General features: G+C 70.6%; 35 protein-coding genes. 16 read left to right on the top strand and 19 right to left on the bottom strand.

Going from position 1 to position 40,878, the window contains the following annotated elements; genetic code table 11:
- Positions 1 to 179: 179 nt before the first annotated feature.
- Together ABZS64_RS24565 and ABZS64_RS24560 are read right to left on the bottom strand one after the other, a co-directional pair.
- Positions 180 to 995: a trypsin-like serine protease gene (locus ABZS64_RS24565; protein WP_355833476.1), complete on the bottom strand. Its 816-nt coding sequence runs from the start codon at positions 993 to 995 to the stop codon at positions 180 to 182.
- A gap of 26 nt (positions 996 to 1,021) precedes the next feature.
- The gene (locus ABZS64_RS24560; RefSeq protein ID WP_355833471.1) at positions 1,022 to 2,038 is read right to left on the bottom strand and encodes a helix-turn-helix domain-containing protein; all 1,017 of its coding nucleotides are present in this window, start codon (positions 2,036 to 2,038) and stop codon (positions 1,022 to 1,024) included.
- A gap of 150 nt (positions 2,039 to 2,188) precedes the next feature.
- Between ABZS64_RS24560 and ABZS64_RS24555 the strand changes: the two genes are divergently transcribed.
- Both ABZS64_RS24555 and ABZS64_RS24550 read left to right on the top strand, forming a co-directional pair.
- Positions 2,189 to 5,029: a M4 family metallopeptidase gene (locus ABZS64_RS24555; protein WP_355833468.1), complete on the top strand. Its 2,841-nt coding sequence runs from the start codon at positions 2,189 to 2,191 to the stop codon at positions 5,027 to 5,029.
- Positions 5,030 to 5,098: 69 nt separating this feature from the next.
- Positions 5,099 to 5,899 (top strand): pentapeptide repeat-containing protein, encoded by an 801-nt coding sequence (locus ABZS64_RS24550; RefSeq protein WP_355833464.1) that lies wholly within the window; start codon positions 5,099 to 5,101, stop codon positions 5,897 to 5,899.
- Positions 5,900 to 6,127: 228 nt separating this feature from the next.
- Here ABZS64_RS24550 and ABZS64_RS24545 read toward each other — a convergent pair whose 3' ends face one another.
- The gene (locus ABZS64_RS24545) at positions 6,128 to 6,952 is read right to left on the bottom strand and encodes a lysozyme (protein WP_355833462.1); all 825 of its coding nucleotides are present in this window, start codon (positions 6,950 to 6,952) and stop codon (positions 6,128 to 6,130) included.
- A gap of 231 nt (positions 6,953 to 7,183) precedes the next feature.
- On the opposite strand from ABZS64_RS24545, the gene ABZS64_RS24540 reads away from it, so the two are divergent.
- Positions 7,184 to 7,666, top strand: a complete 483-nt coding sequence (locus tag ABZS64_RS24540) for a MarR family transcriptional regulator (RefSeq protein ID WP_355833460.1) — start codon at positions 7,184 to 7,186, stop codon at positions 7,664 to 7,666.
- A gap of 44 nt (positions 7,667 to 7,710) precedes the next feature.
- Here ABZS64_RS24540 and ABZS64_RS24535 read toward each other — a convergent pair whose 3' ends face one another.
- The gene (locus ABZS64_RS24535) at positions 7,711 to 8,499 is read right to left on the bottom strand and encodes a hypothetical protein (protein ID WP_355833457.1); all 789 of its coding nucleotides are present in this window, start codon (positions 8,497 to 8,499) and stop codon (positions 7,711 to 7,713) included.
- A gap of 436 nt (positions 8,500 to 8,935) precedes the next feature.
- Between ABZS64_RS24535 and ABZS64_RS24530 the strand changes: the two genes are divergently transcribed.
- The 5 genes from ABZS64_RS24530 to ABZS64_RS24510 are packed head-to-tail and all read left to right on the top strand — an operon-like array spanning position 8,936 to position 14,473.
- Complete coding sequence (locus ABZS64_RS24530) at positions 8,936 to 11,686, top strand: nitrate- and nitrite sensing domain-containing protein (protein WP_355833491.1); 2,751 nt, start codon at positions 8,936 to 8,938, stop codon at positions 11,684 to 11,686.
- Positions 11,683 to 12,165: a roadblock/LC7 domain-containing protein gene (locus ABZS64_RS24525; RefSeq protein ID WP_355833454.1), complete on the top strand. Its 483-nt coding sequence runs from the start codon at positions 11,683 to 11,685 to the stop codon at positions 12,163 to 12,165. Before ABZS64_RS24530 ends, ABZS64_RS24525 begins: the two co-directional genes overlap by 4 nt.
- Positions 12,166 to 12,197: 32 nt before the next feature.
- The gene (locus ABZS64_RS24520; protein ID WP_355833488.1) at positions 12,198 to 12,575 is read left to right on the top strand and encodes a DUF742 domain-containing protein; all 378 of its coding nucleotides are present in this window, start codon (positions 12,198 to 12,200) and stop codon (positions 12,573 to 12,575) included.
- Positions 12,556 to 13,191, top strand: a complete 636-nt coding sequence (locus ABZS64_RS24515) for an ATP/GTP-binding protein (RefSeq protein WP_355833451.1) — start codon at positions 12,556 to 12,558, stop codon at positions 13,189 to 13,191. Before ABZS64_RS24520 ends, ABZS64_RS24515 begins: the two co-directional genes overlap by 20 nt.
- A 22-nt stretch (positions 13,192 to 13,213) precedes the next feature.
- Positions 13,214 to 14,473 carry a styrene monooxygenase/indole monooxygenase family protein gene (locus tag ABZS64_RS24510; RefSeq protein ID WP_355833448.1) on the top strand — a complete coding sequence of 420 codons (1,260 nt, stop codon included), beginning with the start codon at positions 13,214 to 13,216 and terminating at the stop codon, positions 14,471 to 14,473.
- On the opposite strand, the gene ABZS64_RS24505 is transcribed toward ABZS64_RS24510, so the two are convergent.
- From ABZS64_RS24505 to ABZS64_RS24495, 3 genes are all read right to left on the bottom strand, one after another.
- Positions 14,422 to 15,612: a C40 family peptidase gene (locus ABZS64_RS24505; protein ID WP_355833445.1), complete on the bottom strand. Its 1,191-nt coding sequence runs from the start codon at positions 15,610 to 15,612 to the stop codon at positions 14,422 to 14,424. The genes ABZS64_RS24510 and ABZS64_RS24505 overlap by 52 nt on opposite strands.
- A 139-nt stretch (positions 15,613 to 15,751) precedes the next feature.
- Complete coding sequence (locus ABZS64_RS24500) at positions 15,752 to 18,346, bottom strand: PQQ-binding-like beta-propeller repeat protein (protein WP_355833442.1); 2,595 nt, start codon at positions 18,344 to 18,346, stop codon at positions 15,752 to 15,754.
- A 96-nt stretch (positions 18,347 to 18,442) separates the two neighbouring features.
- A complete protein-coding gene (locus tag ABZS64_RS24495; protein ID WP_355833439.1) occupies positions 18,443 to 18,718 on the bottom strand; it encodes a hypothetical protein in 276 nt (91 codons plus the stop codon).
- 210 nt (positions 18,719 to 18,928) lie between these two features.
- Between ABZS64_RS24495 and ABZS64_RS24490 the strand changes: the two genes are divergently transcribed.
- The 4 genes from ABZS64_RS24490 to ABZS64_RS24475 all read left to right on the top strand — a co-directional run bounded on the left by ABZS64_RS24490 (position 18,929) and on the right by ABZS64_RS24475 (position 23,990).
- Positions 18,929 to 20,863, top strand: coding sequence for a hypothetical protein (locus tag ABZS64_RS24490; protein ID WP_355833436.1), 1,935 nt, complete (start codon positions 18,929 to 18,931; stop codon positions 20,861 to 20,863).
- 96 nt (positions 20,864 to 20,959) lie between these two features.
- Entirely contained in the window at positions 20,960 to 22,222 is a 1,263-nt protein-coding gene (locus tag ABZS64_RS24485) for a sugar ABC transporter substrate-binding protein (RefSeq protein ID WP_355833433.1), read from the top strand.
- A gap of 116 nt (positions 22,223 to 22,338) precedes the next feature.
- A complete protein-coding gene (locus tag ABZS64_RS24480; protein WP_355833485.1) occupies positions 22,339 to 23,184 on the top strand; it encodes a sugar ABC transporter permease in 846 nt (281 codons plus the stop codon).
- Positions 23,184 to 23,990, top strand: coding sequence for a carbohydrate ABC transporter permease (locus ABZS64_RS24475; protein ID WP_355833430.1), 807 nt, complete (start codon positions 23,184 to 23,186; stop codon positions 23,988 to 23,990). Before ABZS64_RS24480 ends, ABZS64_RS24475 begins: the two co-directional genes overlap by 1 nt.
- On the opposite strand, the gene ABZS64_RS24470 is transcribed toward ABZS64_RS24475, so the two are convergent.
- The gene (locus ABZS64_RS24470) at positions 23,980 to 24,963 is read right to left on the bottom strand and encodes an LLM class flavin-dependent oxidoreductase (protein ID WP_355833427.1); all 984 of its coding nucleotides are present in this window, start codon (positions 24,961 to 24,963) and stop codon (positions 23,980 to 23,982) included. The genes ABZS64_RS24475 and ABZS64_RS24470 overlap by 11 nt on opposite strands.
- 75 nt (positions 24,964 to 25,038) lie before the next feature.
- Here ABZS64_RS24470 and ABZS64_RS24465 point away from each other — a divergent pair, with 75 nt between their 5' ends.
- A complete protein-coding gene (locus ABZS64_RS24465; RefSeq protein ID WP_355833424.1) occupies positions 25,039 to 26,022 on the top strand; it encodes a dihydrodipicolinate synthase family protein in 984 nt (327 codons plus the stop codon).
- A 174-nt stretch (positions 26,023 to 26,196) separates the two neighbouring features.
- Here the strand turns inward: ABZS64_RS24465 and ABZS64_RS24460 are convergent, their stop codons facing one another.
- Genes ABZS64_RS24460 through ABZS64_RS24450 form a run of 3 tightly spaced genes read right to left on the bottom strand, consistent with a single transcriptional unit; the run spans position 26,197 to position 28,822 of the window.
- Positions 26,197 to 26,958, bottom strand: a complete 762-nt coding sequence (locus tag ABZS64_RS24460; RefSeq protein WP_355833421.1) for an amidohydrolase family protein — start codon at positions 26,956 to 26,958, stop codon at positions 26,197 to 26,199.
- Positions 26,958 to 27,701 (bottom strand): hypothetical protein, encoded by a 744-nt coding sequence (locus tag ABZS64_RS24455; RefSeq protein ID WP_355833418.1) that lies wholly within the window; start codon positions 27,699 to 27,701, stop codon positions 26,958 to 26,960. Before ABZS64_RS24455 ends, ABZS64_RS24460 begins: the two co-directional genes overlap by 1 nt.
- Entirely contained in the window at positions 27,698 to 28,822 is a 1,125-nt protein-coding gene (locus ABZS64_RS24450; RefSeq protein WP_355833415.1) for a DegT/DnrJ/EryC1/StrS family aminotransferase, read from the bottom strand. The genes ABZS64_RS24455 and ABZS64_RS24450 overlap by 4 nt, the downstream gene beginning before the upstream one ends.
- Before the next feature lie 145 nt (positions 28,823 to 28,967).
- Here ABZS64_RS24450 and ABZS64_RS24445 point away from each other — a divergent pair, with 145 nt between their 5' ends.
- A complete protein-coding gene (locus ABZS64_RS24445) occupies positions 28,968 to 30,194 on the top strand; it encodes a helix-turn-helix domain-containing protein (RefSeq protein ID WP_355833412.1) in 1,227 nt (408 codons plus the stop codon).
- Between the two features lie 102 nt (positions 30,195 to 30,296).
- Entirely contained in the window at positions 30,297 to 31,373 is a 1,077-nt protein-coding gene (locus ABZS64_RS24440) for a dipeptide epimerase (RefSeq protein WP_355833409.1), read from the top strand.
- Positions 31,374 to 31,432: 59 nt separating this feature from the next.
- Here ABZS64_RS24440 and ABZS64_RS24435 read toward each other — a convergent pair whose 3' ends face one another.
- Together ABZS64_RS24435 and ABZS64_RS24430 are read right to left on the bottom strand one after the other, a co-directional pair.
- Positions 31,433 to 32,161, bottom strand: coding sequence for a TetR/AcrR family transcriptional regulator (locus tag ABZS64_RS24435; protein WP_355833406.1), 729 nt, complete (start codon positions 32,159 to 32,161; stop codon positions 31,433 to 31,435).
- A 26-nt stretch (positions 32,162 to 32,187) separates the two neighbouring features.
- Positions 32,188 to 33,123 (bottom strand): diiron oxygenase, encoded by a 936-nt coding sequence (locus ABZS64_RS24430; protein ID WP_355833403.1) that lies wholly within the window; start codon positions 33,121 to 33,123, stop codon positions 32,188 to 32,190.
- Between the two features lie 167 nt (positions 33,124 to 33,290).
- Here ABZS64_RS24430 and ABZS64_RS24425 point away from each other — a divergent pair, with 167 nt between their 5' ends.
- Entirely contained in the window at positions 33,291 to 34,430 is a 1,140-nt protein-coding gene (locus tag ABZS64_RS24425; RefSeq protein WP_355833400.1) for a ferritin-like domain-containing protein, read from the top strand.
- On the opposite strand, the gene ABZS64_RS24420 is transcribed toward ABZS64_RS24425, so the two are convergent.
- From ABZS64_RS24420 to ABZS64_RS24395, 6 genes are all read right to left on the bottom strand, one after another.
- Positions 34,427 to 34,888, bottom strand: a complete 462-nt coding sequence (locus ABZS64_RS24420; RefSeq protein ID WP_355833397.1) for a DUF3291 domain-containing protein — start codon at positions 34,886 to 34,888, stop codon at positions 34,427 to 34,429. The two genes, ABZS64_RS24425 and ABZS64_RS24420, sit on opposite strands and share 4 nt — an antisense overlap.
- A complete protein-coding gene (locus ABZS64_RS24415; protein WP_355833394.1) occupies positions 34,885 to 35,934 on the bottom strand; it encodes an amidase in 1,050 nt (349 codons plus the stop codon). Before ABZS64_RS24415 ends, ABZS64_RS24420 begins: the two co-directional genes overlap by 4 nt.
- 4 nt (positions 35,935 to 35,938) lie before the next feature.
- Positions 35,939 to 37,396, bottom strand: coding sequence for a penicillin-binding transpeptidase domain-containing protein (locus tag ABZS64_RS24410; RefSeq protein ID WP_355833391.1), 1,458 nt, complete (start codon positions 37,394 to 37,396; stop codon positions 35,939 to 35,941).
- Positions 37,393 to 38,805 (bottom strand): FtsW/RodA/SpoVE family cell cycle protein, encoded by a 1,413-nt coding sequence (locus tag ABZS64_RS24405; RefSeq protein ID WP_355833388.1) that lies wholly within the window; start codon positions 38,803 to 38,805, stop codon positions 37,393 to 37,395. Before ABZS64_RS24405 ends, ABZS64_RS24410 begins: the two co-directional genes overlap by 4 nt.
- 63 nt (positions 38,806 to 38,868) lie before the next feature.
- Complete coding sequence (locus ABZS64_RS24400; protein WP_355833385.1) at positions 38,869 to 40,173, bottom strand: HAMP domain-containing sensor histidine kinase; 1,305 nt, start codon at positions 40,171 to 40,173, stop codon at positions 38,869 to 38,871.
- On the bottom strand, positions 40,170 to 40,877 hold the full coding sequence (locus ABZS64_RS24395) for a hypothetical protein (protein ID WP_355833382.1): 708 nt from the start codon (positions 40,875 to 40,877) through the stop codon (positions 40,170 to 40,172). The genes ABZS64_RS24400 and ABZS64_RS24395 overlap by 4 nt, the downstream gene beginning before the upstream one ends.
- Position 40,878: the final 1 nt, after the last annotated feature.

Here is a 40,878-nt window from a genome sequence, read left to right as displayed (position 1 = left end):
TTGTCGTCAGTCGCCGACGCTCCGCGTCGGCTCCATCCTCCGCCTTGCGATCGCACGCACCGCAGTGACATCAGCCGCTCCGCGGCGGGCCGCTCCATAATCCGGCCTGATCGACCGGACAGGACCTGGCCCCGGGCGGAAGGTGAACAGCCTTCCGCCCGGGGCTCCGTGCTGCCCGGCTACTCCTTGGCGGCCTTGTCGTACAGCTTGCGCGCATTCGCGTTGAAGCGGACCGCTGTCGACACGCTGTCCGTATCGCCGCCGCTGGTCACTCCGATGAGGCGGCCCGGATGCTTCGGGTCCCGGTAGCCCGCCAGCCAGGGACCACCGCTCGTGCCGTCCCAGAAACCGGAGCAGTCCATCCGTACGGACCCGGCAAGCTCAGGGTCCGGCTGGGTGTCGGTGGTGCAGGAGATGGGGCGGTTGTCCGGATTGTGGTCCGGGTTGGGGTAGCCGACGACCGTCACCCGGCGGGCCGGCACCGCGGTCCAGTCGACGGGCGTACCGCCCACGACGTCTTGGACATCGCGGCCCTTGGCGTCCGGCGCCAGCGTCAGAAAGGCGTAGTCCACGGTGTCGGAATCCTCGGTGTCCGCGCGCCAGCGGGCGTCCACCTGGATGGCGCGGACCTTCCACTGTCCGTACGGCGCCTTGCCCGCACCCGCTCCGCTGAAGCTCGGGGCGAAGGTGAAGTTCTCCATATAGCTGCCGTACTCGAACACGCAGTGCGCGGCGGTGGCGATGACATTGCCCTTGGGGCTGTCCACGACGCTTGCGGAGCAGAAGTGCTCTCCGTCCTTGTCGAGCAGCACCCCGGCGGACGACAGACCCGCGAACGGAGTCGCCGACGACTGTGGCTCCGGTGGTGGAGGCAGGGGGGACCCGTCCCCGGCATCGGGCGCGGCCGAGACCGGACCGCCGCACGCCGTGGTGGCGGCGAGCAGGGCTATAGCGGGCCACCTCAGCAGCCTCTTCGGACGAGCGATCCACTTCATCCGGCCATCTTGCCTGTTTACCGCCGTCAGTCCAGCCAGCCCCGCAAGGTCGCTTGTGCACCGGCCTGGAAGCGGGTCTCTGCGCCCAGTGTCTCCAGCAGACGGCTGATCCTTCTGCGCGCCGTATGCACATGGACGCCCAGGCGGCGCGCGATCGCCTCGTCCTTGAGGCCCGCGGCGAGCAGTCCCAGCAACTCCTTCTGGGCCCTGGGCAGCGCGGTGTCGTCGCAGGCCCCGCCCGAACCGCCCAGCGGTGTGGCCCGTTCCCAGACGGTCTCGAACAGCGGCATCAGCGCGTTGCGCAGCAACGTGTCGCCGATCACCAGCGCGGAGGCCCTCGGATCGCCCGCGTCGGCCGGCGGAAGCAGGGTGATCCGCCGGTCCACGGCGATCAGATTGGTGGGCACCGCGGTCGCGACCCGTGCCCGCAGGCCCTGTTCGACCAGGCCGGTCACGGAACTTATGCGGCCGGGACAGGAGAGCCCGTCCCGGTCCAGGACGGTCCGCACCTCCACACCGCGGTCCAGGAGGGCCTCGATGTCCAGGGGCGGCGGTGTGTGGGAACTGCCGTCCCCGTGCGGCCCCTTCACATACGGCGGGCGGTCCAGGATCGCCACCTCCCGCTCCGCCGTCGCCAGCAGATACTCCGCCCGTTCGCCGATCGCCCGCGGCCCCGTCACCACCTCGATGCCGCACTCAGGTGTGCCGGGCGACCCCGACATCAGGCGGCCCGCCAGCTGGTCCGCGGTCATCCGTAATCGCTCCAGCTCGGCCGACCGTAAGTGCAGTTCGGCCTGACGGCGGTGAATGAGCGTGCGGATCGCGGCGGCGGGCGCGGCCGGATGCGGCAGCGCGTCGCCGTCCGCCGGCAGCGCGAGGCCGTGCTCGACCAGGTGGCCGAGCGCCAGGTCGAGGCGGTCGCGTGGCAGGCCCAGCAGGCGCGCCAACTCCTCGGCCCCGGTGGCCCGTTCCTTGACGAGTGCCTCGTAGGTGCGTTCCTCGGCCTCCCCCAGGCCGAGGGTGTGCAGTTCCCCCTCGCTCATGCGTCGGATTCTCACTCCCTCTTCACGGGCCACACAAGTGTGCGTGTCCACTTGTCAACCTGCCGACCACATTGATCGGTTGGCGCCTCGCAGGTTGCATGGCCATGACCACCTTTACGGCTTGACCAGCACGTGGGAGGGGTACGTACTGTGCGCAAGGCCAGGACAAGCACACAGAGATCGGGTATTTCCAGGGGGACCGGTCTCGCGGCACTGCTCGGCGCGGCCGGGCTGCTGCTGACGGCGGTACCGGCCCAGGCGGTCGCCCCGCCGGCCACCGCACCGCCCGCCGATGTCCTACCTGGGGCCGAGACGGCCACCCCGTCGCTCGTCGACGGCATCAGGGATGCGGCGGACGCCAAGGCAAGCCCGGCGGACGCGGCCCGCGGCCATCTCGCCGCCAAGGAGAGCCGCTACAAGATCGCCGACGCACGGCGCGACCTCGCGCCGATGGGGACCGTCAAAAATGGCGCGGAAGAGACCGTCCGGCTTCAGCAGAAGCACCACGGCATCCCGGTGTTCGGCGGCCAGTACGTCGTACGGATGGAGACCAAGGACGGCAAACGCGTCGTCACCGGCACCTCCGGCAAGTACTTCACCGGCCTGAAGACGGGCACCGAGGCGAGCGTCACGAAGGACACCGCGGTACGCCGGGCGATCGCCGCGACCGCCGCACGCCTCGGCGGCAAGACGCTCAGCAAGGCCGACGCCCCGCGCGGCAAGGGCGCCAAGTCCGCGAAGGCGGCCGCCCTCACCGGCACCGCGGGCGGCCTTGTGGTGATCCCGCGCGGCGAGGGCATCCTCGCCCACCAGGTGACCGTACGCGGCACGAACCCCACCACCGGCGAACCGGTGCTCCAGCAGGTCTACATCGACGCCCGCGCCGGCTACCCCGTGCTGCAGTTCAGCGGCATCAAGACGCTGACCGCGAAGCGGACCGCCGCGTCCGGCGCCACCGCGAAGGCGGCCCCGGCAGGCGCGCGTTCGGCCGAGGCCGACCCGGCCGCGGGAATCAAGGGCAGCGGCGTCAAGCTCGACAAGGCCAAGGTCGACCTGGACCTCCAGCTCGACACGGCCGCGGCCAAGTACCTGATGATCGACTCCACGCGGATGGCGGGCTCCACCAAGAACACCCTCACCACCTGGGACGCACGCGACCGCGACGTGAGCGAGGTGGCCGGAACCTGGCCGAGCGGGCTGAAGGAGTTCAGCCACCCGGAGAAGGACTTCGGCAAGGACGCCACCGAGTCCGGCGCGGTCGACGCGCACTGGGCCGGCGGGAAGGTCTACGACTACTACAAGAAGAACCACGGCCGCGACAGCCTCGACGGCCGCGGCATGACCATCAACTCCCTCGTCGGCGTCACCGAGTTCGGCTCGCCGTACGTCAACGCCTTCTGGGACGGCCAGAAGATGGTCTACGGAAGCGGCGACGAGGAGTACAAGCCGCTCTCCGCCGACCTCGACGTGGTGGGCCACGAGATGACGCACGGCGTCGTCGAGAACACCGCCAACCTCGTCTACGCGGGCCAGTCCGGCGCGATGAACGAGGCGCTCGCCGACTACTTCGGCAACGCGATCGACACCGGCGCATCCGGTATCTCCATGGACGACCCGGACTCCGGTCTCATCGGCGAGGACCTCTGCCGTACGACGAAGCCGCGCGCCTGCGCCTTCCGCGACCTCAACGACGGCGCGACCACCTCGAAGAACTTCCTCGGCGTCGCCTTCGGCACCGACAACGGCGGGGTGCACCTCAACTCCACCATCTTCTCCGGCGCGCTGTGGGACCTGCGCCAGGACGTGGGCGGCAAGCTCGCCGACCGCATCGTGTACAAGGCGCTGTCCGAGTACATGACACCGCTCGACGGCTTCACCGACGGCCGCAACGCGGTGCTCGCCGCCGCCAAGGACCTCGGTGTCAGCGCGAAGCAGCTCACCGCGGCCAAGCGCTCCTTCAGCGCCCACGGCATCGTCCCGGGCTGGGAGGACGCGCTCGGCGTCGACTCCGACCAGCTGCTCGGCAAGGTCAACACCGCGGGCACCGGCGCCCAGGCGGGTGGCGGCTGGTGGACCGTCTCGCAGTCCAACGACGACGGCTCGGAGCCGTACTCCGTGTACGCGGGCCGTACGGACGGCAAGGGCGCCCCGAAGCTGATCAGCCCCAACGACGGCCGCTACCACGTCTATCCGGCGACCGACGGCAAGACGGTCGTCTGGGCGGCGTACGGCACGACAAGCCTCGACATCCTCTCCCGTCCCCTCGCGGGCGGCCCGATCAAGAAGCTGTACACCTCGTTCACCGACATCGGCGGACTGCGGGTGGAGAACGGCGTCGTCGTCTTCGAGAGCTTCGGCATCTTCGGCGACCGGCACGTCGGCTATCTGCGCCCCGCCGACCGTGAGCCCACCTTCGTCGACGGCGGCGGCTTCGACATCCTGACCGCCCTCCCGGCGATCAAGAACGGCAAGCTCGCCTACGCCAAGCTGTATCCGACCCCGGAGGAGTACAAGCTGGGCGTCGAGGTCCTCGACCTCAAGACCGGCAAGGCCGCCCTCGCCCAGCAGCTCGGCGAGCCGCAGATCCTCGGCCAGACCGGAATCAACGCCAAGCACGCCTTCTGGCTGGTGGACGAGAACCTGAACGACGAGGGCCAGATGGCGGTCCGCCGCTCGGGCCTGGACGGCAAGGGCACGGTGGACATCAGCGCCGAGGCCGGCCCGAAGGCGCTGTCGCCGTTCGACCTCACCGCATCGGACACGGCGGTCACCGTGAACAGCGCACTGCCCGACACGGTGTTCCGCAACGAGTCACTGCCGAAGCTGTGGCAGCTGACCACGGACGGCTCGCGCCAGGAGCGGGTCTCCTGCAACCGCGGCGAACAGATCTCCCCGGCCGCGGGCACCGGCCGCCAGGTGATCTGGATCGACGGCACGACGGGCTGGACCGACCTGGTCACCCGCGAACGTCCCGCGGGCCTGTGCGGCTAGGCCCTGGTGAAAGACGGACCCCCGGCGCCCGGGCGCCGGGGGTCCTTCGCGTTCGTTCACAATGGACCCATGGAAAACCCCCTGCAGGCCGACTGCGGGAGCTGCTTCGGGCTGTGCTGTGTCGCCCTGCCGTTCGCCCGGTCGGCGGACTTCGCGATCAACAAGGACGCCGGAAAGCCGTGCCCCAATCTGCGTACGGACTTCCGCTGCGGCATCCACACCGAGCTGCGGCAGAGCGGCTTTCCCGGCTGCACGGTCTACGACTGCTTCGGCGCCGGGCAGCAGGTCTCCCAGATCACCTTCGGCGGCAGGGACTGGCGCCATGCCCCGGACACCGCGCAGCAGATGTTCGCGGTGTTCCCCGTCGTACGGCAGCTGCACGAGCTGCTCTGGTATCTCACCGAGGCGCTGAAGCTGCGGCCGGCCCGCTCGGTGCACGGTGAGATCCGGCTGCTGCTGACAGAGACCGAGCGCCTCACCGGTCTTGCCCCCGAGGCCCTGGAGAAGCTGGATGTGGCGGCGCACCGGCAGGAGGTGAACGTGCTGCTGCTCCGTACGAGCGAACTGGTGCGGGCCGAGGCCGGACGCAAGAAGAAGGACCGCAGAGGGGCCGACCTGATCGGGGCGAGGCTGGCGGGCGCCGATCTCAGGGGCGCCAATCTGCGGGGCGCGTATCTCATCGCCGCCGATCTCACGGGCGCAGATCTGCGTCTCGCCGACCTCATCGGGGCGGATCTGCGGGACGCGGAACTCGCGGGCGCGGATCTGACGGGGAGCTTCTTCCTCACCCAGCCGCAGCTCAACGCGGCGAAGGGCGACGCGGCGACGAAGCTGCCGCCGGCGCTGACCCGCCCTGCGCACTGGTCGTGACCCACTGGTCGTGACGCGGGCGCAGGACGGGCCTCGAAGCTCTGCTCAGCGGTTGGAGAGGTCGGGCTAGGGCCTGTCGTTTGTATCAGGCCGGATCAGTGAGCGGGGTCTGGTGCGTGCGATCGCAAGGCGGAGGAGGGAGCTCACGCGGAGTGTCGGCGACTGACGACAACGCGGCGAGCGTGCGTGCCAGGGCACGCGAGCCCGGCAAGATCCGAACGACAGGCCCTAGCCGTTGGCGAGAGCCACCACGCGGTCGAGCGCGCCGTTGAACTTGTCGTGGTCGCCGACGAGCGGTCCTGACGAGGTGTACTGCCACATCGTCTGGTACGCCCAGCCTGCCGGGAGGGTGCCCGGCGTGGTGTTGTAGCGGGCGATCCACAGCGGGTTGCTCGCGCCGAAGCCGCCGTAGTTTCCGGTGCACTGGGTCCACCACGTGAGTGCGGTGTAGATCACCGCGTTACGCCCGGTGCGGGCCTTGTACCGGTTGAGGAAGTCGCGGATCCAGGTGACCATCGCGGACTGCGTCTTGTCGAAGCAGGCGTCGCCGTACGGATTCCACTCGATGTCCAGCGCGCCCGGCAGCGTCTTGCCGTCGTGGGACCAGCCGCCGCCGTTGTTCACGAAGTAGTCGGCCTGAGCGGTGCCGGTGGCGGTGTCGGGGGTGGCGAAGTGGTACGAGCCGCGGATCATTCCGATGTTGTACGAGCCGGTGTACTGCTGCCCGAAGTACGGGTTCTTGTAGTAGGTGCCCTCGGTGGCCTTGACGTAGGCCCACTTCACACCGCTGCTCCACAGTGCGGGCCAGTCGACATTGCCCTGGTGGCTGGAGACGTCGACGCCTTCCGCCTGGACGGTCCGGGTGTCACGCGGGAGTTCTCCCTGGCCGTCGTGGGCGACGACGCCAATGCCCAGGTAGGCCGCGCCGCGCGATGGTCCGTCTTCGGCGCTGGCCGCGCCGGGAAGCGTGAGGAGAAGGGACAGGACTGCGAGGAGAGTGCCGGCTGCCGCGAGATGCGACCGGCCGGTCGTTCGGGATCTGTGCACGGGCATAGCGTGCCTCCGAAGACCTCGGTGGGGGGGATCTGGCGATGTGTCGACATGTCGTGGCGGACCAATATGGTGTGGACATGCCAGCTATGAAGCTACGCACGTAGAACCGGGCGGGGGAAGGGGGCAGGGGGCTGCCGTTGGTCTACGCCTGCGAAATACTGGCCGAGCTGCGGCGACGGGAACCGCCGAAAGAAACTTTCAGGATCGGGAAAGCGCGCGAGGGGTGCTGACGTGCACGAAAGCGGTACGGGGAGCGGTGCGGACCCCGAGGGCGGGAGTGGTGTGAACCAGGAATTCCTCGCCCTGGAAAGGGAGTTGGCGGTCTTTCTGCGCCGGGCGCGGGCGTCCTCCGGAGAGATGGCCCGCGAGGTCCATCCCGAGTTGGAGCCCGCCGCGTACGGTCTGCTGGTCAGGCTCGAGGAGGCCGGACAGCAGAGGGCGACCGAACTCGCGGCGTACTTCGGTGTCGGCAAAGCGACGATGAGCCGTCAGTTGCGAGCGCTCGACGAGCTCGGCCTGGTGGCCCGCGAACCGGATCCGGCGGACGGCCGGGCTTCACTCGTCCGGCTCACCGAAGAAGGTCAGGTCCGCTTCCGCCGAGTGAGGGACGCGAGGCGCGATCGGTACGTGAGCAAGCTGGCGGGCTGGGACCGGGGAGAGATCGCGGAACTCGCGCGGCTGCTGCACCAGCTGAACGCACGCGCCGGAAGCTGAGCCCGGGGTCTGCCGGCGGCCGTGCCGCCCGGCGCCGGGCAGGCTCAGAGCTCCGCGAGGATCGCCGTCGCGTCGTCGCGGACCTTCCAGCGGATCGCGTCCCCCCGCTCCTGCGCCGACGTCTCCACCGCCCTGACCCGGTCGATCAGCCCCTGCGGCCCCTCCTTGCGGAGCAGGGCCAGACAGTCGGCCCAGTCGCCCTCCCCGAACATGTCGACCCAGCGCGACGCCCCGTCGGTGAGCGCGGCCACGGCGCGTACCTCGGACCGGGGCGTCGCGCCCGTGACCGCGCGGGCCGCGACCCCCGGGTCCGCCGCCGCCGTGAAGAAGCCGCCCTCCGCGTTGCGCAGCGCGTCCGCCGTGGCGTGCGTGAGCAGCAGTTCGCGCGGCAGGCGGTCGATCCGGTCGTCGAGGACCGGATCGACCGCCCCGTTCGGTGATTCCAGCAGCAGTGTCGAGTCGGAGAGCACCAGATACTCCACCGCCTCCGCCGGGCCGCCCCAGCGCACCAGGACCACCGTCGCCTGCGGCGTACGCACGTGAGAAAGGTCACAGGTGTCGCGGTGGGAGTCCGCGGTGCGCCGGATTGCCTCGGAAAGGATCTCGGTCAAGGGCATATCCCGCCGTGAACCGGACAGTTCGATCAGGGCACCACCGAGCCTGGCGGTGAACCACGGCACACCGTGCACACATCCGTCGTCGCCCGCCGGAGGCGTCACGCCGTCCAGCACCACGAGGGTTCCGCCCTGGCCCGAGGCAGGCAGGGCCACGGATGCCCAGTCCTCGTTGGGTCGCTCGGGGGTGCCGGGGGCGGTGGCCAGTTCGATACGCATGCCACCCAGTCTGCATGACTCCTTCACGATGCCCGCACGACACTGCAACTGGCCCGTACCGGCAGGTCAGAAGGGGTTCCGGGGGAGCGGACGCGCGGGCCGGGGAAGCTGCGGGCGCGCATCCTGCCAAAGCCCGGCCGGAAGATCCAGCCGGTGCCCCGCGCGTCGCCGTATCCGCGGCCGGGGCGAGTTGTTTGCCAACTCCTCAGTGATGTTCACTCCTTCGGGTGGCGGAGCGGCCGATGCGCGCCTCCCTCCCAAAAGCGCTGGAATGGTCGTAAGCCGTACCAGGGGTGGGGCTCTCGCGTGTGACCGGTCGTCATCTCTGCTTCATGGGTGGACGAGTCAAGCAAGATTGCGAGCACCGGTGCAGAAGAAGCGGCCTCGGGGCAACGGCGGCAGACCCTTTGAGACTCCGGGCGGCTCCACGTCCCGGATCCAGGACCCCTCGCCCGAGCCCACCGAACGCGGTCGCGCCAAGCGCGTACGCAACCGTCTCGTCGCCGGCGTCGCCGCTGTCAGCATCGTGGTGGTCGCCGCAGGCGCTCCCGGCATCCTCGCCACCTCCGCCGAACTGAGCGAGTCCCAGCGCCTCGTCACCCTCGCCGGGCTCAACCGCCAGGCCGTCACCCTCGCCCACTCCCTCGCCGACGAGCGCGACGAGGTCGGCGCTTACATCGCGGCGGGCCGCGAGGACCAGAAGGGCGACAAGGCCGCCCGGCGGGTGGTCTCCGCCGGCCGCAGCGCCCGCGTCGACCGGCAGATAGACGAGATCCGCGGCAGTATCTCCGGCGACCACGCCGAACTCCGCCGCGATCTGTCCGCCGTCCCCTCCGTCCGCCGCACCGCGCTGACCGGTAAGGGCACGGCGATGGAGGCCCACCGGGCGTACACCGCCGTCATCGCGAGCCTGCACGCCCTGGCCGACGAGCTCGCCGAGAAGACCCCGCCGCGCGCCGCATCCGGCACCCGAGCGCCCGCAGAACTCGGCCTCGCCGTCGAGCAGGCCTCCGCGACCCGCGGGCTGCTGCTGGCCGCGCTGGCCGTGCCCAGCAAGAAGAGCAGCCCGAGCTACGACCCGATCACCGGACTCCCCGTGCAGGACGAGGGCGAGGGCGACGACACCGCGGACCGTACGCGCAACGCGCTGAGCGCCGCCGCCCAGCAGGCACGGGTGCGTGAACTCGCCGCGCTCGCCGATTTCGACCAGGCCGCGGGCAAGGACGCCCGCGACTCGCTGGCCGCCACCGTCACCGGGGCCGAGGTCAAGACCGCCGACATCTATCTCGCCCGGCTGACCGACCAGCCCGAACTCTCCAAGGCCGACCGCAAGTCCAACCGCGAGAAGCTCGAATCCTCGCTCACCGCCCGCATCGAGCAGATGCGCGGCGTCGAGTCGACCCTCGCCGCCGAGCAGATCGAGCGCTTCGAGCAGCTGCGCGACGACGACGTCACCTCCCTGGAGATCCGGGTCGCGCTTCTCGGCGGCCTGGTGATCGTCGCCATCGGCGTCTCCGCCGCCGTCGCGCGCACGCTCACCCGCCCGCTCGCCGTCCTGCGGATCGGCGCGGCCCGCCTCGCCGCGGCCCCCGAGGTGGAGGAGCCGGTCCGCTTCACCGGGCGCAACGACGAGTTCGCACAGGTCGTACGGTCCCTCAACACCCTGCACGGCAAGCTGCGGGACCTCGGGGTGCGGGCCGAACGCCTCGACAGCGACCGCGGCGACCTGGCCGGTGCACGCGACACGCTGGCCGCGGAACTCGCCGAGGGCCGTGCCGAGCTCAAGGCGCAGACCAACGAGCTGACGGCCGAGCTCGAACGGCTGCGGCACACCGTCCAGCACACCTTCGTCAACCTCTCGCTGCGCACCCTCGGCCTCGTGGAGCGCCAGCTCGGCGTCATCGAGAAGCTGGAGGAGCGCGAGCAGGACCCCGAGCGGCTCTCCACCCTGTTCAAGCTCGACCACATGGCGACCGTCATGCGCCGCCACAGCGAGAACCTGCTGGTCCTCGCGGGCGCCGAGCACGGCCACGGGCATCCGGGCCCCGTGCCGCTCGTCGACGTACTGCGCGCGGCCGTCAGTGAGATCGAGCGGTACGAACGTGTCGTCATCCAGTCGCTGCCGCCGCACGCCCAGGTCGCCGGATTCGCGGCCGACGACCTCAGCCATCTGGTCGCCGAACTCCTGGAGAACGCCACCTCCTTCTCGCCGCCGGACGCCCAGGTCGAACTCTCGGGCTGGCTGCTGGAGAGCGGTGAGGTGATGCTCTCCGTACAGGACAGCGGCATAGGGATGACCGCCGGGCGGATCGCCGAGCTCAACGCGCGCCTGGAGGACCCGGAGGCGTACGAGACGAGGACGGGCCGCGACGGCGAGGGCCTCGGGCTACGGGTGGCCGCGCTGCTGGCGGCGCGTCATGGCGTACGGGTCCAGCTGCGTGAGCAGAAGCAGGGCGGGATCGCCGCGGTCGTCGTCCTGTCGCAGGCACTGCTGCCGACGGATCCGCCGGCCGGTGCGTCGCGCACGGTGAAGATGGCCGGAGCCGCGCCGGCGCTGCATCTGCCCGGATCGGTGGCCGAGGCCAACTCCAATGCGCTGCCGGGCAGTTCGCGGCGTATCGACCCCCTCGTGGTGGCGGCCGAGCAGGCGATTCGCGAGGCGGAGCCGGACGCTCACGAGCGGACGGCGGACGGCGACCCGGAGGGCGGCAGGGTCGACGAAGCGACATTCACCATGCGCCTGCCGGACGTGCGGCCGGAGGCGGATCCGGGACAGGAAGCGGAACCGGAAGCGCCGGCAGTCGCACCCGAGCCGGAAGCCGTGGAGCCCGAGCCCGCAACTGAGCCGGAAGCCGCAGAGCCGGAAGTCGTCGAGCCGGAAGCGGCACTGGAGCCGGAAGCCGTCGAGCCCGATGCCCCGCAGCCCGCCTGGGACCGCGTCACCGACAAGGGCCTCCCCAAGCGCACCCCCAAGGTCGTCAAGCCCACCGCCGCGCCCACCGGCCGCACCGGCAGCGTCGACGCCGACGCCCTGCGCCGCCGTCTCGGCGGCTTCCAGCAGGGCGCGAACGAAGGCCGCCGCGATGCCGAGGCGGAAATCACACAGCAGACAGAAGGCACACCTGCAACTGGCGTACGTACAACAACAGAAGAAGCGGGGGACACAGTCGAGGAGGCACGCAGTTGACTGCGACCGGGGCATTCGGCCTGAGCAGTGAAGCCCGCAATCTGCACTGGTTGCTGAGCAATCTCGTGGAGGAGGTGCCAGGGGCCCGCTCGGTCGCCGTCGTCTCGTCCGACGGACTGCTGCTGCTCTCGTCCGACCCCGCCCGGAACGCCGCAGCGGCCACCACCGAGCGCCCGGAGGGCCCCAGGGGCTCCAGCGCCGACCTCGCCACCATCGTCTCCGGCATCGGCAGCCTCACCCTCGGCGCCGCCAGGCTGATGGACGGCGGCGGCGTCAAACAGACGATGGTCGCGATGCAGGAGGGCAGCGTCTTCGTGATGTCGATCAGCGACGGCTCGCTGCTCGGGGTGCACGCCACCCCCGACTGCGACATGAGCGTCGTGGCGTACCACATGGCGCTCTTCGTCGGCCGGGCCGGACACGTCCTCACCCCCGAACTCCGCAGCGAGCTGCGCAAATCGATGGAGAGCGCTCAGTGACGTCCGCCGCCGAACCCGCCCGCAGGCTCCCGATGCGCGGCGAGGGCCGCCGCCCCGCCCGGGTCCGCCCCTACTCACTCACCGGCGGTCGCACCCGCTTCGGTCATGTGCTGCTGGTCGAGACCTTCGTGGCCGCGCTCGAAGCACCGGCCGAGCGCAGGGAACTGCCGAACGGCGATCTCTCCTCGCGCGTGATGCCCGAGCTGCGGGCGATCGTCGAGCTGTGCCGCCGTATGCGTACCGTCGCCGAGATATCGGCGCTGCTGAAGATGCCGCTGGGTGTCGTCCGGGTGCTGCTCAGCGACCTGGCCGACCAGGGAAAGATCCGCGTGTACGGGACCGGGCACGGCTCCGGCCAGCCCGACCGCGCGCTGCTCGAAAGGGTGCTGAGTGGACTCCGCCGCCTCTGACACGCTCCTCGCCCCGACTCACCCGCAGCCCGAAGAGGAACTGCAGGCCTGGCAGTTGGACCACACCCGGGCCCCCACCGCGACCAAGATCGTCGTCGCGGGCGGCTTCGGCGTGGGCAAGACGACTTTCGTCGGATCGGTCTCCGAGATAACCCCGCTCAAGACCGAGGCGCTGATGACGCAGGCGAGCGAGGAGAGCGACGATCTCACCGCGACGCCCGACAAGCTCACCACCACCGTTGCCATGGACTTCGGCCGGATCACGCTCGACGACGATCTGGTGCTGTACGTGTTCGGTACGCCGGGACAGCAGCGCTTCTGGTTCATGTGGGACGACCTGGTGCGCGGCGCGATCGGCGCGGTCGTGCTGGCCGACACCCGCAGGCTGCCGGACTGCTTCCCGGCGCTCGACTACTTCGAGAGCAGCGGGCTGCCGTACATCGTCGCCGTCAACCACTTCGAGGGTACGGAGCTGTTCGAGGCCGAAGACGTGCGGGAGGCCCTCACGGTGCCGCCCCACGTGCCCGTAGTGATCATGGACGCGCGCAGCCGGATCACCGTGGTCGAGTCCCTGCTCGCGCTCGTCGCCCACGCCCTCGAAGCAACTCCCGACTAGCTACACAACGGAGAACCCCGCCATGCGGAAGATACTCATCGTCGGAGCCGGCCAGTCCGGTCTCCAGATCGCGCTCGGCCTCCAGTCCCAGGGCTATGACGTCACCCTGATGTCCAACCGGACGGCGGACGAGATCCGGTCCGGCCGGGTCATGTCCACGCAGTGCATGTTCGACACCGCGCTCCAGCACGAGCGGGATCTCGGCATCAACTTCTGGGAGTCCCAGGCCCCGCGCATCGAGGGACTCGGCGTCTCCGTCGCCGCCCCCGACGCCTCGCGCGCCGTCGACTGGGTCGGCAGGCTCGACGGCTACGCCCAGTCCGTCGACCAGCGCGTGAAGATGGCCGGCTGGCTGGAGACCTTCGCCCAGCGCGGCGGCCAGCTCGTCATCCATGGCGCTGCCGTGTCCGACCTGGACTACTTCTCCCGTACCTACGACCTGGTGCTGGTCTCGGCGGGCAAGGGCGAACTGGTCTCGATGTTCGGCCGGGACGCCTCCCGCTCCCCGTACGACGCCCCGCAGCGCGCGCTCGCCGTCTCCTACGTGCACGGCCTCGGCCCCCGCCCCGAGCACCCCGAGTACGACGCGGTCCGCTGCAACCTCGTCCCCGGTGTCGGCGAGCTCTTCGTGATGCCGACCTTCACCACCACCGGACGCGCCGACATCCTCTTCTGGGAAGGCATCCCGGGCGGCCCGCTCGATGCCTTCCAGGACGTCAAGGACCCCGCCGAGCATCTCTCCCTGACGCTTGAACTCATGGAGAAGTTCACGCCCTGGGAGTACGCGCGCGCCACCAAGGTCGAGCTGACCGACGAGGGTGGCACCCTCGCGGGCCGCTACGCCCCCACCGTCCGCAAGCCGGTCGGCCGGCTCCCCGGCGGCGGCCTGGTCCTCGGTGTCGCCGACGTCGTCGTGGCCAACGACCCGATCACCGGGCAGGGCTCCAACTCGGCGTCCAAGTGCGCCGCTTCGTATCTCGCCTCGATCACCGGGCACGGCGACAAGCCCTTCGACGAGGAGTGGATGCAGTCCACGTTCGACCGCTACTGGGACACCGCGCAGCACGTCACCAAGTGGACGAACGCCATGCTCGGCGTCCCGCCGGAGCACGTACTCAACCTGATCGGCGCGGCGGGCCAGCTGCAGCCGGTCGCCAACCGGTTCGCGAACGGCTTCAACGATCCGGCCGACTTCGAGAACTTCTTCTTCGAGCCGGAGAAGACTGCCGCCTATCTGGCCTCGGTCGCCGGGGCGTCGGCAGGCGGTTCCGCCTCCGAGTAGCCGGTGTCCGGTCCCGCCGTGGCTCCGTCCGGGAGCTGCGGCGGGGTGTACGAACTCAGCGGGCTGCCGTCCGGGTCCGGGCGTACCGCGCCGAGCAGCGGATTCGCCGCGATGGGGGAGACCTTGACGGTGGCGCCGGGGCGCGGGGCCTGGACCACCATGCCGCCGCCCAGATAGATCGCCACATGGGTGGCCTCGGGGAAGTAGACGACCAGATCTCCCGGGCGCAGCGAGCGCAGCGGGACCTTGGGGAGTTCCTGCCACTGCTCCTGGCTGGTCCGCGGGATCTCGAGACCCGCCTTCGCCCAGGCCTGGGACGTCAGCCCCGAGCAGTCGTACGACTCCGGTCCCTCGGCGCCCCAGAGATACGGTTTGCCGATCTGCCCGACCGCGTACTGAAGCGCCTGTTCGCCTTCCTCGGTGGGCGTGCGGTCGGCCGCGAGCGCGCCCGACGCGATGAGCTTCTCCTGGGCCTTGTCGGTGCCTGACTGCTCAAGTGCGGTCAGCCCGGCGAGCTGCTCGGGGGAGAGCGAGGCGAGCATCGCCTCGACGGCCTTCAGCTTCGACGCCGCGGCGTCGCTCGCCTTCTTCTGCCGCGCCGCGAGGGTCTGCTCCTTGTCGAGGGCCTTGCGGGACGCGGTCTCCAGCCCGGCCGCCCGCCGCGCGCCCGCCTCGAGCCTGGTCGTCGTCGCCAGCCGCTCACTGGCCGCGCGCTCGATCAGATGGTCCTGGTCCAGGGCCTGGCGCGGGTTGCGGGCGAGGAGGAGCTCAAGATACGACGAGAGCTCGGACCGGCCCTGGTACTGGAGCCGCGCCAGCCGGCCGGCTTCGCCGTGGCTCGCGGCGACGGCGTCGCGTGCCGTAGCGAGTTCACCGCTGAGCCGCGCCGTCTCGGCCCGCTGCTTCGTGAGTTCCTCCTCCGTCGCGTTGTACGTCTCCCCGGCCTCCTCCGCCTGCCGGTACAGGGTCTGAAGCTGCGTCAGCATGCGGGTGAGCTTCGCCGTCGTCTGATCGGCGGGCTGGACAACGGGCTCGGTGACCGGGTCGGCGACGGGTTCGGCCGCCGCGGGCACCGCCGCGAGCGCGGTCGCGGCCACCAGCGCCGCCGTACAGACGGATCGGAGCACGCTGCCTGACATCTCGTCACCTCCGGCTGCGGGGTGGGCCGTCCGCCCCACAGCCGAGCCTGCGAGGGCACAACCGAAAGCGCCCGGCGGGTGGTCGATTCAGCGCAACGCGGTCACCCCACAGGGGGGAGTGCGAGCCGACTCCGGCGTGTCAGTCCACCGGCAGCGCGTAGAAGGTCCGCTCCCGCTGGACCACGAGCGTGCGGCCGCCGCCCTGCAGCGGCACATAGCGCGAGCCGCCCGGGGCGTCGTCCACGCCTGCCTCCTGGAACTTCCACAGCCGCCTTCCGTCGCGCGCGGCGAACGCGGTGAGCTGCGCGCCGTCACCCGCGAGCACCGTGCCGCCGCTCGCGCTGACCGCGGTCGCCGGGACGCTGCTCCACACCGGCGCCTCCGTGGAGCGCCGCCACAGCGCGCGGCCCGTCGCGGTGTCGACCGCGCACACCTCCTGATGACGGTTGGCGGTATAGAGCGTCGAGCCCCGCAGGACTCCCTTCCCGAACGGGAAGACTCCCGTCTCACCGGCCGCGGGCGCCGCCGCGGCCAGCCGCCACAGCCGCGCGCCGCCGCGGCTGCTGTACGCGTACAGCTCGCCCGCCGACGCGGCGAAGACCTTCTCCTGCGCATCGCCGGTCACGGCCGCGGTCGGCACGATGCCGGGGAGCGCGAGCGTCTGCTGCTGCCTGCCCGTCTTCCGGTCGAAGACCAGCAGTACGGACGCGCCCTTGGACGCCTTGCGCTGCGCGGGGGTGAGCGATGCCGCGTCCTGTCGTACGACGATGTCGGCGGCCCGGACGGCGACCAGCTCGTACCGCGGGATGCCGGGCGGCAGGCCCTTGGTGATCTGGGTGCGCCACTGCCACGTGCGCGCGGCGAGGTCGTACGCGAGGAAGTGCGCCGTGGTCGCGGCGCCCTTCTTGATGTGGCCGGTCATCCAGAGCGTGCTGCCGTCCCAGCCGGTGAGGCTGCCGACGGTCAGACTCCCGCCGGGGCCCACGAGGGTGGTCTTGGCGACCCGGTGCTTGATCTGCCCGTCCCGTACGGAGATCCAGAGGAACTCGGCCTTGCCGTCGACGAAGCAGAGCTCGCCGTCCACGGGTACGGCACGGGAGGTCGAGGCTGCCGCCTCGATCTGCCAGAGGCTGCGGCCCGTGCGCACATCCACGCCGACGGCCTGGTCGCCGCCGGTCAGCACCAGCACACGGTCGCCCACGACGGTGGCGTTCGGCGGCGTGTCGTCGTCCTTGCCGGGGTGCTCGTAGCGCCACGCGGGCTCGGGCGGCACCCCGGCGACACGGGCGCGCGGGGGTGTGGGGGAGGGCTTGGGCTTCGGTTCTGATGCGTCGTCACCGAGCGCCCACACGGCGCCGCCGCCGACCGCGATCCCGGCGACGCCGGCGGCGATCCCGACGAGCAGGGCACGCCGATCGGGCGCGGCGGGTGCGGGTGCCGGGGCGGGTGTCGGTGCGGGCAGGGGCACGGGCAGGGGTACGGGATGGTGCACGGCAGGCAGCGCGGCGGGCAGCACCGAAGCGGGCGGCACCGAGGCGGGCGGCGGTGCGGTCGGCGCGCTCCGGGCGGCGGGCACCCCAAGGGCAGCCGTCACCCGATCGAGCCCGCGCCCGCCGCGCCCGCCGACGACGAGGGTGTCGCCGTCAGGGATGCCGCCGGGATGCTGCGCGGGGATCGCGTCGCGGGGCCCGTCGCCCGTGGGTGCCGGGTGCTGCCCGGCTGCCGGGCCACCGCCCGGCGCGGACGGGCGCCCGTCGCCCAGCGCCTGCTGCCCGGCCGCCGCGCCGGCGGCCTCGGCGCCCGCAGGCACCGCGGACTGCCCGGCCACCGCATCCGGGCCCGCCCACTCGCCCCCCGCCCGCAGCGAACCCACCGCCGCCGCCTGCGACTCCACCGCGGTCACCAGGCCCGGCGGGAGCCAGCCGTCGCGGGCCAGGGCCGCCGCGCCCTCCAGGGCCAGTTCCGCCGCCACCGTGCCCGCCGAAGGGCGGTCCTCCGGGAGCTTCGCCAGACAGCTCGCCACCAGGGGCCGCAGTTCACCGGGTACGCCGTCCAGTTCCGGCTCGGCGTGGGCGATGCGGTCCGCGTCGCCGAGCGGGGTCATGCCCGTCGCCGCGTACGCAAGCAGCAGACCGAGTACGAAGATGTCGGAGGCCGGTCCGGGCTTCGCGCCCGCCGCCTGTTCCGGGGTCAGATAGCTCAGCTTCACGGTCAGTTGCCCGTCCGGATGCGCCTGGGCGACGGCCGCAGCGCCCAGGGCCCCGAAGGCCGTGAGCCGCGGCCCGTCCGCCGCGAGCAGCACGGTGTCGGGTGCGAGACCGTGCAGCACCGCCCCGCCTGCATGCACCCGCGACAGGGTCTCCGCCAGCCCCGCGCCCAGTATCCGCAGCGCCCGCTCCGGCAGCGGACCGGCGAGCGCGATCGCCTCACGCAGGCTCAGCGCCGGGACGTGGGGGCTCGCCGTCCACATCGGCTGCCCGTCGGTGCTGGACTCGATCGGCGCCACCCAGCCCCCGGCCAGGCGCTCCGTCCTGCGTGTCTCCGACCGGAAGCGGCGCCGGAACGCGGTCAGTTCGGCCAGCTCCGGCCTGGCCACGGAGACGACCGAGGTCGAGCCGTCCGGCCCGTACGCGAGATAGCGGACGCAGATCGCCGACTCCCCGAAGCGCGCCAGCGCGGTGTAGGGACCGATCTGGCGCGGATCGTCCTGGTGCAGCTGCTCCATGGCGAGCATCCCCCCTGGCTACAAGTCCTGGGGCGTGTCGCGAAAGTCCCTCCTGGCCCGCCCTTCGGGCGGACGGAGTAAATTTCGCCACACGCCCCAGCGATCTTATGGCGCGCTGTTCGGCTTCGACCAGGGCCACTTCGGCGTGCGCCGCTCGACGCCCCCGGGGGCGTACTCGTACTTCCAGCCGCGCTGCAGACCGAGCCGCTTGGTGTAGCCGGAGGGGACGCGCCGGTAGGTGTGCACCGTCGGCGGCGTGCCGTCGTCGTTCGGGACGGGGATCTTGTACCACTTCGGGGGATGGCCGGTCGGCCCGACCAGCACCGGCAGGACGCGCCCGTCCATCGGCCCGCCCTCGAAGGGGGTGTTCTCGCTTCTCACACGGGTCAGTCTCACGCAGGGCCCGTCCGCCGCCGTCACCGGGCGCGCCGCGTCGTGGCATGCACCCGTTGGAGTGCAGCCCGGGGCCCACTCGGCAGGCACCGTTGACGCCTCAGGGGCAGTGGCGTATCACTTTCGGCTACTGCCATAACCCCCTCGTTGGGCCGGAGGTGTTCGTCCTGTGAGACCGCGTCGGCCCGGGAGACGCTGATGCGTGAACCCGAACCGCTGGGTGTACCGCTCGCCGACGTCCTGCTCCTGGGCGGCACGGTCGCACCGGGACCCGGCGGCAGACCGGCCCTGTGGAATGTGTCCACGGGCAGGCCCGCATGTCTCACCGCAGTCGACCCGGCCACCGGCGAACAGCTGGTCAGCGCCCCGCTCGCGGACGCCGACGGCGCCTGGGCCGTGACCGCCGCGCCCGACGGCGTGTATGCGGGGACGTACAGCAACGCGCATCTGTATCGCTGGCGGCCCGGCGCGGGCGACGACGAAGCCGAGGACCTCGGCCGGCCGCTGGAGGGGGAGAACTTCATCTGGTCGCTGGCCTGCGACGCGGACGGCGCGATCTGGGGCGGCACCTTCCCCGGCGGAAGGGTGTTCCGCTTCGATCCGGCAGCCAAGGAGTACTCCGACTTCGGGCAGGTCGTCGCGGACCAGACGTACGTGCGGAGCATCGCCTGCGCAGGCGGCAAGGTCTACTCCGGTTCGTACGCGGCGGCCCATATCGCCGAACTGGACCCGGCGACCGGCTCGGTCACCGAACTCCCCATGCCCCCCGGCCTCGACTCCGTCGAGGGCAGGGCCGTCTACGACCTGGACGCCTACGACGGACGGCTGTACGCCCGCATCGGCTCCGACCTGCCGAGCCCGCTCTTCGTCTACGACCTCCAGGCACGAGCCTGGACGGACGAGATCCCGGGCGCGCACGGCCTGACGATCGCCCCGCCCGACTCCGGCGGCGGCATCCATCTCGTCCAGCACAGCGAACTGCACCGTTACGACCCGGCCACCCGGCAGCTCAGCAGCACCGGTCTCACCTTCACCGGCAAGATGCAGAGCGTCCGCTCCTTCGGCTGGGCCGAGCTGGTGCTCGAGGACTGGCCCGGCAGCAGCGTCGTGGGGACGCTCTCGCGCGGCGAGATGTTCCGCTACAACCCCGCCACCGGTGCGTATGCGATCACGGACACGGGGATCACCAAGAGCCCGATCGAGATCCTCGCGCTCGGCGCGGGCGACGGAGAGACCGTCTACGCGGGCGGCTTCCTCAACGGCGGTCTGGCCTCGGTGAACAGGGCCACCGGCGTGACGGAGTTCCACCGTTTCGGGCAGACGGAGTGCATCCTGCAGGCGTCCGACGGTTCCGTATGGCTCGGTCTCTACCCCGAGGCCAGGCTCTACCGATACCGGCCCGACCGGCCCTGGAACAGCCCCGAATACTCACCGGGCGGCCCGCCCGGCACCCCCGTCAACCCGGAGCCCGTCCTCAACCTCGCGCCCCACCTCCAGATGCGCGCCAAATGCCTCGCGGAGGCCGACGGGAAGATCGTGGTGGGCACGGTCCCCGAGGGCGACCGGCTCGGCGGCGGGCTCGCGGTCCTCGATCCGGAGAGCGGGACCTACCGGTTCGTCCGGCATGTGGTCCAGGACCAGTCCGTGTTCTGCCTGACCGCCCACGAGGGTGTGGTCTACGGAGGGGCGTCGATCACCGGAGGGCTCAGCACCACCGAGTACACCCGGGAGTCGGGCGCGGTGTTCGCCTGGGACGTCCAAGCGGGCGAAAAACTCTGGGAGTTGGAGCCCGCCCCCACGGAGCGAACGGTCAGCGCCGTGGCGATCGGCCCCGACGGAAGGCTGTGGGGCCTTGCGGGCCACACGCTCTTCGCCGTCGACCTCGACACCCAACAGGTCGTGCGCCACTACAGGTTGGGCAGCAGAAGCGCGGCCGGGTCCATCGTGATCTCCAGGGAAAGGCTCTATGTGAGCGTGGACAATGCGTTGATCTTCCGAGTCGATCCCCACGTGGAGGACGATGAACCGGCGCTCGTAGTGGGCTTCGTGCACAGGAGGCTGTGCGTTCACAGTGACGGCAGTCTCTCTCTGAACCGTGGCCCCGAGCTGTTCCGGGTGGATCCCCGTTACTGACTCATTGACAGGCCAAATCCCCCGCGACTAGTTTCGGCCCAGGCCGAAACAGCCGCGCTCCGTGCTCCCTTCTCATCAGGCCTTCCGGAGGCCCCCATGAAGACAGGCTTCAAGCGCGCCACCGCACCTCTCGCACTGTTCATGCTCGCCGCCTCACTCTCCGCCTGCGGGAGCGGCGACGGCGGCTCGGACTCGAAGAAGGTCACCGTCTGGATGTATCCGGTGATCGCCGACCCGAAGGCCAGTGCGGCCTACTGGGACGGCATCGAGAAGGCCTTCGAGAAGGCGGCACCGGGCACCAAGCTCACCGTCGAGCAGCAGCCGTGGGACAACCGCGACCAGAAGATCGCCACCGCGTTCAGCGGCGGAAAGGGCCCGGACGTCGTCCTGCTGACGCCGGACCAGATTCCCCAGTTCTCCGCCAGCGGCGCCATCAGCCCGGTGGACGGGGCGCTCAAGGCCAGCGCCGGAAAGTTCCTGCCCGCGACCATGGACGCGATGAAGCAGGACGGCAAGATCTACGGTGCGCCGATCTACCAGACCATCACGACCACCATCTACAACAAGAAGCTGCTGACCCAGGCGGGTGTCGCCACACCGCCCGCCACCTGGGACGAGATCAAGGCCGCCGCCCCCAAGCTCAAGCAGAAGGGCATCGCGCTCCTCGACTACTCCGCCAGTAACGAGGCCTCGCTGAACCTCAACTTCTATCCGCTGCTGTGGCAGGCAGGCGGCACCGTCTTCGCGAAGGACGGCAAGAAGGTCGCCTTCAACGGCCCCGAGGGCGTCGAGGCACTCACCTTCCTCACCGAGCTCTACAAGGCCGGCTCGGTCCCCAAGTCGTCGATGACGAACACCAACATCCTCGCCGACCAGGCACTCGGCAAGCAGCAGGCGGCCATGGGCTTCTCCGTCGTACTCGCCGACGCCGAACTGGCCGCCAAGACCTGGGGCGCCGGGAACGTGGTGGTGGGCGCGCCGCTCAAGGGCCCTGCCAAGGAGGTCGCGTTCGGCATCCCCGGTGCTCTCAGCGTCAACGCCAAGTCCAAGAACACGGCGGGCGCGGAGAAGTTCCTCGCCTTCATGACCGAGCCGGAGCAGATCAAGTCCCTGGGCAAGGCCAGCGGTTACTTCTCACCCCGTACGGACGTCAGCGTGCCGAACGCGTCCCCGTACGCGAAGCAGTACCAGGCCGCGCTGGCGGACGTCACTCCCGGTGAGCCCAATCCTGCCGCGCGCCAGCTGATGGGCCTGCTCGCACCGGAGATCCAGGCGGCGCTGCTGGGCAAGAAGAGCCCCAAGGAAGCGCTGGACGCCGCGGCCAAGGCAGCCGACGACCTGCTGGCGCGACAGCGTTGAGCGAGGCAGTCACGGACGAGGCTGTCCCGGACGAGGCAGCCACGCGCAAGTCGGCGACGCGCGAGGCTGCCGCACGCCGGCCAGGCGGCCGGCGACAGGGGCGACGGCGCGAGGCCCTGGTGGGCCTCGCGTTCGTCGCCCCGATGCTCGTGCTGTTCATCGTCTTCCGCTTCGGACCGACGCTGGGCGCGGCCTTCCTCTCGCTCACCGACTACCGCCTCAGCGGCGAATGGCAGTTCATCGGGGCCGAGAACTACACCCGGCTGTTCGGCGACGACCTGTTCTGGGAGAGCCTCGGCGTCACCGCCTTCTACACCGCGATCTATGTCCCGATGACCGTGCTGCTCGCCCTCGGCACGGCCGTGCTGCTGCACCGCACCATCTGGCTGCGGGGCTTCTTCCGCGGCGTCTTCTTCCTGCCGTACGTCACCAGCATCGTGCTGGCCGCCGTCATCTGGAAGTGGATCTACGAGGTCGACGACGGGCTGCTGAACGCCGCACTCGGCGCGATCTCCATCGGGCCCATCGACTTCCTCGGCGACGATTCGCTCGTCCTGCCCTCCATCGCGGCCACCTCCGCCTGGAAGGGCTTCGGCTACACCATGCTCATCCTGCTCGCCGGACTCCAGTCCATCCCGCGCGAGGTCACCGAAGCGGCCACCGTCGACGGCGCGAGCGCCTGGCAGCGCTTCCGCCTGGTGACCCTGCCGATGCTGCGGCCCGTGCTCTTCTTCGTCCTCGTCATCGAGGCGATCCAGGCCTTCCAGGTCTTCGACGCGATGTACGTGATGACGGCCGGCGGACCCGTCAGGGCCAGCTACTCGCTCGTCTACTTCCTCTACGACTCGGGCTTCAAGTACTTCGACTTCGGCTACGCGAGCGCGGTCGGCCTGATGCTCTTCGTCGTCGTCCTGGTCTTCTCGCTCATCCAGCGCCGGCTCATCGGCAGAGAGGCGGACTGATGGGAGGCCGGCTGAGACTGCCCGTGCTGCTGATCCTCGTCGCTTTCGTGACCGTCACGCCGTTCGCGGTCATGGTCCTGGTCGCCTTCGCCCCGCCCGGCGGCCAGACCCTGCCCGGGGCCTTCGACATCACCCGGGCGACCTGGCAGAACTTCTCCGACGTCCTGGCGGGCGCGGACATCACGCGCTGGGCCCTCAACTCGCTGATCTACTCGCTCGTGTCGGTCGTGCTCATCCTGCTGTTCTCGTCGATGGCCGGATACGCCTTCGCCAAGAAGCGGTTTCCTGGCCGTGAGGTGCTCTTCTGGGCGTTCCTGGCGACCCTGATGGTGCCGTTCCAGGCGACCCTCATCCCGTACTACATCCTGGTCTCGAAAATGGGCGGCGTGGACACCTACTGGGGTCTGATCGTGCCGACCCTGGCCAATTCCCAGGCCGTGTTCCTGATGCGGCAGTTCATGTACCAGCTGCCGGACGAGCTCTTCGAGGCCGCGAAGATCGACGGCGCCTCGGAGTGGCGGATCTACACCACGATCGTCATCCCGCTCATCCGGCCGATCCTCGCCACTCTCGGTGTGTTCGTCTTCCTCTGGCACTGGAACGACTTCCTGTGGCCCCTCGTCATCGGCCAGTCCTCCGAGATGCGCACGCTCACCGTCGGCCTCGCCACCCTCGCGGGGGAGGACGTGGCGATCAACCAGATCATGGCCGGGGCGACCATCACCGTGGTCCCCTGCCTGCTCGTCTTCGGGCTGCTTCAGCGCTATCTGACCGACTCCATCGCCACGACCGGCCTCAAGTCCTGAGACCCGGCAGCACCTGGGTCCCGAAGGTCTCGATCGCGCTCAGGGCGTCCGCCTGCGGCATGCCGGGCGGCTGGATGCGCAGCACCACTGCGTCGGCGCCCATGTCGGCGTACGTCCCCAGCCGCTGTACGCATCCGTCCACCGAGCCGATCACGGAGCGCGCCTCGATGTCGTCCCACTGCTGGGCGTAGCGCGCGGCATCGGCCGAGGTGCGCTTCCAGTCGCCGTAGGCGTCGTACAGACCGCGCAGCGGGGCTTCGAGGGCGGCGCGGGCCTGCTGCGAGGTGGCGGCGGCGTACCCCTCGCGGCAGACGATGACCTCGGCGCCGAGACTCGCCGCGCCGCGCGGGTAGGAGCGGTACTCCTCGATCTTTTTGGGCAGTTCGGAGTCGAGCTCGTTGAAGGACGTCGTCCAGCCGTCGCACATCCGTGCCGTACGCTCCAGGGCCGCGGAGACCCGGCCGCCGTTCCAGATCCGGGGCCGCGGGGACTGCACCGGGCGCGGCGAGAGAAACGCCTCCTCCACCGAGGTCCAGCGGCCGTGGTGGGTGACCGTGTCCTCGGTCCACAGCCGGGTGACCAGCTCGAGGCACTCCTCGAAACGGGACACGCGCTCGCGCGGCTGAGTGCCGTACAGGGTGAACTCCTCGGGCCGGTAGCCCAGGACGAAACCGGCCGTGAGCCGCCCGCCCGACAGCACATCGATGTGCGCGAGAGTCTCGGCGAGCCACACCGGCTGATAGACGGGCGCGATCAGCCCGGCCGTGGCGAGCCCGATCCGCTCGGTGTGCGCGGCGAGATAGGCCAGTGAGGTGAGCGCCTCGTGGTAGCCGGGCCGGTGCAGATGCCGTTCGCCGAGCACCACCCAGTCGAAACCGGCCTGCTCGGCCAGCCGCACCTGCTCCACCGCATCGGCGAGCCGGGGCCGGTCGGCCTTGTCCGCGTAGAGGTTGACGTACAGGCCGAGACGCATGGGACGCTCCTTTACGGTCCGGGCCGTAAAGGCTAGCGTGTCGCCAACGACCGCAACAGACGGGAGAGATCGCCCATGTCAGCGATGCCCATGTCTGCGACGGAGGGCCTGGTGCGCAGGCTGCGCGGCACGGTTGTGCCCGCCGTGGCCACTCCCATGGACCCTCGGGGAGTCGTGGACCTGGACGCGCTGCGGGGCTATGCGGAGAAGATCGCGGCCGGGCGGATCGGCGGCGTGGCCGTCTGGGCGCACACCGGCCGCGGTCTGTATCTCTCCGAGTCCGACCGCCATCAGGTGCTGCGCATCTGGCGGGAGGCGGTCGACGGGCCGATCGTGGCAGGTGCGGGGGTGCCACGATCGGCCCGGGCCGGCACCTTGCGGGAGGCCTGGGACGCGACCGTCGCCATGGCGGTCCAGGCGGCCGGCCTCGGCGCGGACGCCGTCATGGTCTATCCGCTGCCTCACTTCGCCTCGCGCCCTCAGGGCGAGTCGGAAGCGGTACGGCTGCACGAACGGGTCGCCGAGGAGAGCGGGCTGCCGGTGCTCGGCTTCTTCCTCCACGGCGAAGCGGGCGGCTATCCGTACCCGCCGTCCCTGATCCGCCGACTGCTCGCCCTGCCGTCCGCCGCCGGGATCAAACTCGCCACGCTGGACCGCGCGATGGCCTGCCAGGACGCGATCCACGCGGCGCGCGAGAGCGGGAAGCTCGTCGTCACGGGCGAGGACCGGATGTTCGGCCCGTCCCTGATGTGGGGCGCCGACTCGGCACTGGTGGGCATCGCGGCGGCGAGGGTGTCACTGACGGGGGCGGTGCTGGACGCGTGGACGGCGGGGGACTATGGGGCCTTTGTGCGGGCGTCGAGGCGGCTGGACCGTTTCGCGGAGGCGACGTTCCTCGATCCGATCGAGGGGTATGTGCAGCGGATGCTGTGGGCGGCGGTGTGGGAGGGGCTGATTCCGGAACATGCGGCGCATGATCCGTACGGACCCGAACTCCTGGCGGGGGAACGCGAATCGGTGATCGCGTGCTTGGAGGGGCTGGCGAGGGAGAGCGGCTAGGGGGCCTGCGGCGCTGTTCCCCACCCCGCCCCTTCCCGAACTGGGGGCGAGCCCCCAGACCCCCGGTACGGCCTCCGGCGGTGTCCTCAAACGCGGACGGGCTGAACTTGCGGCTCGGCCGCATATTCAGCCCCGCCGGCTTTTGAGGCGCGGGGGTCTGGGGCGGAGCCCCAGTTACGGGAAGGGGCGGGTAGGGGAAAGCGCCGCAGGCAGCCCGAACAACCCCACCGCGTTCCCCCACAGCACCCTCTCCCGCTCCTCCGGAGTGAAGCCCGCATCGCGCACCACCCCCAGCGCCACACACGGATCGATCAGCGTCGCATCCGTACCGAACAGCAGGCGTTCCACCGGCACCCCCGCCTCCCTCGCGTAAGCGATGCGGCCCGCGTCCGTCGCCGTGCGGCAGTGCTCCAGGTACAGGCGGTCGCACGCGGCCGCCGCGTGGGCCGCCTCGCGCCAGGCGTCGCCGCCCGCGTGGCCCATGATGACGCGCAGGCCGGGGCGGGACGCCAGGAGTTCCGGCAGGAGGGTGACTTCGTCGCCCCAGGTGTGCAGCAGCAGTGGTACGCCCGCCTCGGCGACCACGTCGAACGCCTCCGCCATCGCCCGCGCCCCGGGCAACTGCCCCGGATAGTGGGTGTGGATCTTCGCCCCGAGGAACCGTCCCGTGTCCAGACAGCGCCGCAGATCCGCCGCGCTCTCGTCGGGCCGGTTGGGGTTCACCACGGCGTATCCGTACAGCCGCGGCTGCTGCGCGAGCACCTTGGCCAGCGCCGCGTTGCCGCCCACCGCGTCGTACACCACCGCCTCCGACGCCGAGACAACCTGCAGGTCGATTCCGTACCGGTCCATCTGCCGCAGATTGGTCTCCGTGTCCCCGCAGGTCAGATGGAACTGCCAGCGGCCCACATGCGCATGCACATCGATGATCGGCATCAGACCAGCAGCTCCTCGACGTTCTTGGTGGCGATCGCGGCGCGGTCGTCGTCGGAGATGTCCGCGTACCGCAGCCGCAGCGTCTGCGGTGAGATGTCCATGAACGGGGTGCGCGAGCCGAAGACCAGATGGCGCGGGCCCACCGTCTCCACCACGCGCTCGATGGAGTCGGGCCCCGACAGCATCCGGGTGGTGGCCCGGAATCCGGGTTCCTCGCGGGCCAGCAGCAGGAAGTCGGCCAGCAGATAGGCGTGCAGATCGAGGAAGACCACATCCGCGCCGAGACCCATGAGCGGCGGACCGTAGCGGCGCGGGTCGCCGTCGTGGAGGAGTGTCAGCCCGCGTTCCAGCGCGAGCGAGACCACCCGCCGGTAGCCGGGGAAGCCGGGTTCGGCCATCTGCTCGATCGTGAACAGGCGCAGGAACCGCACCCCTGCCGTGGCCAGTTCGTCGAGCCGGTCCTCCGCGGTCAGCGCGTCCCGTACGTCGATCGTGCCGACCGGCAGCAGTTCCGGGCAGCCGGCGAGATCGCGGACCGTCTCGGCGTTGCCTTCGCCGTCGTCGAAGAGGGGGCCGCGCGTCGAGAGGGCCAGCGCGGCGGCGACGGGGGAGCGGCTCAGCCGGTCGCGGACCTCGGCGAGCCCGATGTCGCGGTGGTGCCGCGGCCACGGCCCGTACAACACGTCCACGTCCCAGCCGATGTACTCCTCGGCGGACGGAGTCAGCCACTCGTACGCGCTCATCGTGTTTCCCCGTCGGCCAGGGCCCGGGCGATCCGGTCCACGTCGTCCTCGGTGTATCCCTCGTTCCACTGGAGCACCAGCAGCGTACGGTCGATCAGCCCCTCGGCACGGGGACACAGGCCTGGCGGATATCCGGGCAGTGCCGGATTGGCGTACAGCGGGCGCTCCAGGTATCCGGGCAGGGCCGGAATCCCCGCGGCCTGGAGCTTCTTGGCCCAGCGGGCGTTGTCTTCGACCAGGAGCGGGACCACCCACCAGGCGTGACCCGTGCGGTGCCCGGGCATCTCGACGCCCGGGATCGCGGCGACCGCGGCGGCCAGCTGTTCCGCCCGCTCCCGGCGTACGCGTACGACGTCCGCGACCTTCGTGAGCTGGGCGCGTGCCACCGCCGCGATGAGCTCGGGCATCCGGTAGTTGAGGCCCGGCTCCCGGTGGATGCGGCCCTCCGTGCGGTCCCAGCCCTTGTCCATGAAGAGCCGCATATGGCGGGCGAGTGCCGGGTCGTCGGTGAGCGCGAGACCGCCGTCGCCCGCTGTGATGTGCTTGTACTGCTGAAGGCTGAAGCAGGCGATGTCGCCCACCGTGCCCAGCAGCCTGCCCCTCGCGTCCTCGCCGAGCCAGGCCTGCGCGCAGTCCTCGATCAGGACGAGTCCGTGCCGGTCGCACACCGCGCGCAGCGCGTCGATGTCCGCCGCGCCGCCGAAGAGATGCACGGCGATGACGGCCTTGGTGCGCGGCGTGACGGCCGCCTCGACCGCGGCGGGGTCGATATTGCCGTCCTCGGGGCGTACGTCGGCGAACACCACACGTGCCTGCTGCGCCAATACGGGCGCGACTGTGCCGAAGTCCGAGATCGGAGTGGTGATGACCTCGTCGCCGGGGCCGACCCCGGCCGCGGCGACCGCCAGATGCAGCGCGGCCGTCCCCGAACTGCAGGCAACCGTCTCCGCGCGGGAGTACAGCCCGCTCATCTCGGCTTCGAGGGAGCGTGCTTCACTGCCGAAGGCGCTGCACAGCACAGTGGAGTCCAGTACGCGCAGGACCGCGGCCCGTTCCTCCTCGCCGAAGGTGCGGCCGCGGGGGTCGAGAACTGTGGGCAGCGGCATTTCCCGTTCGGGCATCGGGGCACTATCCTCTCCGCAAGCATGCGGTTATGGCCTGGGCCGAAATTAGAACCGCGGTTGCCGGGCGTCAACCCCGTCCAGGCGGGCGTCAACCCCGTCCAGAAGTACCGCAGAACCACTCCAGAAGAACGGAGACCGGCCGATGGCTCTCACGGTCGGCGTGATCGGTCCCGAGGACCTTGTGCCCAAAGTGGTCGCGGTCGGCGGCTCGTCGGGGGCCGACCGTCTTGTGCCGCTCCCGTACCGCCACGAGGACGAGACCCTCGACGTGGTCGCCGGGGCACAGGCCGGCGTGGACGCGCTGCTGTTCACCGGCGTCGTGCCGCACACCCTGGCCACGGCCGCCGGGCTGCTGGACCGGCCCGCGATGTATGTCCCGTACAACGGCGCGACCCTGCTGCGGGCGCTCGTCGAACTGCTCCGTCTGGGCCACGACGTCTCCCGGATCTCCATCGACACACTGCGCCGCAGCGAGGTCATGGAGACGCTCACCGAGGCCAAGCTGCCGACCGAGCATGTGCATGTACTGCCCTACCGGCCGGGTCTGACCTCGCAGGATCTGGCCGAGTTCCATCTCGCCGCCCGCGACAAGAAGCAGACCAGAGTCGCCCTGACCTGCCTCGGCTCGGCCTTCCACCTGCTCGACCACGAGATGCACGCCGTACGGCTCGCGCCGTCCCGGCACTCCATACGTTCCACGCTCCAGGCTCTCGTCCTGGCCACCGCGGGTGCGCACAGCGGAGACGCCCAGGTCGCCCTCGGCATCATCGACCTCCCGGCCGCTGACCGCGAACTGGCCGCCGACCTGCGGGTGCTGGGCGGCAGCCTTGCGGATCTGCCCGACGGGGAGCGGCTGGTCGTCACCACCCGCGGCGTCCTGGAGGAGGTGAGCGAGCAGTTCACCCGCCTTCCCTTCCTGGACGACCTCGCCGCCCGGCACGGCACCGCGCATGTGGGCTTCGGGCTCGGCCGCACCGCTGCGGAGGCCGAATCGCTGGCCAGGCGCGCGGTCAACCGGGCCCGTTCGGTGGGCACGGTCGCCGGGGTCGTCTCGATGACCGACGACGTGGACATCGTGATCGACGCGGAACGGTCCTCCGGGCCGGCGGTTTCCGGCCCGGAGAGCACGGTCACCCTCGCCCGCCGTGTCGGACTCAACGCCAAGACCCTGGACCGGCTGCGCGAACTGGCCGCGGAGGCGGACGAAGGCATCACCGCGCACCGCGTCGCCGAGCACCTCGATGTCCAGCAGCGCACGGCCCGCCGCATCCTCAAGCGCCTGGAGCGGGCGGGGGTTGCCGTGCCGACGGGCAGCCGGCAGCAGGGACAGACCGGCCGCCCGCCGATCGTCTACCGCGTACGCCTCTGAGCCCCGTCCGTGAACCCCGTCCGTGAGCCCTGTCCCTGAGCCCGCCCCGAGCAAGCCACGAGCCCGCCTTACGGTCCGGGCCGTAACTCGAAGGAGCCGTGCTTGAAGATCGCCTCGGTCCACACGCGCGTCGTCAGGGCCCCCTACCGACGCCCCTTCGTCATCAGCAGCGGTACGAGCCCGGAACTGATCAGCCTCGTCGTCGAAGTACGCACGGCCGACGGCGAGTCCGGCTTCGGTGAGGCGTCCCCGATGACCGCCTACACCGGAGAGACCCTCGCCGGTCTCGAGGCCGCGCTCACCGAGCATGCCGCCCCCGCGCTCATCGGCCGGGACCCCCGCGATCTGGCGGGAGCGCACGCCGCCATGGACACCGCCATCCGTGGCCAGCACCTCGCGAAGGCGGCGCTGGACATCGCGCTGCACGACCTGACGGCGCGGGCGGCGGGCTGGCCGGTGCATCTGCTGCTCGGCGGCTGCGTCCGGCCGCGCGTCCCCACCACCTGGGTGGTCGGACTCGGCACGGTCGAGGAGATGGTGGAGGAGGCGACCGCGTACGCCGCGAAGGGCTTCACCCACATCAAGGTCAAGGGCGGCGAGGACCCGGACCTGGATGTGGGGCTGGTCCGTTCCGTACGCCGGTCGGTGCCGGACTCCGTCGAACTCTGCCTCGACGCCAACGAGGGCTACGACCCGGGTACGGCGGCCAGGACTGTGGCCCGGCTCGCCGACGTGGGCCTCGACCTGGTCGAACAGCCGCTGCCGCGCTGGGACTTGACCGGGATGGCTGCGCTGCGCGGCAGTGGCGGTGTGCGCGTGATGGCCGACGAGAGCATGCAGTCGCTGCACGACGCGCTGGAGATCGTCCGCCGGGGGGCAGCGGATGTCCTCAACATCAAGATCCTCAAGGTCGGCGGGCTCCACCGGGCCCGGCAGATCGGCGCCCTGGCCGAGTCGGCGGGCCTCGCGGTGAAGATCGGCACAATGCCGGAACTGGGCGTTGCCTCCCTGGCCGCGACCCACCTGGCGGCGGCGCTCCCGCACGCGACGGTCCCGGCGGACCTGGTGGGCCCGCTGCTGGTGGAGGCGGAGCCGCTGGCACCGAGCGCGTTCGCGACGACGGCGGACACGGGGTGGGTGGATGTCCCGCTGGGTGCGGGCCTGGGCCACGACCTGTGACGCAGCCGGGGCTCCGCCCCGGACCGCTGTGGCTGGGGTTCCGCCCCAGCCCGGCGCCCCTACAGCAGACCGTCGCCCACAACTGCCCCCACCTGTCCCGCCAGCCTCGCCACCGGACCCGACGGCGTCTCCAGCGCCACCAGTTCCCGCACCGCCTCCGCCGTCTGGTCATCCGTCGCCGCCGTCGCCGCGAGCAGCGCGATCAGGTGGTCCAGCAGCCAGTCGCGCAGCTCGTCCGCCGGCGGCTGCTTCCCCTCGTCCAGCCAGATCAGCGACGCCGCCTCGACCGCGGCGATCCACGTGCGCACCATCATCCGCAGCCGCGGTCCCGGCCGGTCCGCGCCGATGTGGACGAGGATCTGTTCGGCGGCGGCCCGCCGCACCTCGTCGACGATCGCGGTCGTACGGGACGTCTCAGCGACGCTCCCGCCGCGGAGCAGCGCGCTGAACCCGGCGTCGTGCTCGTCGACGAAGACGAGATAGCGGTCGAGCACCCGCGAGACCCGCTCGGTCGGCGGGCCCGCGGGTGGCTCCGTGAAGCACAGTTCCAGCTGGTCGGCGGCGGATCGGAGGGCGGTTTCGTACAACTGCTGCTTCCCGCCGGGGAAGTAGCGGTAGACGAGCGGCCGGGAGACCCCCGCCGCCTCGGCCACGTCGTCGAGGGATATCTCGTCCGGCGGCTGGTGCGCGAAGAGCGTGAGCGCGGCCGCGAGGAGCTGCCTGCGGCGCTCCTCGACGCTGAGCCGCCGGTAGGCAGGGGCAGGGGTCGCTGGAGCGGGACTGGTCATGCTCGCAGCGTATGCCCTGTCCGGGATCAGGCGAGGAGTCCGGAGCTCTTCCACAGCCTGCGTCCGGGCCCCCTCAGCACTCCGATGTCATCAAGGAAGTCCGTCAGCCGCTTCGCGCCCGACTGCATCACCTCTCGCCGGTGTCCGCTCGCCTTGACCTGTGCGACCGCCTCGCGCCGGTCGAGGCCGATGTTCGTGTACACCTGAGGGTTCACGAAGCAGATGGAGAAGACCCGAGCCGCCTGGCCGCAGCTGAGCCGGGTGAACTCCTGCTCCCAGCGTGGCGCGGTCACCATCTGGCGGCGCAACTCCTCGCGGGCGTAGCGGACATGGCGCGCCTCCTCGACCACATGGATACGGGTCACGCCGCGCACCAGGGTCTGGACACGCTCGTCGGGGAAGGTCAGCCGCTGCATCCAGTCGAGGATCTCCTCGCCGAGCAGCGTCGCCGCGAACGAACCCGGTGTCGTCGAGACCGTCTTCAGCACGCGCGCGAGATTGTGGTAGACCCGCGGTACGGGATACGTCGGCGCCCCGCCCTTCTTGATCATCCTGGCGAACATCATCGAGTGACGGCACTCGTCGGCGATCTCGGTGAGCGCGTACCGCACATGGTTGCTGGTCACGGACTTGTCGTAGATGTGGCGCACCAGCAGCTGCATCAGGATGATCTCGAACCAGATGCCGAGCGAGGCGAGTGCTGCGGCTTCGTGCCGGGCCAGGTCGAAGCGCTGCTCCTCGGACATCGTGTGCCACAGCGGGGTGTCGTAGAGGGAGAGCAGCTCCGGCGGCCAGAACCATTTGCCCTCCTCGGCCGGGGAGTCCCAGTCGAGTTCCTTGTCAGGGTCGAAGGAGTGCTTGGCGGAGGACTCGAGCAGGCGCTCGGCGACCTGCTCCCGGTCCCGGAGCGGGCCGAGTGCGTCGCGGAGCTGCCGCATGTCGCGTTCGGTCACTGTCGTCATGGCTGAGGGCACCTCGGGGTGGGGCGGTGAAAAGGTTGCTCCTTATGAGACTGCGTGTCAGTAAGCTCGTCAATCCCTTGTGCGCGACTTGTTGACGAAGCGTCTACCAACGTGTGAGCCTGCCAACTGTCCTTAGGTGTACGGGATATGAGGCGAAGGAGCCTTCCGTGTCGACGTACGACCGCTACACAAACGCCCCCGAAAGCCTCCACTGGCAGGTCCCGGCCTCCGGCGCCGCCCGCTTCAGCTGGGAGTACGAGGACGGCCGTGACCGGCTCCTCGCCCTCTACCAGAAGGGCAAGGACAAGCAGTGGGACGGCACCAAGCGCATCGACTGGGACCTGGAGGTCGATCCGTACGACCCGCTGGGCACCCCCGACGAGGCGCTCACCCTCTACGGCTCCCGCCACTGGGCGAAGTTCACCGAGAAGGACAAGGGTGAGCTGCGCAAGCACTACACGTCCTGGCAGTTCAGCCAGTTCCTGCACGGCGAGCAGGGTGCGATGGTGTGCGCCGCGCGGATCGTCGAGTCGGTTCCGGATCTGGACGCGAAGTTCTACTCCGCGACCCAGACCATGGACGAGGCCCGGCACGCCGAGATCTACGGCCGGTTCCTGCACGAGAAGATCGGGATGCTCTACCCGGTCAACGACAACCTGCAGGGACTGCTCGGCGACACCCTGCGCGACTCCCGCTGGGACATGCCGTATCTGGGCATGCAGGTCCTCATCGAAGGGCTTGCGCTCGCGGCCTTCGGCCTGCTGCGGGACACTACCGACAAGCCGCTGCCCAAGCAGATCCTGGCGTACGTCATGCAGGACGAGGCCCGCCATGTCGCCTTCGGGCGGATGGCCCTGCGCGACTACTACAAGGAGCTCAGCGACGCGGAACTGCGCGAGCGCGAGGAGTTCGTCATCGAGGGCTGCTATCTGATGCGTGACCGCCTCAGCGGGGTGGAGGTGCTGGAGAACTTCGGCATCCCCAAGCAGGAGGCGGCGGAGCTCTCCGAGCAGTCCGAATATCTCCAGCTGTTCCGGAAGCTGCTGTTCAGCCGGATCGTTCCGTGCGTCAAGGACATCGGGCTGTGGGGCGAGCGTCTGCAGCAGGCCTATCTGGACATGGGCGTCTTCGAGTTGGGCGACGCCAACCTCGACCTCCTGATGTCCGAGGACGAGGAGATCGCCGAACAGCTCGACCGCGAACGCTTCGCGGCGGAGGAAAAGGCGCGGGTCACGGAGGTCGAGGAGGCGATAGCGGACGGCGCCCAGGATTCCCAGGCGTTCCCAGGCGTTCCCAGGCGTTCCTAGGACGGCGGCGGGAACGACGTCCGCAGGGTGAACGCCTCAGGTGTCGGGCCGTGTTCGCGGATGTGGAGCAGGCGCTGTTCGGCCTCCTTCACCGTTGGGCGGTGGCCCGGCTCCACCCACCACAGGGTCGTCATGACCTCTTCCACCCGCTCGAAGAATTCGTAGCGGCGGCCCAGCAGCTCGCGGTGCTGCCCCTGGTACATGAATGCCGTCAGCGCGTTCGTGTTCCGCCACACCGACATGTTCACCATCAGCCAGTCGTCCGCGAAGATCCGCAGATCCGTCGCGTTCCCGCTCTCCTCCTTCAGCCGCCAGATGAAGCCGTCGGCCGCGTCCGCGACCGCGTTCACCGGGTCGAGGCCGTCGACGAAGTCCTTCAACTCCGGGGAGTCCAGCAGGAATTTGAGTCGGGCTATGTTCACCTGGGCAAGTTCGTAGGGCCTCTGTTCGTTGGTCATGAGCGCACCATAATCGTGTGCTTCTCGGCCGCCACTGATATTTCGAGGAGCGAGATGTCCGTGCCGCGAGCCGTCACCAGTTGCAGGCCGACCGGGCAGCCGTCGCTCGTGAAGCCTGCGGGAATGCTTGCGGCCGGGTGGCCGCTCAGGTTGAACGCCCAGGTCAGGGACGTGGAGTAGAGCTCGCCCGGGCCTTCGTGGCCGTGCGGGCGGTTCGGGGTCGCCGGGGTGAGGAGCAGGTCCGCGTCCGCGAACAGGTCGGCGAGGCGGCGGTCGTTCTCCGCCCGTACGCTCGCACCTGCCGCGGGCCGGCCGCGCCGGACCGACTGCCAGGCATCCTTCGGGTCGAGCAGAGCCGGCGGCTGCCCGTCGAGGCGTACGATCCCCGCCGACACCAGCCGGTCCACCGCCGACCGCGCCACCGACTCCACCTCCGGGTCGGTCTCCGCGAACCCGAGGTCGGGCGACCACCGTGCCCGTACCGGGAGCGGCACCCGCACGTCCTCGTAGCCGTCCAGGACACACCGCAGATACACCCGCGCGTCGGCCGCCGAGCGGGTCAGCACACCCGCCGACGCCAGGCCCGTCCGATCCGGCGACGGCAGCAGCCCGTTCGTCGTCTTCAGGCCGAACACCCCGCACCAGGCCGCCGGGATCCGTACCGAACCTGCCCCGTCGCTTCCCGTGGCCAGCGGCACCATTCCGGCTGCGACGGCCACCGCCGAACCCGCCGACGAACCGCCCGGCGTACGGTCCGCCCGCCACGGGTTGAGGGTGGGGCCGTGCGCGCCGAGGCCCCAGGTCTGCCAGTACGTGCCGGGGCCCGGAACCGACGTCGAGCCGACCGGGACCGCGCCTGCCGCGATCAGCAGGCGGGCCGCATACGACCGGATGCCGGAACGACCCTTCACCGCGAACGGCAGGCCGCACAGCGGGAGTTCTGGGTCCGACTTGTGTGCGAGAGCCCGCTCGGGCCACACCTCGATGAACGCACTCAGCCCGGGATCGAGCCGCCCGATCCGCTCCAGCGCCTGTTCCACCACCATCCGGTCAGTCTCTCAGCGCCGCCTCCATCACCGCCCGCGCGATCGGCGCCGCGCTGCCACCGCCGCTGACGTCGCCGCGCACGAGTGACGCGTCCTCGACGACCACCGCGACCGCGACCGACGGCCGGCTCGCGTCGTCCGCCTGTGCCCAGGAGATGAACCAGGCGTACGGCGTACCGGCGTTGCCGAGACCGTGCTGTGCCGTGCCGGTCTTGCCACCCACCCGCGCCCCCTCGATCGCGGCGTTCTCGCCCGTGCCCTCCTCGACGACCCTGACCATCAGGTCCTGGAGCTGCTGAGCGGTCGCCGGGTTCATCGCCTGGTGGTACGAGGCCGGGGTGGTCTGGATGAGCGTGTGGCCGTTCGACCGGGTCACCCGGTCCACGAGATAGGGGCGTTTGAGATCACCGCCGTTGGCGACCGCGGCCGACACCATCGCCATCTGGAGCGGCGTCGCCGTGGTGTCGAACTGCCCGATGGAGGAGAGCGCCACCTGGTCGACGGTCATGCGCCGGTCGAAGTTGGACACGGCAACCCCCGAAGGGATCCGCAGCGACGGGTCGTTGAAGCCGAACCTGCCGACCGTGTCCAGCATTCCGGCCAGCCCCACCTTCACTCCGATATGCGCCAGCACGGTGTTGCAGGACCACTGGATGGCGTACGCGAGCGAGGCATTGCGGCAGCCGGTCGCCGCGTTGGGGAGTGTGGTCCGGGTCCCGGGCAGGACATACGGATCGGGTGCACCGCTCGGCGCGTCGACATCGCTGACCACGCCCGAGTCCAGCGCCGCCGCCGCCGTCACGATCTTGAAGGCCGAGCCGGGCGGATAGGTCTGCCGGATGGCCCGGTTGAGCATCGGCTGATGGCCGGACTCATTGAGCCTCGCCCACGCGGTCTTGACCGCCGGCCCGGTCCCGGAGAGCTCCCCGGGGTCGTACGAAGGGCTGCTGACCAGCGCCAGGATCTTCCCGGTCGACGGTTCGACCGCGGCGACGGCGCCCCGCTTTCCGCCCAGACCGTCGAACGCGGCCCGCTGCATCGAGGGCTTGATGGTGGTGACGACCTTGCCGCCGGGGGACTGGCCGCGGCTGATGTCGTTCCAGAAGGGCAGCGGCGCGAGCAGCGAGGCCGTGCCGGACAGGATGCTGTCCTGGGCGTTCTCCAGGAGGCTGGTGCCGTACGTCTGTGAGGAATAGCCGGTCACGGGCGCGTACAGCGGTCCGTCGGTGTAGGTGCGCTCGAAGCGCAGCTGCTGGCCGCTGTCCTTGGAGCCGGTGACGGTCTGGCCGCCGACCACGATGTCCCCGCGTGGCTCGGCGTAACGGGCAATCGCCAGGCGCCGGTTGGCCGGGTTCTTGTCGAGCGAGGTGGCCTCGAGGATCTGCACCCGGGCGGCGTTGACGAGCAGCGCAGCCAGCAGCAGGAGGCACAGGGCGGCGGCGCGCCGGATGTAGCGGATCACCGTTCGTCCTCCAGGTCCCGGTCCAGGACCGGGGCGAGGACCGGGTCGAGGGTCACCGGCTCGGGCGCTTCGGGGTGCGGCGCCCGGGCCGAGTCGCTGACCCTGATGAGCAGCGCCACGATGATCCAGTTGGTGACGACCGACGAACCGCCCTGCGCCAGAAAGGGCATCGCCATGCCGGTGAGCGGAATCAGGCCCATCACTCCGCCCGCGATCACGAAGACCTGGAGGGCGATGATCGAGGCGAGGCCGACGGCGAGCAGCCGCCCGAAGGGGTCGCGCAGGGCGAGTCCGGCGCGGTAGCCGCGGGCCACCAGGAGCCCGTAGAGCAGGAAGATCGCGGTCAGGCCGACCAGGCCGAGCTCTTCGCCCGCGGTGGCCAGGATGAAGTCCGACTTGGCGGCGAAGCCGATGAGGGCGGAGTGCCCGAGGCCGAGGCCCTCGCCGAGCATTCCGCCCGCTGCGAAGGCGAAGAGCGACTGGGCGAGCTGGCTGGGGCCCTGGCCCGCATCGATGGTGGCGAAGGGGTCGAGCCAGTCCGTGACGCGGCTGTTGACATGTGGTTCGAGGGAGCCGACGGCGAACGCACCTGCCCCGGCGAGCAGCAGGCCCACCGCGATCCAGCCGGTGCGTCCCGTCGCCACGTACAGCATGATCACGAATAGTCCGAAGAAGAGCAGCGAGGTGCCGAGGTCACGTTCGAGGACCAGCACGGCGACGCTGAGCAGCCAGATCGCGACGATGGGGCCGAGCACCCGGCCGGTGGGGAGCTGGAGCCGCCAGATCCGGCGGCCGGTGTAGGCCAGGGCGTTGCGGTTCGCCGCGAGATACGAGGCGAAGAAGACGGCGAGCAGGATCTTGGCGAACTCGCCCGGCTGGAAGGAGAATCCGCCGATCCGGATCCAGATCTTGGCGCCGTTCACGGCGGGGAAGAGGATCGGCACGATCATCAGGACGAGGGCCGCGGCGACCGAGAGATATGCGTACCGCTGCAGCACCCGGTGGTCGCGCAGCAGGCCGACGGCCGCGATGAACAGCGCGACGCCGATGGTGGACCAGATCAGTTGGGTGGGCGCGGCCACGTCGCGCGGGGTGTCCAGGTCGAGGCGGTAGATGAGCACAAGGCCGATGCCGTTGAGCAGGACGGCGATGGGCAGCAGCAGCGGGTCCGCGTAGGGGGCGCGCAGGCGTACGGCGAGATGGGCGAGGAGAGCCAGTACGCCGAGGCCCGCGCCGTAGCCGGCGGCGTCCGGCGGGACCGCGTTGTTCTTGGTCAGGCCCACATCGACATAGCCGTATACGGAGATGAGGACGGCGCAGACGAGGAGCGAGAGCTCGACGCCCCGCCGCTTGGGGAGGCGAAGGTCGGGCGGGGGAGCGTCCGCCGCCCTCGTCGTCGTTGCGGTCATGCTTCGCAACGTAGCCGGGGCTCGGCCCCGGACCCCGGTCCTCCATCGTGGGACGGGCCGAATTCAGCCCGTCCGGCCGTGCTCCGCCGCGTTGTCGGCCATGTCGCCCGCGTCGTCCACGAACCGCACGTACTCCGGCAGCGTCAGCCGGGCCACCGCGCCTCCCTCGGGTGCGTTCAGGAAGCGCAGCTCCGCGCCGATCACTGCCGACTGGCCGACCGCGATGGTCAGTCCGAGCCCGTGGCCCTTGCTGCCGCCGTCCGTACGGAAGCGCTGGGGCCCGTGATCGAGGATGTAGTCCGGATAGCCCGTGCCGTGGTCGGTGACCGTCACCACAGCGCCGTCCACGGTCAGCACCACCGGGGGCTTCCCGTGCTTGTGGGCGTTGGCGATCAGATTGCCGAGCACCCGCTCCAGCCTGCGCTTGTCGGTCTCGACGGTCGCGTCGCGCAGGACCCGTACCTCCGTGTCCGTCGCGGAGGCCCGCACCACCCGCTCGGCCAGATGCGCCAGCTCGTGCACATCCAGGTCGACCGTCTCGCTGCCCGCGTCGAGCCGGGAGATCTCCAGCAGATCCTCCGTCAGCGAGCGCATCGCCCGCACCCGGTCGCGTACCAGCTCGGCCGGACGGCCCTCCGGCAACAGCTCGGCCGCGGCGCTCAGTCCGGTCAGTGGCGTACGCAACTCGTGCGCCACATCCGCCGTGAACCGCTGCTCGCTCAGCAGCTTGCCCTGCAGGGACGAGGCCATGGTGTCCAGCGCCCCGGAGACCGTCGCCACCTCGTCCTGGGGGCGCGAAGGGTCCTTGGTGCGCGGGTCGTTGACGCGCGTGTCCAGATCGCCCGCGCTGATCCTCCGCGCCACCTGCGCCGTCAGATGGAGCCGGCGCGTGACGCGGGTGACGGCGAACGCGCCCACCAGCAGCGTCGCCCCGATGGCCAGCACCGAGGAGCCGACGATCGCCTGGTCCAGGCCCGAGATCGTGTTCGCGCTGGTGGTGTAGTCGACGCGGACGGCGAGCGCCCGGCCGTCGGCAGGGCCTGCCGCCCACATGGTGGGGTGGCCCCGGAAGCTCTCGACCATCGTGCCGCGCTTCCCGCCGATCGCGAGGGCGCGCAGCGACTTGGGAAGCCCCCGCGGGTCAACGCCCCCGTAGCGGGGGACCGGCTCGCCCGACTCGTACGCCCGGGTGACCTCGACCAGCCGGGCCAGCGCCTTCTCCCGCGCCTGATCCACTGTCTGCCGGGTCACCGACGCATGCACCAGTACGCCGAGCAGCGCGGCGAGCGCGCAGCACATCACGGTGATGAAGACCGCGGCCTTCCAGGTGAGGGTCGCGGTCCAGCGGGGCAGCCGCGGCCGCCTCACTGCGGGGCCGCCGACGGCTCGGGCACGGGGGAGCGGGACGGCTTGACGCGGACGATCTCGTCGCGGGTCGGGAGCATCGCGTGCTGCTGCTCGTCCCAGGACCAGGCCGTGCGGTACTCGTATCCGGGGATGCCCGCCGAGACCGACCGCATGATCAGATCCCGGCCGGCCAGATCCACGCTGACGACCTGGTCGGAGGTGGACATGATCCGGGTCAGCCCGCCCTTGCCGGGCATGTAGACGCGCACCGCGGTCTGCTGCTCGGGCATCTTGATGCCGACGATCAGCTCCTCGTGGCCGTCACCGGTCAGATCGCGGTAGTACGGCGTGAGCACGGGGCAGGACTTCGGCTTCTGCTTGCACGTACCGAGCTTCTGGACGGTCTCCTTGTAGAGGCCGTCGACGCCGGTGAACTGATCGGGGTGGGCCTTGGCCTCGGCCTGCACCACGCCGACGGCGTCGAGAGCGCGGACATCGTCGCCGGGCACCTTGATGCCGGCGACGCGCTCGGTGTCCGTCTCGCCGTAGTCGTTGGGCGGCGCGGTGACGGGAGGCAGATGGGGCCACAGCCGTACGGGGCCGACGGCCGTGGGGGTCGCGCCCGCGCTCTTGATCCGTCCCTCGTTGCCGCAGCCGGACAGCAGTACGGCTGCGGTCGCCGTCAGCAGCACGGCGTACAACAGGCGGTGGGACCTCGGGCTCAAG

This window comes from Streptomyces sp. NPDC005408 (genome assembly GCF_040606445.1).
Classification (GTDB): domain Bacteria; phylum Actinomycetota; class Actinomycetes; order Streptomycetales; family Streptomycetaceae; genus Streptomyces.
The sequence above is the reverse complement of the archived record's forward strand: the minus strand, read 5'-3'. Positions and strand labels throughout refer to the sequence as shown.

What these genes read in the sequence shown, in the direction of transcription:
- ABZS64_RS24565 (WP_355833476.1), bottom strand. Translation starts at nt 995, where the DNA reads ATGAAGTGGATCGCTCGTCCGAAGAGGCTGCTGAGGTGGCCCGCTATA.
- ABZS64_RS24560 (WP_355833471.1), bottom strand. Translation starts at nt 2,038, where the DNA reads ATGAGCGAGGGGGAACTGCACACCCTCGGCCTGGGGGAGGCCGAGGAA.
- ABZS64_RS24550 (WP_355833464.1), top strand. Translation starts at nt 5,099, where the DNA reads ATGGAAAACCCCCTGCAGGCCGACTGCGGGAGCTGCTTCGGGCTGTGC.
- ABZS64_RS24545 (WP_355833462.1), bottom strand. Translation starts at nt 6,952, where the DNA reads ATGCCCGTGCACAGATCCCGAACGACCGGCCGGTCGCATCTCGCGGCA.
- ABZS64_RS24535 (WP_355833457.1), bottom strand. Translation starts at nt 8,499, where the DNA reads ATGCGTATCGAACTGGCCACCGCCCCCGGCACCCCCGAGCGACCCAAC.
- ABZS64_RS24520 (WP_355833488.1), top strand. Translation starts at nt 12,198, where the DNA reads ATGCGCGGCGAGGGCCGCCGCCCCGCCCGGGTCCGCCCCTACTCACTC.
- ABZS64_RS24510 (WP_355833448.1), top strand. Translation starts at nt 13,214, where the DNA reads ATGCGGAAGATACTCATCGTCGGAGCCGGCCAGTCCGGTCTCCAGATC.
- ABZS64_RS24505 (WP_355833445.1), bottom strand. Translation starts at nt 15,612, where the DNA reads ATGTCAGGCAGCGTGCTCCGATCCGTCTGTACGGCGGCGCTGGTGGCC.
- ABZS64_RS24500 (WP_355833442.1), bottom strand. Translation starts at nt 18,346, where the DNA reads ATGCTCGCCATGGAGCAGCTGCACCAGGACGATCCGCGCCAGATCGGT.
- ABZS64_RS24490 (WP_355833436.1), top strand. Translation starts at nt 18,929, where the DNA reads ATGCGTGAACCCGAACCGCTGGGTGTACCGCTCGCCGACGTCCTGCTC.
- ABZS64_RS24485 (WP_355833433.1), top strand. Translation starts at nt 20,960, where the DNA reads ATGAAGACAGGCTTCAAGCGCGCCACCGCACCTCTCGCACTGTTCATG.
- ABZS64_RS24475 (WP_355833430.1), top strand. Translation starts at nt 23,184, where the DNA reads ATGGGAGGCCGGCTGAGACTGCCCGTGCTGCTGATCCTCGTCGCTTTC.
- ABZS64_RS24470 (WP_355833427.1), bottom strand. Translation starts at nt 24,963, where the DNA reads ATGCGTCTCGGCCTGTACGTCAACCTCTACGCGGACAAGGCCGACCGG.
- ABZS64_RS24465 (WP_355833424.1), top strand. Translation starts at nt 25,039, where the DNA reads ATGTCAGCGATGCCCATGTCTGCGACGGAGGGCCTGGTGCGCAGGCTG.
- ABZS64_RS24460 (WP_355833421.1), bottom strand. Translation starts at nt 26,958, where the DNA reads ATGCCGATCATCGATGTGCATGCGCATGTGGGCCGCTGGCAGTTCCAT.
- ABZS64_RS24455 (WP_355833418.1), bottom strand. Translation starts at nt 27,701, where the DNA reads ATGAGCGCGTACGAGTGGCTGACTCCGTCCGCCGAGGAGTACATCGGC.
- ABZS64_RS24450 (WP_355833415.1), bottom strand. Translation starts at nt 28,822, where the DNA reads ATGCCCGAACGGGAAATGCCGCTGCCCACAGTTCTCGACCCCCGCGGC.
- ABZS64_RS24445 (WP_355833412.1), top strand. Translation starts at nt 28,968, where the DNA reads ATGGCTCTCACGGTCGGCGTGATCGGTCCCGAGGACCTTGTGCCCAAA.
- ABZS64_RS24435 (WP_355833406.1), bottom strand. Translation starts at nt 32,161, where the DNA reads ATGACCAGTCCCGCTCCAGCGACCCCTGCCCCTGCCTACCGGCGGCTC.
- ABZS64_RS24430 (WP_355833403.1), bottom strand. Translation starts at nt 33,123, where the DNA reads ATGACGACAGTGACCGAACGCGACATGCGGCAGCTCCGCGACGCACTC.
- ABZS64_RS24420 (WP_355833397.1), bottom strand. Translation starts at nt 34,888, where the DNA reads ATGACCAACGAACAGAGGCCCTACGAACTTGCCCAGGTGAACATAGCC.
- ABZS64_RS24415 (WP_355833394.1), bottom strand. Translation starts at nt 35,934, where the DNA reads ATGGTGGTGGAACAGGCGCTGGAGCGGATCGGGCGGCTCGATCCCGGG.
- ABZS64_RS24405 (WP_355833388.1), bottom strand. Translation starts at nt 38,805, where the DNA reads ATGACCGCAACGACGACGAGGGCGGCGGACGCTCCCCCGCCCGACCTT.